At 48.6% G+C, this 57,671-nt stretch carries 53 protein-coding genes and 1 tRNA gene (2 of these 54 cut by a window edge); 28 read left to right on the plus strand and 26 right to left on the minus strand.

Annotated elements, in window-relative coordinates:
• The 4 genes from CFT61_RS08475 to CFT61_RS08490 form a co-directional block, all read left to right on the plus strand.
• Positions 1–1,508: the 3' portion of a BT_3928 family protein gene (locus CFT61_RS08475; RefSeq protein ID WP_089544009.1), read on the plus strand. Its footprint begins 577 nt before the window's first position; the window shows 1,508 of its 2,085 coding nt (coding positions 578–2,085); its start codon lies off the left edge, out of view; it ends in the stop codon at positions 1,506–1,508.
• Between the two features lie 145 nt (positions 1,509–1,653).
• Positions 1,654–2,367: an SPOR domain-containing protein gene (locus tag CFT61_RS08480; protein ID WP_089544010.1), complete on the plus strand. Its 714-nt coding sequence runs from the start codon at positions 1,654–1,656 to the stop codon at positions 2,365–2,367.
• Between the two features lie 65 nt (positions 2,368–2,432).
• The gene (gene folE, locus CFT61_RS08485) at positions 2,433–3,026 is read left to right on the plus strand and encodes a GTP cyclohydrolase I FolE (protein ID WP_089544011.1); all 594 of its coding nucleotides are present in this window, start codon (positions 2,433–2,435) and stop codon (positions 3,024–3,026) included.
• A gap of 16 nt (positions 3,027–3,042) precedes the next feature.
• A complete protein-coding gene (locus CFT61_RS08490; RefSeq protein WP_089544012.1) occupies positions 3,043–3,795 on the plus strand; it encodes an exodeoxyribonuclease III in 753 nt (250 codons plus the stop codon).
• A gap of 208 nt (positions 3,796–4,003) precedes the next feature.
• Here the strand turns inward: CFT61_RS08490 and CFT61_RS08495 are convergent, their stop codons facing one another.
• Complete coding sequence (locus tag CFT61_RS08495) at positions 4,004–4,510, minus strand: hypothetical protein (RefSeq protein ID WP_089544013.1); 507 nt, start codon at positions 4,508–4,510, stop codon at positions 4,004–4,006.
• A 387-nt stretch (positions 4,511–4,897) separates the two neighbouring features.
• On the opposite strand from CFT61_RS08495, the gene CFT61_RS08500 reads away from it, so the two are divergent.
• The 4 genes from CFT61_RS08500 to CFT61_RS08515 are packed head-to-tail and all read left to right on the plus strand — an operon-like array spanning position 4,898 to position 10,477.
• Positions 4,898–6,160 carry a 3-phosphoshikimate 1-carboxyvinyltransferase gene (locus tag CFT61_RS08500; protein WP_089544061.1) on the plus strand — a complete coding sequence of 421 codons (1,263 nt, stop codon included), beginning with the start codon at positions 4,898–4,900 and terminating at the stop codon, positions 6,158–6,160.
• Complete coding sequence (locus CFT61_RS08505) at positions 6,161–6,544, plus strand: hypothetical protein (RefSeq protein ID WP_089544014.1); 384 nt, start codon at positions 6,161–6,163, stop codon at positions 6,542–6,544.
• 31 nt (positions 6,545–6,575) lie between these two features.
• Positions 6,576–7,394, plus strand: a complete 819-nt coding sequence (locus tag CFT61_RS08510; RefSeq protein WP_089544015.1) for a metal ABC transporter permease — start codon at positions 6,576–6,578, stop codon at positions 7,392–7,394.
• Positions 7,395–7,399: 5 nt separating this feature from the next.
• Positions 7,400–10,477, plus strand: a complete 3,078-nt coding sequence (locus CFT61_RS08515; protein ID WP_089544016.1) for a tetratricopeptide repeat protein — start codon at positions 7,400–7,402, stop codon at positions 10,475–10,477.
• Positions 10,478–10,510: 33 nt separating this feature from the next.
• Here CFT61_RS08515 and CFT61_RS08520 read toward each other — a convergent pair whose 3' ends face one another.
• The 11 genes from CFT61_RS08520 to CFT61_RS08565 all read right to left on the minus strand — a co-directional run bounded on the left by CFT61_RS08520 (position 10,511) and on the right by CFT61_RS08565 (position 21,077).
• On the minus strand, positions 10,511–11,113 hold the full coding sequence (locus tag CFT61_RS08520; RefSeq protein ID WP_089544017.1) for a lysine exporter LysO family protein: 603 nt from the start codon (positions 11,111–11,113) through the stop codon (positions 10,511–10,513).
• Positions 11,103–11,384 carry a LysO family transporter gene (locus CFT61_RS08525; RefSeq protein ID WP_089544018.1) on the minus strand — a complete coding sequence of 94 codons (282 nt, stop codon included), beginning with the start codon at positions 11,382–11,384 and terminating at the stop codon, positions 11,103–11,105. Before CFT61_RS08525 ends, CFT61_RS08520 begins: the two co-directional genes overlap by 11 nt.
• 167 nt (positions 11,385–11,551) lie before the next feature.
• A complete protein-coding gene (locus tag CFT61_RS08530; protein ID WP_089544019.1) occupies positions 11,552–12,115 on the minus strand; it encodes a DUF5675 family protein in 564 nt (187 codons plus the stop codon).
• A 149-nt stretch (positions 12,116–12,264) separates the two neighbouring features.
• On the minus strand, positions 12,265–14,955 hold the full coding sequence (locus tag CFT61_RS08535; protein ID WP_089544020.1) for a hypothetical protein: 2,691 nt from the start codon (positions 14,953–14,955) through the stop codon (positions 12,265–12,267).
• A 17-nt stretch (positions 14,956–14,972) separates the two neighbouring features.
• Positions 14,973–16,082 carry a phage antirepressor gene (locus CFT61_RS08540; protein WP_254918914.1) on the minus strand — a complete coding sequence of 370 codons (1,110 nt, stop codon included), beginning with the start codon at positions 16,080–16,082 and terminating at the stop codon, positions 14,973–14,975.
• Between the two features lie 361 nt (positions 16,083–16,443).
• Positions 16,444–16,890, minus strand: a complete 447-nt coding sequence (locus CFT61_RS08545; RefSeq protein ID WP_142990598.1) for a hypothetical protein — start codon at positions 16,888–16,890, stop codon at positions 16,444–16,446.
• Positions 16,891–16,933: 43 nt separating this feature from the next.
• Positions 16,934–17,095 carry a hypothetical protein gene (locus tag CFT61_RS16950; protein WP_176425551.1) on the minus strand — a complete coding sequence of 54 codons (162 nt, stop codon included), beginning with the start codon at positions 17,093–17,095 and terminating at the stop codon, positions 16,934–16,936.
• Between the two features lie 212 nt (positions 17,096–17,307).
• Complete coding sequence (locus CFT61_RS08550) at positions 17,308–18,027, minus strand: hypothetical protein (protein WP_089544022.1); 720 nt, start codon at positions 18,025–18,027, stop codon at positions 17,308–17,310.
• A gap of 311 nt (positions 18,028–18,338) precedes the next feature.
• On the minus strand, positions 18,339–18,704 hold the full coding sequence (locus CFT61_RS08555; RefSeq protein WP_089544023.1) for a transposase: 366 nt from the start codon (positions 18,702–18,704) through the stop codon (positions 18,339–18,341).
• A 213-nt stretch (positions 18,705–18,917) separates the two neighbouring features.
• Positions 18,918–19,166: a DUF2442 domain-containing protein gene (locus CFT61_RS08560; protein ID WP_089544024.1), complete on the minus strand. Its 249-nt coding sequence runs from the start codon at positions 19,164–19,166 to the stop codon at positions 18,918–18,920.
• 336 nt (positions 19,167–19,502) lie between these two features.
• Entirely contained in the window at positions 19,503–21,077 is a 1,575-nt protein-coding gene (locus tag CFT61_RS08565) for an ATP-binding protein (RefSeq protein WP_089544025.1), read from the minus strand.
• A gap of 562 nt (positions 21,078–21,639) precedes the next feature.
• Between CFT61_RS08565 and CFT61_RS08570 the strand changes: the two genes are divergently transcribed.
• From CFT61_RS08570 to tsaE, 4 genes are all read left to right on the plus strand, one after another.
• The gene (locus CFT61_RS08570) at positions 21,640–22,236 is read left to right on the plus strand and encodes a DNA-binding protein (RefSeq protein ID WP_089544026.1); all 597 of its coding nucleotides are present in this window, start codon (positions 21,640–21,642) and stop codon (positions 22,234–22,236) included.
• Positions 22,237–22,463: 227 nt separating this feature from the next.
• The gene (locus CFT61_RS16955; RefSeq protein ID WP_153090088.1) at positions 22,464–22,559 is read left to right on the plus strand and encodes a smalltalk protein; all 96 of its coding nucleotides are present in this window, start codon (positions 22,464–22,466) and stop codon (positions 22,557–22,559) included.
• Between the two features lie 185 nt (positions 22,560–22,744).
• The gene (locus CFT61_RS08575; RefSeq protein WP_089544027.1) at positions 22,745–24,358 is read left to right on the plus strand and encodes a bifunctional response regulator/alkaline phosphatase family protein; all 1,614 of its coding nucleotides are present in this window, start codon (positions 22,745–22,747) and stop codon (positions 24,356–24,358) included.
• A 17-nt stretch (positions 24,359–24,375) separates the two neighbouring features.
• A complete protein-coding gene (gene tsaE / locus CFT61_RS08580; protein WP_089544028.1) occupies positions 24,376–24,786 on the plus strand; it encodes a tRNA (adenosine(37)-N6)-threonylcarbamoyltransferase complex ATPase subunit type 1 TsaE in 411 nt (136 codons plus the stop codon).
• A gap of 100 nt (positions 24,787–24,886) precedes the next feature.
• Here the strand turns inward: tsaE and trxA are convergent, their stop codons facing one another.
• Together trxA and dnaE are read right to left on the minus strand one after the other, a co-directional pair.
• Positions 24,887–25,201 carry a thioredoxin gene (gene trxA, locus CFT61_RS08585; protein ID WP_089544029.1) on the minus strand — a complete coding sequence of 105 codons (315 nt, stop codon included), beginning with the start codon at positions 25,199–25,201 and terminating at the stop codon, positions 24,887–24,889.
• 47 nt (positions 25,202–25,248) lie between these two features.
• On the minus strand, positions 25,249–28,959 hold the full coding sequence (gene dnaE / locus CFT61_RS08590) for a DNA polymerase III subunit alpha (protein ID WP_089544030.1): 3,711 nt from the start codon (positions 28,957–28,959) through the stop codon (positions 25,249–25,251).
• Between the two features lie 138 nt (positions 28,960–29,097).
• Between dnaE and CFT61_RS08595 the strand changes: the two genes are divergently transcribed.
• On the plus strand, positions 29,098–29,790 hold the full coding sequence (locus CFT61_RS08595) for a phosphatidylserine decarboxylase family protein (RefSeq protein ID WP_089544031.1): 693 nt from the start codon (positions 29,098–29,100) through the stop codon (positions 29,788–29,790).
• Positions 29,791–29,796: 6 nt separating this feature from the next.
• The gene (gene pssA, locus CFT61_RS08600) at positions 29,797–30,525 is read left to right on the plus strand and encodes a CDP-diacylglycerol--serine O-phosphatidyltransferase (protein ID WP_089544032.1); all 729 of its coding nucleotides are present in this window, start codon (positions 29,797–29,799) and stop codon (positions 30,523–30,525) included.
• A gap of 153 nt (positions 30,526–30,678) precedes the next feature.
• Here the strand turns inward: pssA and pyrH are convergent, their stop codons facing one another.
• Genes pyrH through CFT61_RS08615 form a run of 3 tightly spaced genes read right to left on the minus strand, consistent with a single transcriptional unit; the run spans position 30,679 to position 32,571 of the window.
• On the minus strand, positions 30,679–31,389 hold the full coding sequence (gene pyrH / locus CFT61_RS08605; RefSeq protein ID WP_089544033.1) for a UMP kinase: 711 nt from the start codon (positions 31,387–31,389) through the stop codon (positions 30,679–30,681).
• Positions 31,390–31,407: 18 nt separating this feature from the next.
• Positions 31,408–32,160 carry a biotin--[acetyl-CoA-carboxylase] ligase gene (locus CFT61_RS08610; protein WP_089544034.1) on the minus strand — a complete coding sequence of 251 codons (753 nt, stop codon included), beginning with the start codon at positions 32,158–32,160 and terminating at the stop codon, positions 31,408–31,410.
• A gap of 33 nt (positions 32,161–32,193) precedes the next feature.
• On the minus strand, positions 32,194–32,571 hold the full coding sequence (locus CFT61_RS08615) for a YraN family protein (protein ID WP_089544035.1): 378 nt from the start codon (positions 32,569–32,571) through the stop codon (positions 32,194–32,196).
• Positions 32,572–32,723: 152 nt separating this feature from the next.
• On the opposite strand from CFT61_RS08615, the gene CFT61_RS08620 reads away from it, so the two are divergent.
• A complete protein-coding gene (locus CFT61_RS08620; RefSeq protein ID WP_089544036.1) occupies positions 32,724–33,170 on the plus strand; it encodes a nucleoside deaminase in 447 nt (148 codons plus the stop codon).
• Positions 33,171–33,173: 3 nt separating this feature from the next.
• On the opposite strand, the gene CFT61_RS08625 is transcribed toward CFT61_RS08620, so the two are convergent.
• The gene (locus CFT61_RS08625; RefSeq protein WP_089544037.1) at positions 33,174–34,022 is read right to left on the minus strand and encodes a hypothetical protein; all 849 of its coding nucleotides are present in this window, start codon (positions 34,020–34,022) and stop codon (positions 33,174–33,176) included.
• A 41-nt stretch (positions 34,023–34,063) separates the two neighbouring features.
• Positions 34,064–34,795 (minus strand): 16S rRNA (cytidine(1402)-2'-O)-methyltransferase, encoded by a 732-nt coding sequence (rsmI, locus tag CFT61_RS08630; RefSeq protein ID WP_089544038.1) that lies wholly within the window; start codon positions 34,793–34,795, stop codon positions 34,064–34,066.
• 95 nt (positions 34,796–34,890) lie between these two features.
• Here rsmI and CFT61_RS08635 point away from each other — a divergent pair, with 95 nt between their 5' ends.
• The 4 genes from CFT61_RS08635 (at position 34,891) to CFT61_RS08655 (ending at position 37,959) form a co-directional block, all read left to right on the plus strand.
• A complete protein-coding gene (locus CFT61_RS08635) occupies positions 34,891–35,472 on the plus strand; it encodes a thymidine kinase (RefSeq protein ID WP_089544039.1) in 582 nt (193 codons plus the stop codon).
• 32 nt (positions 35,473–35,504) lie between these two features.
• Positions 35,505–36,644, plus strand: a complete 1,140-nt coding sequence (locus tag CFT61_RS08640; RefSeq protein WP_089544040.1) for an AI-2E family transporter — start codon at positions 35,505–35,507, stop codon at positions 36,642–36,644.
• 77 nt (positions 36,645–36,721) lie between these two features.
• A tRNA-Lys gene (locus CFT61_RS08645) sits at positions 36,722–36,794 on the plus strand.
• A gap of 508 nt (positions 36,795–37,302) precedes the next feature.
• Positions 37,303–37,959, plus strand: coding sequence for a DUF4840 domain-containing protein (locus CFT61_RS08655; protein WP_089544042.1), 657 nt, complete (start codon positions 37,303–37,305; stop codon positions 37,957–37,959).
• A gap of 171 nt (positions 37,960–38,130) precedes the next feature.
• Here CFT61_RS08655 and xylE read toward each other — a convergent pair whose 3' ends face one another.
• Positions 38,131–39,591: a D-xylose transporter XylE gene (gene xylE, locus CFT61_RS08660; protein ID WP_089544043.1), complete on the minus strand. Its 1,461-nt coding sequence runs from the start codon at positions 39,589–39,591 to the stop codon at positions 38,131–38,133.
• 140 nt (positions 39,592–39,731) lie between these two features.
• Between xylE and CFT61_RS08665 the strand changes: the two genes are divergently transcribed.
• The 4 genes from CFT61_RS08665 (at position 39,732) to CFT61_RS08680 (ending at position 43,717) form a co-directional block, all read left to right on the plus strand.
• Complete coding sequence (locus tag CFT61_RS08665) at positions 39,732–40,688, plus strand: methylenetetrahydrofolate reductase (RefSeq protein ID WP_089544044.1); 957 nt, start codon at positions 39,732–39,734, stop codon at positions 40,686–40,688.
• Positions 40,689–40,701: 13 nt separating this feature from the next.
• The gene (locus tag CFT61_RS08670; protein WP_089544045.1) at positions 40,702–41,814 is read left to right on the plus strand and encodes an ATP-binding protein; all 1,113 of its coding nucleotides are present in this window, start codon (positions 40,702–40,704) and stop codon (positions 41,812–41,814) included.
• Between the two features lie 62 nt (positions 41,815–41,876).
• Positions 41,877–43,232, plus strand: coding sequence for a regulatory iron-sulfur-containing complex subunit RicT (gene ricT, locus CFT61_RS08675; protein ID WP_089544046.1), 1,356 nt, complete (start codon positions 41,877–41,879; stop codon positions 43,230–43,232).
• 2 nt (positions 43,233–43,234) lie between these two features.
• On the plus strand, positions 43,235–43,717 hold the full coding sequence (locus CFT61_RS08680; protein WP_089544047.1) for a gliding motility lipoprotein GldH: 483 nt from the start codon (positions 43,235–43,237) through the stop codon (positions 43,715–43,717).
• 37 nt (positions 43,718–43,754) lie between these two features.
• Here the strand turns inward: CFT61_RS08680 and rodA are convergent, their stop codons facing one another.
• The 6 genes from rodA to CFT61_RS08710 all read right to left on the minus strand — a co-directional run bounded on the left by rodA (position 43,755) and on the right by CFT61_RS08710 (position 50,441).
• A complete protein-coding gene (gene rodA, locus CFT61_RS08685; protein WP_089544048.1) occupies positions 43,755–45,227 on the minus strand; it encodes a rod shape-determining protein RodA in 1,473 nt (490 codons plus the stop codon).
• 75 nt (positions 45,228–45,302) lie between these two features.
• The gene (gene mrdA, locus CFT61_RS08690; RefSeq protein WP_089544049.1) at positions 45,303–47,153 is read right to left on the minus strand and encodes a penicillin-binding protein 2; all 1,851 of its coding nucleotides are present in this window, start codon (positions 47,151–47,153) and stop codon (positions 45,303–45,305) included.
• A gap of 63 nt (positions 47,154–47,216) precedes the next feature.
• Positions 47,217–47,717 carry a rod shape-determining protein MreD gene (mreD, locus tag CFT61_RS08695; protein WP_089544050.1) on the minus strand — a complete coding sequence of 167 codons (501 nt, stop codon included), beginning with the start codon at positions 47,715–47,717 and terminating at the stop codon, positions 47,217–47,219.
• A 33-nt stretch (positions 47,718–47,750) separates the two neighbouring features.
• On the minus strand, positions 47,751–48,629 hold the full coding sequence (gene mreC, locus CFT61_RS08700; protein ID WP_089544051.1) for a rod shape-determining protein MreC: 879 nt from the start codon (positions 48,627–48,629) through the stop codon (positions 47,751–47,753).
• Between the two features lie 83 nt (positions 48,630–48,712).
• Positions 48,713–49,735, minus strand: a complete 1,023-nt coding sequence (locus tag CFT61_RS08705) for a rod shape-determining protein (RefSeq protein ID WP_006847875.1) — start codon at positions 49,733–49,735, stop codon at positions 48,713–48,715.
• Positions 49,736–49,847: 112 nt separating this feature from the next.
• A complete protein-coding gene (locus CFT61_RS08710) occupies positions 49,848–50,441 on the minus strand; it encodes an IMP cyclohydrolase (RefSeq protein ID WP_089544052.1) in 594 nt (197 codons plus the stop codon).
• Positions 50,442–50,592: 151 nt separating this feature from the next.
• Here CFT61_RS08710 and CFT61_RS08715 point away from each other — a divergent pair, with 151 nt between their 5' ends.
• From CFT61_RS08715 to CFT61_RS08735, 5 genes are all read left to right on the plus strand, one after another.
• Positions 50,593–50,781, plus strand: a complete 189-nt coding sequence (locus tag CFT61_RS08715) for a hypothetical protein (RefSeq protein ID WP_089544053.1) — start codon at positions 50,593–50,595, stop codon at positions 50,779–50,781.
• 31 nt (positions 50,782–50,812) lie between these two features.
• A complete protein-coding gene (gene clpB / locus CFT61_RS08720; RefSeq protein WP_089544054.1) occupies positions 50,813–53,329 on the plus strand; it encodes an ATP-dependent chaperone ClpB in 2,517 nt (838 codons plus the stop codon).
• A gap of 300 nt (positions 53,330–53,629) precedes the next feature.
• Positions 53,630–53,956, plus strand: a complete 327-nt coding sequence (locus tag CFT61_RS08725) for a hypothetical protein (RefSeq protein WP_089544055.1) — start codon at positions 53,630–53,632, stop codon at positions 53,954–53,956.
• A 386-nt stretch (positions 53,957–54,342) separates the two neighbouring features.
• A complete protein-coding gene (locus CFT61_RS08730) occupies positions 54,343–57,060 on the plus strand; it encodes a type I restriction endonuclease subunit R (protein ID WP_089544056.1) in 2,718 nt (905 codons plus the stop codon).
• Positions 57,061–57,069: 9 nt separating this feature from the next.
• Positions 57,070–57,671, plus strand: partial view of a type I restriction-modification system subunit M gene (locus CFT61_RS08735; RefSeq protein WP_089544057.1) — the 5' portion only. The gene runs 832 nt beyond the window's last position; only the first 602 of its 1,434 coding nucleotides appear in the window; its start codon is at positions 57,070–57,072; its stop codon lies beyond the right edge, outside the window.

The raw sequence follows: 57,671 nt of genomic DNA on the forward strand, positions 1-57,671 counted from the left end.
TAGCCAAGGGTATGGAGATTCCGAAGGGAGCCAAGCAGCCGAAGTTTGACACCACCTTCATCCTGGAGAAGAACGGCGAACGGAAGGAGTTTACGATAGACAACTATCCCGACTCTACCTGGACCTTCATCGACAGCAAGACGGTGCAGACCGAAGAAGGCTACGTGCCTCCTATCCACGACTTCAGCATAGAAGATATGAAGACGGGCGAAGACATCACCCAGGAAGTGATTCACCGCAAGGGCTACACCTTCCTGCTCATCTCGCCACATCTCGACTTTGCCGATGACAGCAACTTCGGAAGCATCGACGAGATATACGAATATGCCACCGACCATGGATATCCATTCCTCTGCCTCACGGCAAGTACGGAGAAAGCCATCAGGCACTGGCAAGACATCACGGGAGCGGAATACCCGTTCTACATCACAGACGAGACGACGCTGAAGACCGTGATACGCAGCAACCCGGGACTGCTGCTGCTGAAAGACGGAACCATCATCCGGAAATGGAGCCACAACGACCTGCCTAAGATGGCAGACCTGGCAGGCAAGCCGCTGGAGAAGACCGAAATCGGCAAGATGCCGGAAGTAAGTGCCGCCAAGAAGATAGCCGGCATCATCTCCTGGTTTGTCATCCCGCTGGTACTCCTTACCATCGCCGACCGGCTTTGGGCATGGGGCGCCTGGATCAGAAAGAAAGAGAATTCAAACAGAATATTATCAACTTTTAAAAAGAAAAGAAAAATGAGAAAGAAAATTGTAGCAGGTAACTGGAAAATGAACATGAACCTGCAGGACGGTGTTGCTCTCGCTAAGGAGATCAACGAGGCATTGGTAGCTGACAAGCCAAACTGTGACGTAGTAATCTGTACTCCATTCATCCACTTGGCTTCTGTAGCTCAGGTTTTGGATTCAGAGATTGTAGGTCTCGGTGCTGAGAACTGCGCTGACAAGGCTAAGGGTGCTTTCACAGGTGAGGTTTCAGCTGAGATGGTAAAGAGCACAGGTGCTCAGTACGTTATTCTCGGTCACTCAGAGCGTCGTCAGTACTATGGCGAGACTGCAGAGATCCTGAAGGAGAAGGTAGAGTTGGCTTTGGCTAACGGTTTGAAGGTTATCTTCTGCTGCGGTGAGACTCTCGAGGAGCGTGAGGCTGAGAAGCAGAACGAGGTTGTTAAGGCTGAGTTGGAGGGTTCAGTATTCCACTTGAGCGCTGACGCTTGGAAGAACATCATCCTCGCTTACGAGCCAATCTGGGCTATCGGTACAGGTAAGACTGCTACTTCTGACCAGGCTGAGGAGATGTTGGCATACATCCGCTCAATCGTAGCAGAGAAGTATGGCAACGAGGCTGCTGAGGAGACATCTATCCTCTACGGTGGTAGCTGCAAGGCTAGCAACGCTCCTGAGCTCTTCGCTAAGCCAAACATCGACGGTGGTTTGATCGGTGGTGCTTCTTTGAAGGCTGCTGATTTCAAGGGTATCATCGACGCTTGGAAGAAGTAATCTCACAAGGATATTTACCAAAGGGGATGCCTTCTTTCCTGGGGGCATCCCTTTCCCTATCTTTATAGGATGACAGAAGCAGATTGCTGACACATTATATATTAATAAAAGGTATATATATATATATATTAAATAAGGTATAGTCATGAAACAATTCGTCACATTATTGATTTTCATCCTCTGCTCATCTATCCAGATGAATGCGCAGACTTACTTGGATCATCTCAAGCAGAAGAATCCAGGACAGGGTGTCGTGACCGTACACCAAAGCAAGGCTATCGACGAATTGGTGAACGGAAAACAGGTTCCAACCCATACGAATCAGGTGAATCCACAGGACGATAAGACTAAGACTACCCCACAACCACAGAAGAAACCAACAGATACTCAGCATAAAGAAGTAACTCCAGCTGCCCAGCACAAGCAGACTCCGGACTCTCACAAGCAGACTCCAGACTCGCTCAAGAAGGCCGAGCCACAGCACGAAACTGCCAAGGAGAAACAGCATGGAAACAATGCACAGAAGGCTGAGACACATCAGGAAGAAACCGAGATGCCTGTAGTGGACATGCGCAAGAAGATAATGCGCAGAAGCTATAAGGTTACAGGATATAGAGTACAGATCTTTGCCGGAGGAAACTCACGCAACGACCGACTGAAGGCTGAACAGACGGGCAACAACATCAAGATGAAGTTCCCAGACCAGCCTGTATATGTACACTTCTACTCGCCAAGATGGATTTGCCGCATGGGCAACTTCCGCGAACTGGGCGAGGCTAAGAAGGTGCTTGCCAAGGTGAGAGCCCTGGGATACAGACAGGCATGCCTGGTAAAGGGACAGATTACAGTACAGTATTAAAGTGAAGAGTGAAGAATTCAACAGCCTTACTATTCATAAAGTTCAAAATTCAAAGTAAATAAGATATGAATCCAGAAACAGAATTTCGCGAGGGATTGGATGAACTCGCAGGACACTATAAGGAAGTATTGAAGCTCCTGGGTGAAGACACAGAGCGCGAAGGACTTGTCAAGACTCCTATGCGCGTAGCCAAGGCGATGCAGGTATTGACCCGCGGCTACTATCAGGATGCCCACAAGGTGTTGACCGATGCCCTCTTTGAGGAGAAATACGACCAGATGGTCATTGTGAAGGACATTGATTTCTTCTCTCTCTGCGAGCATCACATGCTGCCTTTCTATGGCAAGGTACACGTGGCTTACATCCCTAACGGCAAGATTACCGGACTGAGCAAGATTGCCCGTGTGGTAGATATCTTCAGCCACCGTCTTCAGGTGCAGGAGCGCCTTACCCAGCAGATCAAGGACTGCATCCAGGAGACCTTGAATCCTCAGGGAGTGATGGTGGTGATAGAAGCTAAGCACATGTGCATGCAGATGCGTGGCGTGGAGAAGCAGAACTCCATCACTACTACCAGCGATTACAGCGGCGTATTCAATTCGCTGAACACCCGTCAGGAGTTCATGAGCCTGCTCAGAGGTGAGAGCAAGAGAATCTAAATTAGTTCAAAGTAATATGAAGTTTATATCCTGGAACGTGAATGGCCTGCGTGCTTGCGTGGGCAAGGACTTCGAGAGCCAGTTCAAGGCGCTCGATGCCGACTTCTTCTGCCTGCAGGAGACCAAGATGCAGGAAGGTCAGCTCGACCTGAAATTCGAGGGCTACGAAAGCTACTGGAACTATGCCGAGAAGAAGGGATATTCGGGCACAGCCATCTATACCCGCCACCAGCCACTGAGCGTGAGCTACGGTATGGGCGTGGAGGAGCACGACCACGAAGGAAGAGTCATCACCTTGGAGTATGACAACTTCTATCTCGTAACCTGCTATACCCCGAACTCCCAGACCGAGTTGAAGCGACTGGATTACCGCATGACCTGGGAAGATGATTTCCGCAAGTTCCTGAAGGCTCTGGATGCCAAGAAGGCTGTGGTGGTCTGCGGCGATCTGAACGTGGCACATCAGGAGATAGATATCAAGAATCCGAAGACCAACCGTCGCAATGCCGGTTTTACCGACGAGGAGCGCGAGAAGATGACCGAGCTTCTGAACGATGGTTTTACGGATACCTTCCGCTATCTGCATCCCGAAGAGGTTACCTATTCGTGGTGGTCATACCGGTTCAAGGCACGCGAGAAGAATGCCGGCTGGCGCATCGACTACTTCCTGGTATCCGACCGCTTGAGAGAACAGATTACAGAAGCCAAGATTCATACCGACATCATGGGCAGCGACCACTGCCCGGTAGAGGTTGACCTGGCACTCTAAATATTGTAAAAAGGTCTGGCGAAATTCATCGCCAGACCTTTTTTCAGTTATGCATATATCAGAGAAAAATAAAGGGGATGTACCTTCCTCCCGGAAGCCATCCCCATATTGGTCATATCAACATAAAATTTTAATTTATATAAGAGAGATTTTTCTATTAATTTAAGAGAGATTTTCTATTCTAGTGATCTTCTATTCTAGAGATCTTCTACATCAAAGACTGAATCTCAGAGAGATTTCTCTTCTCAGTGGTACCATCCTTGTATGTTATCATGAAGTAATTGTGGATAGACTTGCCATTCTTGAACTGAACAACAGCCACGCCACCTTCACGGAGCTGGAGAGTGAAGTATCCCTCACGCTTGCCGTTAACATACTTTCCGTGCCACTTCTCCTTACCATTCTTGTAGTAAGTGGTAACCTCACCATTGAAGATCGTATTGCGGTCGTTACCGAGATCGATGAAGCTGTATCCACCCTCGGCACGAAGATTACCATTCATATAGAAGTCCTGGAACACATCCTTCTTATTGATGCCAGCGCCGGTAGTCATCAGCAATCTGTAATAACTAGCCTGATCTGCACTAGCCACATTACTCATATTTTCTGCATAGAAAATAGTGTCTGCTACTACTGTTGCATTCTCTACGCGCTTGCGACCGAAAGTAGCTACGGTCATGAGAGCCATCAATGAGAATAATATAATTCGTTTCATATTCTTTATTTTTAGATTGTTACTTATTGCTTGTTGTTTCTTTTTTCTGATGCAAAGATACTACAAATTCCGGTAAGTTGTATCATTCCTTAACGCTATTTTATCTTATTTTTGGGGTCGGTTTTACTTTTTGAAAGAAAACGCACACAAAATTACAATTTGACATTTTAGGGGGTCGTTTTTTACACTTTGAAATAGGTATATCTCAATATACCCCCATAATACCCCTATCTCGTTTACATATTGATAGCAAGAGACAGAAACAGAGCACGGTTGCCCAAGCTTTTTTTTGAGATATTTCGAAAAGTTTTCGCCAGAAAACTAGCGTATATACTTTTTATTTTGTACTTTTGCACTAAAATATATATAATATAAGGTACGCGTATGATAAAATATACCATCAAGGCACCAAGCCAACTGAACGCAAGTATCAACTTGCCAGCATCCAAGAGTATCAGCAACCGAGCTCTCGTAATCAGTGCGATGGCTGGAAGCCATATCCAACCCGACAACTTGAGCGACTGCGATGACACGGAAGTAATCGTTGCAGCCCTTCAGAATATGCCAGAGGTCATCAACATCAAGGCAGCCGGCACAGCCATGCGTTTCATGACCGCCTATCTCTCTGCCACCCCTGGCGAACATACCATCACGGGCACCGAGCGCATGCAGAACCGTCCTATCGGCATCCTCGTAGATGCCCTGCGCTATCTGGGCGCCGACATCACCTACGAGAAGAAGGAAGGTTATCCCCCACTCCACATCCGAGGCAAGGCGCTGGAAGGCGGCCACCTGGAGGTAGTGGGCAATATCAGTTCGCAATACATCTCGGCGCTTCTGATGATCGGTCCGATTCTGAAGAACGGACTGGAACTGAAGTTGACAGGAGAGATTGCATCCCGCCCTTACATCGACCTTACGCTCTGGACGATGAAGGAATATGGTGCCGATGCCGACTGGACGGATATGGACACCATCACCGTGAAGCCACAGCCTTACAAGGAGACATCTTATATGATAGAGAACGACTGGAGTGCTTCTTCCTACTGGTATGAGATGATGGCACTGAATGGCAACATCGACTCCAGAATCCAGCTCGAAGGCTTGATGGACTGCTCGAAGCAGGGAGATTCCGTGGTGAAATACATCTTCAGTCTGCTGGGAGTGAAAAGTGAATTCGAGAACCATGATCATCTTACGGATGTTATGCTGAAGGCGAACCGCTGTCTTCTGCCGAAATTCGAATACGATTTCTCCGGTTCTCCTGATTTGGCTCAGACCATCGTGGTAGCCTGCTGTGCCTTGGGTGTAAAGTTCAGGTTCACGGGTCTTGCCAGCTTGAAGATCAAGGAGACCGACCGCATCGAGGCACTGAAGACAGAGTTGAAGAAGGTGGGCTATGTCATCCACGATGAAAACGACAACACTCTGTATTGGGATGGTGAAACCTGCGAGCCTTCATTTGCTCCAATCGATACCTACGAGGATCATCGTATGGCGATGGCATTCGCCCCTCTCGCCTTCAAGTTCCCTCAGATCGAGATCAACAATCCTGAGGTAGTGAGCAAATCCTATCCTCATTATTGGGAAGACCTGAAGAAAGTAGGGTTTGAGATAAGTGAAGAGTTCAAAATTCAAAGTTCGAAGTAAATGCTATACTTGATTTTAGCCCTGGTGGCATTAGGCCTGATAAGCGCCATATTCGGAATCGTATCTCACCGCAGGGGGGAAGACGAGGAACCTTTGCAGGAAGGCGTATCGTGCAACACCTGCAACGGTGAGAACTCGAAATGCGAGCAGGAGTGCATGATGGAAGCCGCCACCAAAGAAATAGAATATTACGATGATGAGGATCTCGACCGCTTTGCCGGTCGGGATGCCGATGCCTATACCGATGAGGAGGTTGAGGAATTCTCGGAAGTGCTCTATACCATGCAGCCGGAAGAAGTGGCTGGATGGAACAGAAGCCTGATACTGAGAGGCATCAACCTGCCCAACCAACTGAAGGATGAAGTCATCGGCTTTTTAAGCTAGAAATTTGCAGTTCAAAGCTCAAAGTAAACACATGGATATACTACAATATACATTTTTCCAAAACGCACTGATAGGCGCCTTTCTGGCAAGCATCCTGTGCGGCTTTATCGGAACCTACATCGTTACCCGCCGATTGGTATTCATCAGCGGCGGCATCACCCATGCCTCTTTCGGAGGCATCGGCATCGGCGTGTTTACAGGAATCAATCCGATACTCTCCGCCATGGTTTTCGCCATACTCAGCGCCTTCGGAGTGCAATGGATATCACGCAAGAAAGATGTGCGAAAGGATTCCGCCATCGCCATGTTCTGGACCCTGGGAATGAGCGTGGGCATCATCTGCTGTTTCCTGACTCCAGGATTCATGCCCGACCTGCCCTCCTTCCTCTTCGGAAGCATCCTTGCCATCGACAGCGCAGACCTGTGGCTGCTGGGCGGACTCGCCCTCATCGTAGCCCTCCTCTTCACCTTTCTCCTGCGCCCTATCCAGAACATCGCATTCGACAGTACCTTCGCTCGTTCGCAGCATCTGCCGGTTACAGCCATCGAATACCTGATGATGACGCTCATCGCCATGACCATCGTGGCTACACTGAAAATGGTGGGCATCGTGCTCGCTATCAGTCTGCTCACCATTCCGCAGATGACCGCCAACCTCTTCACCTATAATTACAGGCAGATGATATGGGCAAGCATCATCCTGGGATGGATAGACTGCATCGCCGGTCTCTACATCAGTTATCTGCTCAACGTGCCATCGGGTGCCACCATCATCTTCATCAGCATCGTGGTATTCGCACTCGCCAAAATCGTCCTGGGCATCAGGAGAAAGATGCCAGATAAACAATAGAAAACATGAAAGGCAAAAGCCCCATCCAGCTCTTTTTTCTGATAGGACTCGCTGTGATTGCAGCGATCCTTACGGGATGCTCTACGCAGAAGAATACGGCGCAGAGCAGGTGGTGGCATGCCTTTAATGCCCGATACAATACCTATTATAATGGTACCGTGGCTTATATCGACGGGGCGCTGGAGAAGGAAGAAGGCAACCGGGACAACTTTACGGAGCAGATTCCGCTCTATACCGTAGGCAACAGGAACAGCCGCGATCTGGGCAAAGCCAACTTCGACCGTGCCATCGAGAAATGCGAGAAAGCCATCCACCAGCACAGCATCAAGCGCCGCCCTGTATGGGAACCCGGGAAGAGAAAGACGGCGAAAGATATCGAATGGCTCAGTCGCAGGGAATACAATCCGTTTTTATGGAAAGCGTGGATGCTGATGGGCCGTTCGCAATTCCAGAAAGGGGATTTCGAGGGGGCTGCTGCCACCTTCGCCTATATGAGCCGCCTTTACTCCACCCAGCCTGCCATCTACGGCAAGGCGCGCGCCTGGCTTGCCAAATGCTATATCGAGCTGGGATGGACCTACGATGCAGAAGATGTGATCCGAAACATCCAGCGCGATTCCATCCACTGGCGTGCCCAGAAGGAATGGGATTATGCCTTCGCCGATTACTATATCCACACGGGGGATGCCCGGAAGGCGATTCCTTATCTCAGGAAGGTGATAAGCCATGAGATGCGACACAAGCAGAAAGCCCGCCAGTGGTATCTGATGGGACAGTTGCAGGCTTCCATCGGCAACCGGCAGGAGGCTTATCAGGCTTTCCGCCACGTCATCCGGCTCAATCCGCCCTACGAACTGGAGTTTAATGCCCGCATCGCCATCACCGAGGTCTTGGCTTCGGGCAACAGCAGGAAGATGATCAGCCGACTCAAGCGCATGGCGGCATCGGATAAGAACAAGGAATATCAGGACCAGGTATATTATGCCATCGGCAACATCCACCTGGCCCAGAAAGATACCCTGCGTGCCATCTATGCCTACGAAAAAGGCAACCGGAAGGCTACCCGAAACGGTATAGAGAAGGGTGTACTCCTGCTGCGTCTGGGCAATCTGTATTGGGAAACCGGGCGATATGCTGATGCCAAGCGCTGCTATGGCGAAGCAATCGGCTTGCTCGACCAGGACAGAAAAGATTATCCGCAACTGGCTCATCGCTCCAAGGTGCTGGACGAGCTGGTGCCTTATACCGATGCCATCGCCCTCCAGGATTCCCTGCAGTCTCTTGCCAAAATGGACGAGAGAGACAGAAATGCAGCCATCGACCGTGTGATAGCTGCCCTGAAAAGAAAGGAGAAAGAGGAAGAAAGAAGGAGATGGGAAGACGGTGCAGAGAAGAATTCGGAATATGAAGGAGGAGTTGATGGGAATGGTTCCGGGAATGATTCCGGAAATGATTCCGGAAACGGATTCGGGAACACCAATACCTGGTATTTCTATTCCCCTGTAGCCGTAAGCCAGGGTAAGGCACTCTTCGAGAAACTCTGGGGCAAGCGAAAGAACCTCGACAACTGGCAGCGAATCAACAAAACTGTTGTGGCTTCTGCACAGGATACCGATATCGCTCAGAGAACTGATTCCGAGCAAGGAACAGATTCCGAGCAAGGAACGAATTCTGATCAAGATTCCAAGCTTCATCCTGATGCATCACGAGATGCTCTATCCCATTCTTTATCCCAGAAAGAATCCGGCAAACCATCTGCCGATAGCGCCAGCCTCGACCCTCATCAGCGGGCTTATTATCTGGCTCAGATTCCGTTCACCCCAGAGCAGATGACAGCGAGTAACCAGCTCCTGGCGAATGGCTTATACCATGCCGGAATCATCTTCAAGGACCGGCTCGACAACCTGACGCAGAGCGAGAAGATGCTGCTCCGACTGGCGGACAACTACCCGGATTTCAAGCATCTCGACGAAGCCTATTACCATCTGTATCTGCTTTATTCCCGAAAGAAGCAAACTCAGATGGCGAACAGCTATGTCGAAAAATTGAAGAAGGATTATCCCGAAAGCCAGTTCACAGCCCTCCTCTCCGACCCTTACTATCTGGAGAATGCGAGGATGGGTGTACACATCGAAGATTCCATCTACACCCTCACCTACCAGGCATTCAAAGAGGGCAAGTACGAGGTGGTGATGCACAACTCGGAAATATCAGACAAGCGGTTCCCTACTGGTGCCAACCGCGACAAGTTCCTCTTCATCAGCGGTATGACCCAGCTCAACGAGGGCAAGGTTTCCGAATGCCTGGAAAAGATGAACCAGGTGATAGCGCAATATCCCAACAGTCGGTTGAGCGAGATGGCGGGAATGATCGTAAACGGCGTGAATGCCGGAAGACGACTCTACGGCGGAAAGTTCGACCTGAGCAATGTCTGGGCGAAGCGCAGCGATGTGCTCAGCTCCCAGGACTCCACCCGGCAGAAAGGATTCTCAGCCGACCGCAACGACCGGTTTGTCTTCCTGCTCGCCTACAGTCCTGATTCCGTCAACGAAAACCAGCTGCTCTTCGAGGTAGCCAAGTATAACTTCACCACCTATATGGCGCGCAATTTCGACATCAGCATCGAAGACCTCCAGGGGTTGCATCGCCTGCAGGTAAGCGGTTTCCAGAACTACGACGAGGCGCGCCAGTATGCCAACGAGCTGCATCAGCAAGCCGGCATCCTCCGTCTGATTTCCAAGGTGAGAAGCTACGTGATCAGCGAGCCGAACCTCGAGCTTTTGGGCAGAAATCTCTCGTATGATGATTACGACAAGTTCTATACCCGCCACTTTGCACCGCTGAAGATCAGCAAGATGCGCCTGCTGATGGAGCCAACGGAAATCGTAGTGGATAAGGATTCCCAGAAGGAGGAAGATGCTCTGAAGGAAGAAAATGATTCTCAGAAGAAGAATCCTGAAGACAATGGAATCGATATCGAGAGCCAGCCAGCAGAAGATACCGATACCGGCATTTACTTCGATGACTCGAATACACCAGAATCTGAAGCCGATGATGAATACATCGAGCTGGATGGATTCTGATCACGCAAGAAAGCTCTAGCGGCAAGGAAGCCGTTAGAGCGAACAGAAGAAGGTAACCAGGAATGGTACGGAGAAATCTACACAGAAGCCGTGGAAGATGGAAACGATGATGAAACTCTCGCCCGAATAGCGGGTGATGATAGGCAACGTGGTATCCATCGTGGTGGCTCCACCCACGCTGATAGGCGCCAGCTTGCCGAAATACTTCGCCAGCAGAGGCGCACCAAGAAGGGTGAGAATCTCACGGAAGATGTTGGCAAGCAGGGCGATGGTTCCCAGCTCGGCACCCCGATACTGCGTGATGAAGATGCTCGACAATGAGTAGTATCCGAAGCCCGAACCGATGGCGAGACAGTCGGAGAGCTGACGGTGTCCCAGTATCAGGGAGGCAGCCGCGCATCCGGCAAGGGTTCCCAGGATGGTCATCACCGGCAGCATCATCAGCCGGGGATTCACCTTTCTGAAACTCTTCAGGATAGAGGTATCGCAACCGATGCTGATACCCACGCAGAACATCAGGCAGCAGAGGGCATAATAGCTCACGTCGCTCGCCAGGAAACTGGCAGGAATCACATCCCACACTCCCACGATGATGCCCAGCACGAAGAAGCCTACGATAATCAGACTACCTTTCATTTCCAGCCTCCTTTCTGCAGACATATCTCCACAATGCCCACGCAAAGATTGCACTACCCAGACTTCCGGCTATCGTAAGCACGATGGCTTCGAGTCCCAGGGTCTGAAGACCATTGATAATACGAGGGTTCGCTCCCACCTCGATGCCGAGCAGGAAGAGGAGTACCCAGATAAGCGCTGTGATGACACGGCCGATAAAACTCATTTTCTTGTTGCGGAGCAGGTACCCCGTACCTATTCCGCATAGCATGATCATTACAATCTTGAGCATTGTTTCTTCTTTTCTTTCTTTTTTTTATTATTATTGATTGATTACTTTTATCTTCGATAATAATAACGGATTCCCGGTCTTAATATTATAAAAAAGACCGAGAATCCTGAAGATATCTGTAAGTAATCTATAGCAGTTGCCCCCAATCGGAAGAGCCATCAGCCCCATCAGATGATGGTAATCCAGACGGATTCATCCTTTTCTCTCGCTTCGCTGATGCATTTCATCAGGCGATGCAGCCAGATACGGGAATTCACCACCATACCCTTCACCTTGTTCTCGCCCACCAGGATGCAGCCCTGGGTATCATCAGGGTAGTTGCCGGCATGGATGCGGATGCCCTCGAAATCAGGAACACCCTGCAGATACGGCAGCCACTCCTTGAAGCGGGGCGACTTGGTGACTAACAACGGATAGGTACCCTCGGGAATCGCCGTAGTGCCCTTCATCTTCTGCGCCTTCTTGCCCGAAACCCTGCCTAGGCGCACGTTCACTTCCTCGGGCTGGAGTTCCACGCCCTTCAGGTTGCGCCACGTAGGCTCCAGGGTATCGCAGAAATAACACTCCTGCGTCAGTTTGCCGGCATCTATCTTATGCTCGAACCAACGCTTCAACTGTGGGTTCATCCATGAAGAGTGAACCACACTCTCTACCTCCTCATCCTTCAGGATATAGAGGCGACCAATGGTATAGCTGTTCTTCTTGGCTATACGCTTCAATACTATTTCCATAAGCATTTTTTTTATAAGTAAAAGAATTAATAAGTAACTGAACTTTCGCATGTGGTTTAAGTACGGGCTGAAGGCCCAAAAGCTCCTAGCCCAGGGCATCGCCCTGGGTATAGAAGCAGTCAGCAAGGCGCCCTGAAAGGGCAAAAGCTTTAAAGCACCAGCCCGTCGTGGCGGTACTTCAGCTTCTTAAAACTGTAACTACTGTAACCGTAACCGCTTTTCCCGTCCTCGCCGGGCGGAGAGATTCGCTCGATATACCCACGGTAAATCCACTGCTTGATCACATTCCGGGTACCCTTCGCATTCAATCCATGCTCCATACGGATGGCATCCAACTGCGGCATGGTGAAGATATCGGGCAACAGCTGCAGCAGATTCTCCGGTCCACGCTTCGAACTCTTCTCGCCGGCACTGTTCTCCCGGGCTATCATATCGCCGAAGAAACGCATCTTGCAGTAGAGGTCATAACGCTCGCTCCAACGGATGAAATCATCCATCTCCGGCTCCCATCTGTAGCCGTTGGCAACATAGAGCACGCATGCCTTGAGGTAGGCAATGACGTTGGCACGGAACGAGAAATTCTCGAAGATGCGGTTCTGCGAAGTACGTGCAAACTCGGCATTCTCATTCTTCAATACCACGGCTAGATCATACGCCTCCTGGCATTCCACCAATCCCGACGCCATGCAGAGATTTTCGATGTAGGGTTTCAGAGATTTTCTGAATTCATCATCGTATGTGCCATAGATGGGAATATCCTCGCCTATCTCCCGTTCCGGGATGGTACAGAAGTTGATACGGCTCAGCGGACCATCGGTCAATACCTTCGCGAAATACCGCTGTCCCTTGTCGATGGTGGTGGATGCATTCCAGTTGAAGCGGACGCAGACACGTTCGGTAACGCTCTGGATTCCTACGCGAGACTGTCCGAATTTATTACTATGGTCAAAAGCGAGGCACATGATGCGGAACTGCTGATTGCCGATACCTCTCAGTGCATCAAACTGGTCGATTTCGTTCAGCGAAGTATAAAGGAAATGTTCCTTGGCTTCAGCGGTACGCATCACGAAGGCAGGGTTGGTCATATCAGCATCAATCTCCTGGATAATCAGATTCTCAGGGCGTTTGCGCTTATCCTTGTTGGCACCCTTTCGCATCATTTCCTCTTTCCATTCCTTCTCACGCTTCAGGTTTTCGGCATCTCTTTTACGGATGTCCTCCATGATGAAATCGATAGGTTTATGTACACAACTTTTACCTGCACCGGTACCTGCAAGCAGACAGGCCATCAGGGTAGCTTCGTGCTCCACGTTGTCGATATATCTGAATTTCGTTCTCCAGAGATGGGTAGCCAGCGGAGGGAAAATGGCGCAAGCCACGGCCGGCTGATAGATTTCCGGAGTCTTGGATATCAGCAGCTCCACCAGCTTCGGCAGCTTCTTCGGCATCGGAGGCGGAGCAGGATAATCCTCGTCTTCGGAACTTTGAACACAGGCGTTACTTTGAACATTGAGATTTGCCCCCGCCAGGCGTTCCGGGGATTTGCAATCCGTTAGGCGTTCCGGGGATTTGCAATCCCCGGCAAGCAAGCTCTTAGCAGCCTGTTCCGCCAAAGCATTCACGCGAATCACATCCCTAGAAAACGGCTTGGAGCTATCCCCATATTTCGAATAGAAGTCATGGATTAATTGATGACAGTCATTCTCCTGATAATAGCTCGGCATTCTCATCGCCACCACCTTCATCAGCTCCTCCTCACTTATCACACGAGAAGCGCCAGCACTCATAATAGCGAGCAGAGAGGAGTGTCTTGACCCGACGGTATCAATATTCATCCCCTTCAGTCCTGCGGAATCCTGGAAAAGGTCGAAGGCTATCAGATTCTTGGCATCAGCATTCTGAGAACCTCCAGTATGGCTGATATCAGCATCATCAGCACGATGGCTATTACCAGGTTGGGCAGGCTGAATAGCAGCGCCAGAAGAAACAGCAGAATGGCTGTCAATGCCCTGAAATCGATTGTCTTGAACATCGTCATTACTTTGAACTTTGAGATTTGAACTTTGAACTTTATGATTACTATCATTAGGTACTTGCCCCTGGAAGTCTCCCGCCAGGCGTTCCGGGGATTTGCAATCCCCGGCAAGCAAGCTGTAGCGAGCCGTCCCCTTTCCGTCAATCGTAAGCCCACGCTTGAGAAAAGCCTCTCTGCGGGCTTGAATCTCCTCATCCGGCAGCACCCCATACCACTCCTTGGAGCGGTAAATCTCCGAGTCCTTATCCGTGATAAAGATGATTCTCTCCGGCGTGATGCAGCTCTTGTCGTAGGGAATCCCAGCCGCCTCGCAATACGCCTTCTGCGTCTCCTCGATGGTCATACCCATCGGCATTCTGATATCAATATGCAGCTTCTTTCTAGCCGAATACTCTAGATGCAGCAGTTTCCCCTTCCAGATGGTGTTGCTGCAGTTCAGCTCACGAGCCTTCTCCAGGGCTGCATCCACATACTCTACATCATCCACATCAATAGTCGTCTGAAAGAGGAAACTTTCAGGCACCGCATCCTCGGCAGAGCGGTGATTATTCCTAAATTTAGAATAATGAATGGCACGGATAGGCAGCTGTCTTTTCAGCCCCTCGCGTGCCTTCTTCACCGCCTTTTCATCACCAGCATCTACGCCGGGAATTGCCTTCTCCCCACGTATCTGCGCAATCACACCCTTCAGCCACGGCTGAACAATCAGGGTGTCATAGACATACAGGGGCTGGGAAGAGTTCAATCTTCCCATATTGCCCTTGCGTGCCGGATTTAAAGCCATTACCTGTTGCTTTATCGCCATATTTCCATTTTTAATGATTATCCCAAATTCTTCACCTCATACAGTTCGGCAAGCTCCCAGAATCTGTGGGCCAGATCATGGATAAACTTCCTGCCCTTCTCGGTCCATACCAGATAGGTATGCGTAACCGCCTTGCCCATTTTCTCCTTTCTGCCATCGCATTTCGAATCCAGGAAGGCATTGTATCGGGTGCGGCTCTTCGCCAGTCCCATGTGCGCATACTCCGCATAGAGCATGTACTGCCCGCTCTGGTAGTACTGGATATGCAGGGCGCACAATGAGCGGTTCAGCTCCTGCGCCGTTACCCCCAGCTCCTTCGCCACCTGAGTCGTAGTGAAGCAGGAAACGGAATCCAAGACATTATCCGAGTAGATTGCCTTCGGCATCAACCCATCCACCTGCTTCTCCAGGTTGATGACGTTCTCGCCCTGGATAGAAGCCCATCTCGTCTGCTCATCCAGCACGCCGTTGAGACGTCTGATTTCCACATCCTGCTCGCCGATGAGTTTCTTGTCAAGCCCCAACTGCACCTCCTGCTGCTGGAGCAGCTTCTTCTGCTGCTCCAGCAGTTCCTCCTTCTTCTTCAGGGTAGCCTGGAGAATCTCTTCGGCATTGCGAATCGTCTCCTCCTCGCTCTCCCCCTCCTTCACTGGGATATAACCGCCCGTCTTGCGAATCTGCGGCAGCACCACCGAGGTAACCCAATCCTTGAACTTCACCGCCGAAGCCAACTTGGAACCGAGCACCAGGGCATAGAATCCGCTCTCGTTAACGAAGTTCATCTGAATCAATCTCTCACGAATGGTTCCGTCACGCTTTATGTGATCCTCAACCTTGATGCACTGTTTCAGTGCATCAAGCGGGTTAACATGTTGTCTTACAGCATTATCCGCTCTCTTATACCCGAGCACATCACACAAATCCTTTGCACAGAACCAAGGATCGCCCTTCTCATCTATAGTAGTGCGAACCGTTCCGAACTCCGGATTCTCAAAAACAGCAACCTGTGCAGCCTGTTTCTTGCTAGCTTCCTTCTTGTCGGCCACCTTCTTACCAGTCTGCACACTCTTCTTGGCAGAGCCGGCATTCTTGCCATCCTCCGCCTTCTGAATCTTTGAATTCATCATAAGCAAAAAAAAAAAAAAATTAAGTAAATATATAAAAGATACCCGACGGATACCTCCGTAAAAAAAATACACGCTAAAAGTTTCCGCAAATATTTTAAGTTGAGAAGTTAACTCCTTTAACTTCCCCACAAAAAGTTTTGCAATAAAAAGATGTATCAACCTTGTCAAAGACCGATGGGCTGATACGCTGCGCCACTTACAACATGGCAGGAAACCTATGCCAGCAACCTGGCGATAGAAAACGCAAAAGCCCCAGACCTCAGAACCGGTATCGTTCTGAAATCTGGGGCAAAAGTACGGCGATATTTTAAGATTAAACGGGTACTACCAGGGGCGGTCGTCCCCGGTAGTACCCGTTTTTTTAACGTTTGTTTATATAATTGTGGATCAATTTCTCAAAAGATAAGGTCTTTTTTTGGTTCAAGGCATCATTATACTTGTTTCTCAGCAATTTGGGCTTTACATTCCAGAATCTGCCAAAAAGTACCCACATATTAGTAATTCTCAGTTCTTCGGCTATACGATGTGCCAAATATCCCTTCTGGTACCCCGTAAGATTATTGGGCTGATAATTCTTATCCAACACCTTTATGCTTACCAGTCCATCAAGAATAGCCTTAGCCTTTTTGCTTTTCAGCTCTTCTGGCAGCTCTGTAGCATGAGAAGCTCCAACATATCCTACCACGGGAGGAGCTTCATCCGCTTCATCAACCTCCTCCTGTTCAAAATCTGCCTCATTTACAGAATCCGAAACAGAAGAATGGCGTTGATAGGAGTTCATATACTCGGAGAAATTCTCTACGTCCATATTCTCAATTTTCACGAATCTGGACTGATCATAGAAATTAAAGTTATTGGTGATTTCCATGCTCTTCTCCTTTCTTGAATTTATCTGATTTGCCACCTGGAAGCTGCACGAACAAGCTCTTGTCGTACAAGTTCACGTTAACTACTACGACGATTAATCTCAGCTGGGCGAGCTTAATCAGCGACTTATAAAATAATTTAGCCATAATAATCCCTTTCTTAATCTTTAATTTTTGAAGGATTGACTAAAAACTACCATTTACTAGTTAGAGAGGGCAGCCCCCATGATTTTCATGAGGTGAGGCAGCTATCAAGGTGTTGTTGACTTATGACCAGCAAAACCCTAGTGGTTCATGTAATTTCTTTCATTTCTTTTTTGGTTTTTAATTGTTTGATTGATTATTATTGTTTAGTATTATTATTCCGCCTTGTTCACAAACTGGCGGAGATCTACTTTCTTTTTTATCAAATCTTCCACCGCTTCAGCTCCTGCGCCATAGATTTCTTTATATTCTCTTTGCAGTTGATTGATGCGGCCAAGTCTTTTGGTTCTATCTTTAATATGCTTTTTAGATTTGTAGTTCTCTACGGCCTCATATTCTTCATGCAGATAGTGACCTATTATATAGCAGAATTTTAGAATGGTTTCAATCTTTATTTTAGAATCGAAATTCAGGAAATTCCGAATCGTATCATAAGAGACATGGAATTCATTCACGATTGATTTCCGAGGAGAAATATCCTCACCAATCATGATACCGAGAAGAGTTCCAATCCTCTCGATATATGATAATCTCATCAACCTTACAGCCGGAGATTCTGATTTTTCTATTTCTTTTGCCTCTTCAACCATTGCTATTTTTATTTTCTGTGTAAAATTAGCAATAATCGGTGGTATTTCCAAGCCTTTTACGTCTCTAAGGGGACGTAAAAAGAGTGCGTATTTTTTCCTGATTGTCAAATATATGTACGAAAAAGAGAGAAAGTGCGCATTTTTAGTGCTACACTTTCTCTCCTCGACTTTTATGGATGGGTAGGTAATTCTATTACCATTTCCACAGCTCTCGTGAACGACATGAGAGGAGGAATTTTCACTCCAGCGCTTCACTCTGAAGCTCGCAAAGCTGGTCTTTTTCATCTTATATACATATATAATAAGGTAAAGAATCCATTTAAAAAAGTCAACTTTACAAACCTTTCATTGATTGCGAATAAGTTACAAAGACAAAAAAAATGATGGGGACTTTTCGAAGTGAGCTCAGTACTGAACTTTCGCAAGTAAGCCCCACACACGCCCTAAGTATAATTGCAGTCAGCAAGGCGCCCTGAAAGGGCAGAAGCTCCTAGCCCAGGGCATCGCCCTGGGTATGATGTGTGCAAGCCTGTCGCCCTGAAAGGGCAAAAGCTTTCAATTACTAGGCAAAAGCTTTATAATATCAACCAGCCCGCCTAATCCCGGAATACGAAATTCTCATCATATTCCACATTATATAATTTCAAGAACGCTCTATATTCTTCTGTAAACGAAAGCTTTGTGTGATGCTCTTTCTGATTGGCAATATATTGTAATGTTTTATCCACAACTGATTGACTGATGGAATAGGCAGCATAACCACCCTGCCATGCGAAAAAATGATAATACACAGGGTCGAGATTCTTGATCCATCTGCTACTGTTCCGCTTAATTTCCTCCACTATCTGGGAAATCGTGACGTCTTTGGATAGTCGCTCCAAATCATTTTCACGTATTTTGGGGCTCGTGGTTTTGATGTGGAAAATCAAATGGATATAAATTTTTGATAATGATTGTGCCATAATTGCAAAGCTTTTGCCCTTACAGGGCGTTGGTTTATATTCCGTTAATACCCAGGGCGTTGCCCTGGGCTAGGAGCTTCCGCCCTTTCAGGGCGTGTGGGGCACGGTGAATGGAATTCAAGGCATATCGGCATGGTGAATGGAATTCAAGGCGTGTGGGACACGAAGAACGAAATTCAGGGCGTGTGGAGCACAGTGAATGGAACTTCAGAATTAGCAGCAAACACCAGCATATAGCTTATCGATTGGAAAAATCAAATCCCAATTCTTCCCCCAGACGATATTGCCGAACTCTATCTTGAACTTCTTGAATTTACTCTCATTCAAGTAAGAGTTATACTGCGGATGTGGATGGTTTCTGATAAAAGTACCAACATCTATCGTCTTCACAGTGTCATCATTAAAGTGTAATTCAACTTTTAATGGCGCCACATATTTTGCAGAAACAATACTTAAGTTCATATTTTCTTTGTTATTTTAGTTGAACGTATTCTTTTTTTACAAATAAAGAAGTTGACCCATTTATCAACTATATTCTTATAATACTTCTTTACAAAGGCCTCTGCGGTAGAAGTATCCTTTTCACTCAATCGCAAGGGTGTATTCCGTTAATACCCAGGGTGTTGCCCTGGGCTAGGAGCTTCTGCCCTTTCAGGGCGTGTGGGACCTACTTGATAACTTCTGTCCTTTACTTTACCTTCGACCGGTGACCGTTGGTTCTGGGCGTGTGGGGCACAGTGAAGGAGCTTCAGGGCGTGTGGGGCACGATGATATGTGGCGTATAGCCCCTTTTGGATATTATACTTCCTTCCAATCAACCAATCCCTTTCCCATATCATCCAGTTCTATGGCAAGGGCGATTACTTTTCTCTTATCCGCCTTGAATGGCTCGGCATACTGCTTGGCTTTCATCTGTTCTTCGGCAGCATCCACGCCACCGTTGTTGCTCAGCTTCAGCTCCAATACATAGATGAAGTTGGTTACTTCTACCACCATATCAATCCTGCCCGTAGCTATCATCTTTTCTACTTCCACACGGCAACCGATGGCATTGAAGATGGTGCTCAGAATCAGGCGGTAGCGCTCCTCCATATCCATACTGGCAAGCTTCTTGTTGCTGTAGGGCACATCCGCAATGAGCGCCTTCAGGCATTTCATGGCTTCGGGAAGGTTGCCAAGCTTCAAGGAGTAAAGCAACATATTCTGGGTAGTTATTACTTGGGCATTCGTTTTCAATGTCAAGGCTGGCAAAACAATCCTGTATAGAGCCTTTCGAACTTCATAGTTTGGAATGCCTAGCAAATAAATCTCATCCATATATCCCTTTATGGTAAGATAACCTGACTGATAGAGGAACAGCTCCGCTCCGCCACCTGTTACGTCAGAAGTCTCTAGGGTATCACAGTCTATCGGACAATTCTCAAAATCCTTCAGTCTCATTTCCATATTGTCCACAAACTTAGGCAACAGAGAAGTTGCACCCGATGAAGCCCAGTAGTTCTTCAGATCAGAATCTGCCAAGGCATTGATGAGACTGAACGGATTGAATACATCCACCATATTGCGGCGGCTGAAATGATAGCCGTCGTAATATGCAGTCAGCTGTGCTACTGCTTCATCGAAAGTCCAGTCTTCGTATTCTGCCAATTTGTTGATTTCTGGCTTGAAATCACGTACCACCTCTTCCTTCGTAATACCGCAGAGTGCAGCATATTCCGGCTCAAAGCTGATGTTGCTCAGATTATTGAGCACAGAGAAAAGCGAGATTTGCGTGAACTTGGTGATGCCGGTGATGAAGACAAACTTCTCGTATTTGTCATCTGCCTTGAGAATGGCAAAAACCTCTCGATAGATAGCGGTACATGCTTCGTGCTGAGGAGTCTTCCGGGAATGCTGCAATGGAGAGTCGTATTCGTCGATGAGGATGGCTACCTGCTGACCGGTTTGATCATACGCCCCCACGATTATTGCATTGAAGCGGTCGGCAAGACTATCTGTAGGATCAGGAGCCAATGAATATTCTTCTTCGTATTGTTCGAAAATATTATCGAGATAAGAGCGCAGTGTTTCCGGCTCTGCGCCGGCACAGCTCATATCCAGTCTGATGACAGGGCGCTTCACCCATTCCGTCTCCATCTGCATGATCTTCAAGCCCTCGAAGAGTTCCTTCTTCCCCATGAAGTAAGCTTCGAGCGTATCGACAAGGACGGATTTACCGAAGCGGCGTGGGCGGCTCAGGTAATTATACGTTTTCCCCTTGTTGGCAAGTTGCCAGATAATATCTGTCTTGTCAACATAAAGGTATCCATCCTTTCTGATTATCTCAAAAGACTGGATGCCTACTGGTAATCGTCTATCGTTTGTCTCTACCATGATTCCTAATCTGTCTTTATATGAACTTTTCCGCAAAGTTACGACTTTATTTTCATACCTGCAAGAGTTTTCTGATAAAAGTTGAGAAAATGTGATGATTCCCTGCTCTTCTCAGGAAAGTATCAGGAGGATTACAGAGGTGGTTACAGTGGTTACGGTTACAGAAGTTACAGTTTTCATGGAGGGGGTAAAGTGCTTTCGGGGACTTACGGATTGTAAGTAGTATATATATAGATTATAAATATATAATTAATATATATTTATAATCTCTTTCTAAAGACGGGAGAAGGTAAAGGGGATTCGGAAAACTGTAACTTCTGTAACCGTAACCGCTTCTACCGAAAAACATAGGGAAACTCTCGGCTACTCATAGTTTTCTCATAGCTAACTGATAGACTTGTTTTTATTAACGGAAAACGGCGCAAATGTTAACGGCGTTTAACAGAACTCTGCGGGGTGATTTTTGGCGGTATCGGATATTTGCAGTACCTTTGCACTGTCGTTAGAAGAAAGGCTGCACTTTCTAAAAATAATTATTAACCCTTTAAAAAACTGATTGACTATGGGACAAGGAACTAGTAAGTATCGTAAGATTATGCGTACCCCTCAGACGGGTGAGAACGCTGGTAAGAAGCTCTGGTATGCTACTGCCGTGAGCGACCGTGAGATGAATTTCGAGGACTTCGTGACTCATATCTCTGAGCACAACTCTCCATACAGCCGAGGCACCATCCACGGTGTGCTGATGGATACCCTCGACTGCCTGAAGCATCTGATTCTGGACGGCAAGAGCGTGCGTTTCTCCGACCTCGGATTGTTCTCCATCGGTATGACTTCGCGTGGCGAGGTGAGCAAGGAGAAGGTGACAGCGGCAAGCGTGCTGGGCGTGCACCTGATTGTGAGAAATACAAAATCGTGGAGCAATGCCGAGCTGAAGAAGCTCACCAAGATCGTGGCTTACGATGATTATACTTCGGGAGCCGATGACGGCGGTGGAACTGAGAATACTCCGGGCGGAGGTGATACTAGCCAGGGCGCTGGCGGCGAGACCAATAAGGATAACGGCGGAACCAGCCAGGGCGGCGGTGGTACCAGCCAGGGGACTGGCGGCGGAACTGACAGCGGAACTGACGGCGGCGGCGACAACGTAAGTTTGTAAATCTTGCTTGATGCGGATTGCAAATCCGCAAAGCCCAAATAGGTTAGGTCGTTTTTTAACGGCGGATTGCAAATCCGCCGAAACGCCTAACGGATTACAAATCGCCGAAACGCCTAACGGATTGCAAATCCGCCGGAACGCCTAACGGATTACAAATCGCCGAAACGCCTAACGGATTGCAAATCCGCCGGAACGCCTAACGGAATTAATCACTAAAAAAACTGCTTATGAAGAAAGAAACTTGGAAAACCGTATTTCAGATAGTACTATCTATCTTGACCGCCATCGCCGCATCTCTGGGCGTGACGAGCTGCATGTCGTAGAACATTACAAACACTAACAAGAAGTGCCGGTAAGTAAAGCTTATCGGCACTTTTTTTTTCAATTAAGTTTCTTTAACCACAACTCTCTTCCGTCATTCAATTATTCTTTGTACTTTAGCACCTCGAAAATAAAAACATATCCTAAAAGGATACAGCAAAAAGATACTCTAAAAGGATAATGCAATATGAGCAACGGATTATTACTATGGATTGATGATGAGATTGAGCTCCTCAAGGCGCATATCATCTTCCTGGAGAAAAAAGGTTACGAGGTTGCCACGGTGAGCAATGGATCGGATGCCATCGAGCTATGCCGACAGCAATCCTTCGACCTCATCCTCCTCGATGAAATGATGCCTGGACTGAGCGGTCTGGAGACCCTGCAGCAAATCAAGGAAATCCAGCCCGCTACTCCCGTTGTGATGTGTACCAAGAGCGAAGAGGAAAACATCATGGACCAGGCTATCGGGTCGAAAATCGCCGACTATCTCATCAAGCCCGTCAACCCGAGCCAGATCCTGCTCTCGCTGAAAAAGAACATCCACCAAAAGGATATCGTGACTGAGATGACACAGAGCGGATACCAGCAGGACTACCAGCAGATTGCACTGAAGATGATGGACTGCCGTACCTGCAGCGACTGGATGGAGATTTACAGAAGACTCGTGAAATGGGAACTGGAACTGAGCGATACCGACAGCCAGATGACCGAGATGCTCGCCATGCAGAAGGAGGAGGCTAACATCGGATTCGCCAAATTCATCGCCAGGAACTATCTGGAATGGATAGACCTGATGAAGAATGGGAATGCCGGAAAGAATGGGAATGCCGAGAAGAATGGGAATGCATCTTCTTCCGACGACCGCCCGATGATGAGCCCGGATGTCTTCAGAAACAGAATCTTCCCGATTCTGGACAAGGGGGAGAAGGTATTCCTCATCGTGATAGACAACTTCAGATACGACCAGTGGAAGATGCTGGCGGCTGACATCGGCGAGCTGTTCGACATTGACGAGGATATGTATATGAGCATCCTGCCTACCGCCACGCAATACGCCCGGAACGCCATCTTCAGCGGTCTGATGCCCAACAGGATTGCCGAGATGTTCCCGGAGCTCTGGGTGGATGAAGACGAGGAGGAGGGCAAGAACCTGAACGAGGAGCCGCTGATACAGACAATGCTCGACAGATACCGCAAGCGATACAGCTTCAGCTATCACAAGGTGAACGATTCGCAGGGCGCCGACCGGTTTATGGAGCACTACAACGAATGCAGGGAGAAGGACCTGAACGTGCTGGTAATCAACTTCATCGATATGCTCTCGCATGCCCGGACGGAATCGAAGATGGTACGCGAGCTCGCCAATACGGAGAGTGCCTACCGCAGCATCACGCAGAGCTGGCTGCGCCACTCGGTGCTCTCGGAACTGTTCAGAAGACTGTCGCAGGATGACTGCAAGGTGGTGATTACCACCGACCACGGAAGCATCCGCGCCTCGAAGCCCATCAAGATCATCGGCGACCGCAACACGAATACCAACCTGCGCTACAAGCTGGGCAAGAACCTGGCCTGCAATGCCAAGGAGGTTTTCACCATCAGGGACCCGAAAAGGGCACAGTTGCCTGCTCCCAACCTGAGTACATCGTATGTCTTTGCCTACGGAGACGCCTTCTTCGCCTATCCGAACAACTACAATTACTACGTTTCGTACTACAAGGATACCTTCCAGCACGGTGGCATCTCGATGGAGGAAATGCTCATTCCGATCATCACCCTGACACCGAGAAAGAGAAATTAAAATTAAAAATTAAATATATGAAGATTAAGATTGATTCATTAGACAACATCCATGCTGCAGCCAAGGAATTCCTGCAGAACATGGGCGACGGCAAGGTCTTTGCCTTCTATGGCAAGATGGGTGCCGGAAAGACAACTTTCGTTAAAGCTATCTGCGAGGAACTGGGCGTGGAGGATGTAATCACCTCGCCTACCTTCGCTCTCGTCAACGAATACACTGCCGGAAACGGCGATCCTATCTACCATTTCGATTTCTACCGCATCAAGAAGATTGATGAGGTGTATGATATGGGATACGAGGATTACTTCTACAGCGGAAACCTCTGCTTCCTGGAGTGGCCGGAACTCATCGAGGACCTGCTGCCGGAGGATTGTACCAAGGTTACCATCACCGTGGAGGAAGATGGTAGCAGAAGCGTAGAATTCTAGAGGCTATTTCGCAAATTCGGATTCTAACAAAAAAGCATACGTCCCGATGCAGCTGATGCCGCACCGGGACGTATTATTTTTTTTAGTCTTCTGCCCTCTCTTACAGCAGAGCCTCAAACTTCTCCTTGAGGGTTGACTTGTTGGCTGCACCAACAAACTTGTCAACGAGCTGGCCACCCTTGAAGAAAAGGATAGTAGGGATATTGCGAACGCCAAACTCCATTGCGATGTCGTCGTTCTCCTCTACATCACACTTACCAACTACCAACTTACCGTCAAACTCCTCTGCCAATTCTGACACGATAGGAGCAATCTGGCGGCAAGGACCACACCATGTAGCCCACAAATCTACTACCAATGGCAACTCGCCATTCTTGTAACTCTCGAAATTCTCGGTTGTAATTGTTACTTCCATTTTTTTCTACCTTTTTATATAGTTAATAATATTCTCATGAATCATTTTTAATTGATCTGATACGACATCTTCGGATGGTCGTTGACAAACTGTATCAGATCTCTGCTCACTCCCACCGTGCGGTCCTGCGCACGCAGCAGCACATTGGTCTTGGTCTCGGCATCGTGAATCTGAAGGAAGAGCTGAGCCTTGCCCTCATCATTCTCCACCAGCGTCTTGATATCATTCACCAGCGTTTCGTCTATCACCGTACTGTCCACGATGATGGTAAACTTCTCCAGGCGGTTCTCCTTCACGGTCTGGAGATACTCCACGGTGCTGATCTTGAAGTCGAGATAGTTGCTGTTGCCGTAACGGGATACACACTTCGCCGTAACGAAGATGGTGCTGCCCTCTACCATGATGCCGCGCCAGTTGCCCCAGTCCTCACCGAAGAGCGCCAGCTCGCCCGATCCTTCGAAATCCTCGATGGTGACGAAGCCGCACGGCTTTCCGGTCTTGGTGAACTTGGATTTCACCCCGGTGATGATGCCGCCGAACACCACATCCTCCTTCTTGGCAAGCTCCACCTTGTCGCCCAGTTCTGAGCAGTGGGTATTGCAGAGGTTGCGGAGGATGATTTCGTAATCGTCGAGCGGATGAGCCGAGAGATAGATGCCCACGAGCTCACGCTCCCTGTTGAGCCTCTCGATGGTGCTCCAGGATTCAGCTTCCGGAACAGGAGGGGTGGCTATCTCCACCGCCTCTACGCCTCCGAAGAGCGAGGTGGCAGCCTCGCGCTGCTCCTGCTGGTAGAGCTGACCGTATCTTACGAGCGTATCCAGGAAGGTATCGCCCTTGCTGTTCTTGCCGAAATACTGCTCGCGGCGGATGCCGAAGCTGTCGAAACCGCCACTCAGAGCCAGACTTTCGAATGCCTTGCGGTTGACATTGGAGAAATCCACGCGCTCGGCAAAATCGAAGATGTTCTTATAAGGGCCGTTCTTCAGGCGCTCTGCCACGATGGCATCGGCGGCAGGAGTTCCCATTCCCTTGATGGCGGAGAGTCCGAAGCGTATCTCGCCATGCTCGTTCACACCGAAAGCACGGTAACTCTCGTTTACATCCGGTCCCAGGGTCTTGATGTCCATCGACTGGCACTCCTCCATCAGCTTGGTAATCTCGGTGATCTGCGCAAAGCGACGGGTCATCAGCGCTGCCATGTATTCGGCTGGATAGTGTGCCTTGAGATAGGCTGTCTGATAGGCTACCCAGGAATAGCAGGTGGCGTGCGACTTGTTGAAGGCGTAGGATGCAAACTTCTCCCAGTCGCCCCAGATCTTCTCGAGCACAGCCGGATCATGGCCGTTCTCCTGTCCCTGCTTGATAAACTTCGGCTTCATCGCATCTACGATAGCCTTCTTCTTCTTACCCATCGCCTTACGGAGGGCATCCGACTCGCCTCGGGTGAAGCTTGCCAGCTGGCGGGAAAGGAGCATCACCTGCTCCTGATACACCGTGATGCCGTAGGTATCCTTGAGGTATTTCTCCATGCAGGGGATATCGTAGGTGATGGCCTGCTGGCCGTTCTTGCGGGCGATGAAGTCGGGGATGTAATCCATAGGTCCCGGACGGTAGAGGGCGTTCATGGCGATGAGGTCCTCGAAAACCGTAGGCTTCAGCTCGCGGAGATACTTCTGCATACCCGGCGACTCGAACTGGAAGGTTCCGATGGTCTGGCCGCGCTGGTAGAGCTGATAGGTAAGCTCATCATCGATAGGGATGGTATCGAGATCTACGACATCGCCCGTGGTCTGCTTGATTACCTTGCACGCCTCCTTCATCTCGGAGAGGGTCTTCAGACCCAGGAAGTCCATCTTGATGAGTCCGGTGGTCTCGATCACGTGACCGTCGTACTGGGTTACTGCCGTCTTCAGTCCCGGGAAATCAGGGTCATCGGCGGTAGATACAGGCACCCAGTTGCTGATAGGGTCGCGGCAGATGATGAATCCGCAGGCATGGATACCCGTGCCGCGGATGGTACCCTCGAGCATGCGGGCATACTTGATGGTATTGCTCTCGCGGGGGTCGCTGGAGTATTCTGCCTCCTTCAGCTCCGGGGTATATTTGATGGCATTGGCAAGGTTCATCTTCGCTCCGTCGGGCAGACGGTCGGGAATCGCCTTGCAGAGTGCATTCGCCTTGTCCAAAGGCAGCTTCTCTACGCGCGCCACATCCTTGATGGAGTTCTTGGTGGCCATCGAACCGTATGTAATAATGTGGGCACAGTTCTCGTGACCGTACTTATCCATTACCCAGCGCAACACCTTGCCTCGGCCGTCGTCATCGAAGTCGGTATCGATATCAGGCAGGTTCACACGGTCCGGGTTCAGGAAACGCTCAAACAGCAGGTCGTACTTCAGAGGGTCGATCTTGGTGATTCCCAGGCAATATGCCACTACGGAACCTGCCGCTGATCCACGCCCCGGGCCCACCATTACGCCCAGCTCTTCGCGTGCCGCCCTGATGAAGTCGGACACGATGAGGAAGTAGCCCGGGAAACCCATGGTCTTCATCACGTGGAGCTCGAAGTTCACGTGCTCATCCACATTCTCGGGCAGCGGATCGCCATAAAGCTTCCTGGCTCCCTCGTAGGCGAGGTGGCGCAGGTATTCTGCCTCAAACTTGATGCGGTATATCTTGTCGTAGCCGCCCAGACGGTCGATTACCTTCTGACCTTCCTCGGGCGACAGCTGGTTCTCTCCATTCTCATCAGTGGTAAACTCCCTGTAGAGGTCTTCTTCCGACACCTTCTGGCGCAGCTGCTCCTCGGTACCGAAACTCTCCGGAATGGGGAAGAACGGCATGATAGGACCATGGTCGATGCTGTAGATTTCCACCTTATCCAATACTTCGAGGGTATTCGAGAGCGCCTCGGGCACATCAGCGAACACTTCGTTCATTTCCTCGCGGGTCTTGAACCACTCCTGCTTGGAGTAGCGCATGCGGTTAGGATCGTCCAGGTCCTTGCCGGTGGCGATGCAGAGCAGATGGTCGTGCGCCTCGGCAGTCTCCTTGTCCTCGAAGTGGCAGTCGTTGGTGCATACGAGCTTGATGCCGTATTCCCTGGCAAACTCGATGAGCACCTTGTTCGCCTTCTGCTGCAGTTCGTAAGCCTCGCGGTTGGCGAGCAGGCTCGGATCATCGGGCACCTTGTGGCGCTGCAGCTCCAGGTAATAGTCATCGCCGAAGAGATTGTGATACCACTCGCAGGCCTCACGGGCTCCGGCGATATCGCCCTTCAGGATCTTGGCTGGCACCTCGCCGGCGATACATGCCGAGCAGACGATAAGGTCTTCGTGATACTTCTCCAGGTCGGCACGGTCAGTTCGAGGGCGCATGTAGTATCCATCCACCCACGAATTGCTCACCAGCTTGATGAGGTTCTTGTATCCGTTATAGTTCTTGGCGAGCACGATGAGGTGATAACCACTCATATCGCCCTTGTCCTTCTCGCGGTCGCCCTTGGTGCGTCGTGCCACATACATCTCGCAACCGATGATGGGCTTGAAGGGTTCGAGCCCCTCCTTCTTGCGGTCTTTGTTGACCTTTCCGCAATAGTCAACCAGCTCCTTGATGCCGAACATCACACCATGATCGGTTACTGCCATACCCTTCATACCATCCTTGATGGCCTTGTCCACCAGACGTGGAATCTTGGACTGGCCGTCGAGGATGGAATACTGTGTATGGACGTGTAAATGAACAAAATCTTCCATTTTTTGCGTTAAAATTCGTAATTTGAGAACAAAGTTACTGCTAAAAGTTGATATTGCCAAAAGAAATGGGAGAAAAATTTGCAAAAACGATAAAAATGACGTACCTTTGCACCGAAAATAAAAACGTAAACCTTTCTCATGGGACAAAAAATCAAGAAACTAAAAAAGATAAGAATTCACCGCGAAGGCACCGACCAGCTGGTGTTCGGCGGTATAGCACTGGTGGCTGTCGCAGCAGTACTGTGGATGGCCTTTGACAACAAGATACCTTTCTGGGCATTCCTTGTGGTCTTCGGTGTAGTATATGGTATCGTGCTCAACTTCTACCGATGCCCGATCAGATTCCTGAACGTGGAAGATACCGAGAAACTCGTGGTAGCTCCTGCCGACGGCAAGATCGTGGTGATAGAGGAAGTGGAGAATGCACCTTACTTTAACGATAAGCGACTGATGATTTCCATCTTCATGAGCCTTTGGAACGTACATGCCAACTGGTTTCCGGTGGATGGCAAGGTGAAGTTCGTGAAGCACGAGGACGGAAAGTTCCTGAAGGCATGGCTGCCTAAGGCGAGCGAGGAGAACGAGCACGCCGACACGATGATCACCACCCCTGAGGGTGTGGATGTATTGTGCCGACAGATTGCCGGTGCCGTAGCCCGCCGCATCGTAACCTATGCCAAGGAGGGAGAAGAGTGCTACATCGATGAGCATCTCGGATTCATCAAACTGGGTTCACGAGTGGATGTGTATCTGCCTCTCGGCACGGAAGTATGCGTGAAGATGGGACAGTCAACCACAGGTGATCAGACAATCATAGCAAAACTGAAATAAGAAAAAATGAGTATTAAGAAGCATATTCCAAACACGATTACCTGCTGCAACCTCATCTCAGGCTGCATCGCTACATCGTTTGCCTTCGGGGGAAATCCCGAAATGGCACTGTTGTGGATTATCATTGGAGCTGTTTTTGACTTTTTCGATGGTATGAGCGCCCGCTTGCTGCACGTTTCATCGCCTATCGGCAAGGAGCTGGACTCGCTTGCCGACGATGTGACCTTTGGCGTAGCACCCGCCACCATCGTATTCTCACAACTCTTTGTAATGGAGTATCCGGAGTTTCTGGAGCCTTTGCGCCCTTGGTTGCCATACGTAGCCTTCATCATCGCAGCTTTCTCTGCCCTGAGACTGGCGAAGTTCAACCTGGATGAGCGCCAGACAACCTCTTTCATCGGCGTACCTACGCCAGCCAATGCGCTGTTCTGGGGTTCGCTGGTAGTAAGCAGCCCCAGCTGGATTACCAACCAGAGCTGGTCGATATATCTCGTGCTGGCGCTGATTTTCATCACCAGCTTCCTGCTGGTATGCGAGTTGCCGCTGTTCGCCCTGAAGTTCAAGCAGTGGTCGTTCAAGGGCAACGAGGTGAAGTATTGCTTTGTCGGTTTCGCCATCGCCGTTCTTGCGGTATCTGTGGCTGCCGAAGGAGCAAGAGGATTCCTGGAGGGATGGTGGCCTATCATCCTGATGTACGTACTTCTCTCCTGGATGATGTTTTTGAAAAAGAAATAAGAACATAGGTTTTGTCATGTTTTTTCTTCGGAAGGACATGGAAATTTTGAAGAAGGGTATCAGCTTTCTTCAAATGATAAAAAGATTGGGGAATAACAAAGGCTTACTTCCGGCGGGAAGTAAGCCTTATCTTTTTTATATGATCTCTGATGATTAGTTGTGTACGAGCGTACCAATCTCCTCACCTTCCATCACCTTCTTCAGGTTGCCTACTACATCCATATTGAATACGTAGATAGGAAGGTCGTTCTCCTTGCACATGGTAGTAGCCGTGAGGTCCATCACCTTCAAGCCCTTGGTGTAGATTTCATCATAGGTGATGTCCTTGAACTTGGTAGCGGTAGGATCCTTCTCAGGGTCGGCGGTATAGATGCCGTCCACACGGGTACCCTTGAGCATCACGTCTGCCTCAATCTCGATACCACGGAGAGAAGAACCGGTATCGGTAGTGAAATATGGGCTTCCTGTACCTGCAGAGAAGATGCAGATGTAGCCGTCTTCCATTGCCTCGATTGCCTTCCACTTGGTGTAGAACTCACCGATAGGCTCCATGCGGATAGCTGTAAGCACCTTGTTCTTCACGCCCAGCGCACCGAGGGCACTGCTCAGGGCGAGAGAGTTGATGACGGTGGCACACATACCCATCTGGTCGCCCTTCACACGGTCGAATCCCTTCTGGCTTCCGCTCAATCCACGGAAAATGTTACCACCACCGATCACGATACCGATCTGCACGCCCATCTCGTGAACTTCCTTAATCTGCTTAGCATAATCACTCAAGCGCTCAGGGTCGATGCCGAAGCTCTGCTTGCCCATCAGGCTCTCACCGCTCAACTTCAAAAGAATTCTTTTAAACTTTGCCATAAATATCTTGTTTAATGTTTATTGTTTCATATTTGCTGAAGGAATCAGGAACCTGATTTCGCCGAAGGCATACGACCGGATCATTCCCTTCCTGTCGTGAAGGATGAGATGGCCGTCATCTTCCACCTCTACGAAGGCACCCTCGAACTTTCCGTCGGCATCCTCGTACCAGTGGAATCCCTTGCGGCGGTAGAGCGAGAGATGATAGATGCCCGAAACATCCATATAGTCGGCACGGCGGAGCAGCTCATAATACTTCTTGAATGCCTCGATGATCTTCTGCAGCACCTCTTCCCTATCCACCTCGTGACCCAGAATCTGAGCCAGGGATACCGGATTGGGCGCATCGCTGTGGAACTCGGTCTGATTGATGTTCACCCCGGTACCGAAGATGCATCGCTTGATGCCCTTGGAATCGATAGAGGTCTCTATCAGCGTGCCGCTGATCTTCCTGTCGTTCCAATATACATCGTTCGGCCATTTCAGCGTAATGCCGTCGGTATAGGTATCCAGGGCATCCTTGACGGCTAGGGCTCCTGCCTCTGAGAGCAGGAACTGCTGGCGTACGGGCACCCAGGTAGGAGTCATCAGCAAACTGAACAGGAGGTTCTTGCCCGGTTCGCTCTCCCAGGTATGCGTGCCCTGTCCCCTGCCTGCCGTCTGATAATCGGCTACAGCCACGATGAGCGTATCATCCTCGCAGGCTTTCATTCCCTTCAGGAAGGTATTCGTAGAATCCACTTCCTGCATTCTTATGATCTTTGTTTCCATTTTCACCTTATTATATATATGTAAGCATCTGCCTCAAAGGATGAGCATCGGATTGAAGGCATCCTTGAGATGCTGCAGACTCTTCACCTGATGTTCGCTTCCCACGATGGAGATGACATCGAAGCGCAACTCTTTGTCCACCTGGCATTCCTTGACATAGGCATTGGCAGCTATGGCAAGATTCCTCATCTTGCCGGGGGTGACAGCCTCTTCGGGCTGCTGGTATTCCTCGCCGGTGCGGGTCTTCACCTCTACCACCACCAGGGTGTTGCCATCGGGAGTATAGGCAAGGATATCCAGGTCGCGGCGGCCTAGCCTCCAGTCACGATCTATGATGGTATAGCCCTCATCTTCCAGATAGAGCGCAGCCTCATCTTCTCCCCATTTGCCCAAATCATTATGTTCAGCCATAGATTATTCTCTTTAGTTTACCTCTGGCGGCATCATTTTCCGCCCAAAAGGCACTATTACTATGCAAAAATAATACTTTTCTTTCATCCATCAAAGTTTTTTATGTATTTTTGCACAAAAATAGAAAAAGAGAAATCATAAAGAATAGAAATATGGAAGACAATCTGAAAAAAGACGAAGAATATATGCGCCGTGCGCTGATGGAGGCACAGGCGGCATTCGACGAAGACGAGATTCCGGTAGGTGCCGTCATCGTTTGCAGGGACCGCATCATCTCGAGAGCCCACAATCTTACGGAGATGCTTACCGATGTTACCGCCCATGCCGAGATGCAGGCGATTACATCCGGAGCGAACATGCTGGGCGGAAAATACCTGAAAGACTGTACCCTCTATGTCACCGTAGAGCCGTGCGTGATGTGCGCCGGAGCCTTGGGATGGTCGCAAATCAGCCGTGTGGTGTATGGTGCCGGAGATGAAAAAAGGGGCTATACAAAATATGCGCCCGATGCACTGCATCCTAAGACAACAGTTACATCGGGCGTATTGGAAGATGAGTGCCGCGCACTCATGCAGGATTTCTTTCAGAGAAAGAGATAATCATTACTTCACGAGAACAACCAGGTACTTGCTGGTGCTCCAGAAAATCTGAGAGTTGGTGATGCGGAGAGTATATTGCTTGTTGGCATCACGAACCAGAGTATAAGAGCTTGAAGGATGAGTAGTGAGCAACTTGGCTGACTTAGAATAGAGCTTGATCTCAGAAACCTCACGGATATCTACCTTTGTAAAGTAGCTCTTGTTGAAGTTACCGGTCATAACCTTGCCATTCTCCATGATGTGCTGGTTCTTCAGCTCCTTCTTGGTACCGAATACATACCATGCAGTGTTGAGCTGCTTATCCTGAGCATTGATCACCTCAGTCTTCTTACTGCTTTCCTTGGTAAGGTTGCTGGTCTTGGTGTTCAAGTTGTTGATAGTCTCATCAAGAGCTGCAATGTGGATATCCTTGCTATCCAACTCCTCACGGAGTGCCTGGAGCTGCTTCTCCTTCTCAACCAGCTGCTTCTGCAGGTTCTCGATGGTCTTCTTGAGCTGGTCGCCCTGGATAGAGCTGTTAGCCAACTGCTTCTGCAACTTGGCGAGGAGCTCCTTGTTCTGCTTCATGCGAGTAGCGATGAACTGCACATCCTCCTTGAGTTTCTGTCTCTTGGTGGCACCCTCGCCATTCTTCAAGAGCACCACGCGGTTCTCAGCCTCATTGATCTGGTTGAGACCATCCTCAATCTCATTCAGAGTACCCAGCATATCATTCAGTTCGCTATCCTTCTGCGCAATGATGCTGTTGAGCGAATCTGATTGAGCCGCATTGTTAGCGGCATTGTTCTTGCCGTCGTTACATCCTGTTAAAACAAAGGCTGCGAGGCACGCCATCATTAATAGCTTTTTCATAATCCTTCTCCTTTTTGTTAATTTTATGATTAATACTTTATTTATTTATTATTCTTACGCTCTTCGCGTCGCTTTTCCTTCAATTCCTCCTTCAGCTGCTTGGGATCCTTACCCGCCAGCACGATGACGAACTCGCCGCGCGGTTCCGTCTCCAGGAAGTGGGCGATTACCTCGGCAAGGCTTCCACGCACACTTTCCTCGTGCAGCTTCGAGATTTCACGGCAGCAGCTCACCTGTCTGTCTTCTCCAAAAACCTCGGCAAACTGCTGCAAGGTCTTCACCACTCTATAGGGTGACTCGTAGAAGATCATGGTGCGCACCTCATCCTTGAGTGATTCCAGATAGGTTTGTCTGCCCTTCTTCTGCGGGATGAATCCCTCGAAGCAGAATCTGTCGCAAGGTAATCCGGACGACACGATGGCTGGGATACAAGCCGTAGGTCCCGGAAGGGTCTGCACGGTGATGCCTGCTTTCGCAGCCTCACGAGCCAGATAGAAACCAGGGTCGCTGATGCCTGGGGTTCCTGCATCACTGATCAAGGCGATGGTCTCACCAGCCTTCAATCGCTCTACGATGCCAGCCGATGTGCCATGCTCATTAAACTTATGATGCGCCACTAATCGATTTTTAATATCGAAATGCTTAAGCAGGACGCTCGATGTTCGAGTGTCCTCAGCGAGCACCATATCTGCCTCTTTCAAGACCCGGATGGCTCGCATTGTCATGTCCTCCATATTGCCTACTGGAGTCGGTACGATATATAATATGCCCATAAGTGGGTACAAATGTAGTTAATTAATCTTTCATAGCAAAAAAAACTGCGTATCTTTGCATTTTTTAAAACCTTATTAGTAATTTTGTCCCCGAAATGACTGAAATACTGAATGGGGAGGCACACCGTCCCGGAAGAATTGAAGTGGTGTGCGGATCGATGTTCTCCGGAAAAACCGAGGAACTGATCCGAAGAATGAAGCGTGCCAGCTTCGCCAGACAGAAGGTGGAAATCTTCAAGCCGGCGATAGATACGCGCTACTCCGAAGACAATGTAGTGAGCCATGACCAGAATTCTATCCGATCTACTCCTATTGAATCTTCCGGATCGATATTGCTATTGGCTTCGGATATCGACGTGGTCGGTATCGACGAGGCTCAGTTTCTGGACAATGGATTGGTGGAGGTCTGCAACGAACTCGCCAACCGCGGCGTACGCGTCATCGTGGCGGGGCTGGATATGGATTTCAAGGGTGTTCCCTTCGGTCCGATTCCTGCACTCTGTGCCATCGCCGACGAGGTGACCAAGGTGCACGCCATCTGCGTGAAGTGCGGTGCACTGGCATACGTCAGCCATCGACTGGTGGCTAACGACAAGCGCGTGCTCCTGGGTGAGCAGGATGAATACGAGCCGCTCTGCAGAGACTGCTACCAGAAAGCCATCAGCCAGGAGAAATAGATGAAAGTATCAAAATTCAAAGTTCAAGGTAAATGAGTAAGGAGATTACATTCGACAAGTTCATCAGATGGGCTGGTATCGTTACCCTCGTCATTGCAGTACTCTACATCACCAACTATCTGAGTGAGGTACTGCTTCCTTTCTTTATAGCATGGTTTTTCGCATACCTGCTCTATCCCGTCGTGAAGTTCATCGAGAATAAACTCCATGTCAAGGTTCGTGCCATCTCCATTCTTCTGGCAATGGGAGCTGCGATTGCCATCGTGGGGGGTGTCATCTGGCTCATCATCCCACCGATGATCGACCAGTTTGACAAACTGGGAGAAGTGTTGACCCGATGGGTTCATCAAACCACCCATACCAACAATCTCACGATGCTGATCAAGGAGTGGCTGCAGGACAACCAGACCACCATAGAACGATTCTTGAAGAGCAAGGACTTCAGCGATGCCCTGAAGACTACGATGCCGAAGGTTTTCTCGGTAGTGAGCCAGACGGCAACCGTGCTGATGAGTATCGTGGCATCCATGATTACCTTATTATATATGTTCTTCATCCTGCTCGATTACGAAACCCTGACAGCCAACTGGGTGCGCATCTTCCCGAAGAAGAACCGTCCGTTCTGGTCGGCACTGATGAAGGATGTAGAGCGCGAGCTCAACAACTATATCCGAGGCCAGGGAATGGTGGCGCTCTGCATGGGCATCATGTTCTGCATCGGCTTCACCATCATCGGCTTTCCGATGGCGATAGGTCTGGGCATTCTGATCGGCATCATGGACCTGGTGCCGTATCTTCATACCTTTGCCCTCATTCCTACGGCATTCCTGGCAATGCTCAAGGCGGCAGATACGGGACAGAACTTCTGGGTAGTCTTCGGACTGGCGGTATTGGTATTCTGCGTGGTGCAGGTGATTACGGATATGGTGGTTACGCCGAAGATTATGGGCAAGGCGATGGGCCTGAACCCAGCCATCCTGCTCCTGAGTCTTTCGATATGGGGTGCTCTGCTGGGCTTCCTGGGGCTGATTGTTGCCCTTCCGCTCACCACCCTTCTCATAGCTTATTGGCAGCGGTATGTAACGAGAGAAAAGCCGCAATATGAAGAGAAATTAGGGCAGGAACCACCGGAAACTGCCACTGAAACGGGTAAAATAGAAGAAAAACAATAAAAAAACGACTAAATATTTGGTGATTTCAAAAAATAGTCGTACCTTTGCACTCGCTTTTGAACATAAAGTTAGAGATTGACTCGCTAGCTCAGCTGGTAGAGCACAACACTTTTAATGTTGGGGTCATGGGTTCGAGCCCCATGCGAGTCACAGTCTCAGAAAAGGACTTTCCACTAAGGGAAGTCCTTTTTTCGTATATGGTTCGGAAATTGAAAGCTTTTGCCCTTTCAGGGCGACAGTCCTACATACGAAACTACCCAGGGCGATGCCCTGGGCTGTGAGCTTCTGCCCTTTCAGGGCGTGTGGAGCAAACTTGCTAACTCCAGCAGACCAAGTGGAGCAAACTTGCGCCCTGAAGGGGCAAAAGCTCCTAGCCCAGGGCAACACCCTGGGATAAACAGTAAGCAAGCCTGCGCCCTGAAAGGGCAAAAGCTTTAGAAACTGCAGGAGAAGAAATCTTTTAACTCTCATTAACTAAAAACAGATGCAAGATTCTTGCTTTTCTGCGTTTTACATAATGGAATGTAGGGCAAAAATGCCCTCGGATACCAAAAGGTGCCGGAAAGATTCCCACATAGAAACAAAAAATTAGAATAAAATAAAATTTCATAAGACAAAAATAACAATAACAAAAGACAAAATAAAATTTCATAAGACAATGAAGAAAATTACATTATTCTCAATCCTGGCTGTACTCTTTGCAGCTATGTCATTCACCTCTTGTAATACTGACGGTGACAGCGGTATGAACATCCTGACTCTTGAGCAGCAGAAGAGCTTCCAGTATGCTATGGCAGCAGGTTCATACAACAACATGACCATCCTCTACGAAAAAAAGAATGATGCCAACGTAAAAAATCAGGTTGACTCTGTTCCATCAGCATGCAGCATCAGCATGTACGGCGACAGCACCATAACCATATATAGCTTCCCAGTAGCTGCACTCGCTGAGCACATCTCCAACAAGGATTTGGCTGCTGCCATCGCCAAGGAGGTTCCAAGAACCATCAAGTGCAAGTATAATGTAATGCCAAACAGTACTTCTGAAGTAGCTTACTTCATTGCTTGTCCTGAAGCAATCAATCTGAATCTGACTTATGGCACAGACAACAAGAGCCACAAGGTAGTGCTCTATTTCATCCCTAGCCAGATGTATTACGGCTACTGCTCACTCAAGGAGCCAAGACAGCTGGGCTTCCAGTTCGCGCTCTATCAGATCTGGGTGGATGGCTACCAGACCAACTTCATCCAGAACTCAACCAACTCTGCTAACACCACAGTAGGTTTCCTCTTCCGCAACGCATGGAAGAAGTAAAAAGAGAGGGCTAGAGAATTCAAATTCAAGAAATAAAGTTAATACTCTTTTAAATACAAACAACTTACAAATATATGGTCTGAATTTATCACTCAGCGTGAAAACTACATAAAAAGGCGCGATAGCTATCCTGCTATCGCGCCTTACTTTTTTATTCTATATTTCAGTATCCTAATCTTTCTTCCAGAGCTTGCTCATATCCTCCAAGCTCTTGCCCTTGGTTTCAGGTACCAGCTTCCATACGAAGATGGCTGCAACGATACAGATGGCACCATACAGACCATAGGTAAACCAATGACCGAAATCATCGCCCGGAGTCAGGTGCATATTGAACATCGGTACAAAGGTAGAGCTGACGATGAAGTTGAATATCCACTGGAAAGCTACGGCAATCGCCACAGCCGCACCACGGATGGTATTCGGGAAAAGCTCGGCAATAAGCACCCAGGCAATAGGTCCCCAGGAGAACATAAAGCTGGCACTATATACCATGATACTCAGCATGGTAACCGTACTCAAGGCTTCATTTCCAAAGGTCAAGGCTACGCCCAAGGCTCCTGCTGCCATGCCGATGGAACCAAAGATAAGCAATGGCTTGCGACCCAGCTTCTCTACCGTAAAGACGGCTACCAGCGTAAACGAGATATTCACAATACCCATGATGACGGTCTGAACCATCGGATTACCCATTCCCATATCCTGGAAGATACGAGGCGCATAATAGAGCACCGCATTGATACCCACTGCCTGCTGGAATACAGAAAGCATCACGCCCACAAAGATACACATAAAGCCATAGGAGAAGAGCTTCTCGGTCTTCACGGTCACCGTATTCTTGATATCGTGGATAATCTCACGTGCCTTCTCAGAACCATTGATCTTGGCAAGCACGCCGTATGCCTTCTCATCCTGTCCGATCATCACGAGATAACGAGGAGTCTCTGGTACGAAGCAGATCAGGAAGGTGAACAGTCCTGCCGGAACCATCTCGCTACCAAACATATATCTCCAACCCGTCTCGATGGTCCACTGCGCATCCACCATATTGGCGATAGCACCCGCAGCATCATAGATAGGATTGGCATGGGAACCCATAATGATGAAATTGACGAAGTAAACCACCAGCTGACCGAAGATGATGGCAAACTGATTGCAGCTCACCAGCATACCGCGCATATTGCTCGGAGCGATTTCGCCGATATACATCGGACAGATGGCAGAAGCCATACCTACACCGATACCACCCAGCACACGATAGAAGTTGAATACCACCAGCAACGTCCAGTCGGCATGTCCCTGAGGCAGGAGATAAGATTCCGGTTCCATGGATCCCCAGGCTGAGAGGAAGAAGCAGACACCCGCAAAGATGAGCGAGCGCTTGCGACCCAGTCTGCTGGCGAAAAGACCGGAAAGCGAACTACCGATGATACAGCCGATCAGCGCACTGGAAGAAGTGAATCCGTGCATCACATCGGTGTATTCGAAATCACCGGCACCCTTGAAGAATGCCTGCAAACCCTTCTCGGCACCTGATATCACTGCGGTATCGTAACCGAAAAGCAAGCCACCCAATACGGCGACCATCACAATCGAGAAAAGATAGGCCTTAGAGCCCGTTTGTTGTTGTTCCATTTTACTATAGGTTATTTTTTTATTTGTTTATTTTTATATTTTTATCTGTTTATTTTAAAATAATACGCATAATCTGCACATTTCCCCTATTTTTTTTGTAAATTTGCAACCAAAATAAGAGCACATAGATATTACGTAATATGAACATCGCAGAATTCTTACATCAGAAGGGCGACAAAAGAGGCTTCTCTTTCGAGGTTTTGCCACCTCTCAAGGGTAATGGCACTGCGGCTCTCTTCCGCACCATCGACAGCCTCAAAGACTTCGACCCACGGTTTATCAACATTACCACACACCACAGCGAGTATGTTTACAAGGAACTGGAAAACGGTCTCCTCACTCGTCAGCGTGTGCGTCGCCGCCCTGGCACCGTTGCCATCGCAGGCGCAATCCAGAACAAGTACGACATCCCTGTCATCCCTCACGTCATCTGTAGCGGTGCCACGAAGGAAGACATCGAATACGAATTGCTCGATCTCCAGTTTCTGGGCATCAGCAATATCCTTGTGCTGAGAGGCGACAAGGCGAAGGAAGACCGACAGTTTACTCCAACAGAAAACGGTCATTCCAATGCCACCGACCTGCTGAAACAAGTAAACCAGTTTAACGACGGTTTCTTCTTCGACGGCACCCCGATCAAGCATCCGGGTGATAAATTCTGCTGTGGCGTAGCCTGCTATCCGGAGAAGCACGAAGAGGCTCCCAATCTGGAGATGGATATGCAGCATCTCCTGGAGAAGCAGCAGTTGGGCGCTGACTATGCCATCACCCAGCTCTTCTACGACAACGAGAAATTCTATGCTTTCGTTGAGAAGGCTCGCCAGATGGGCATCACCATCCCTATCGTTCCGGCGCTGAAGCCATTCGCCAAGCTGAGTCAGCTCACCATGGTACCAAAGACCTTCCATTGCGACATCCCGGAAGCTCTGGCGCAGGAGGTTTTGAAGTGCAAGAGCGATGAAGATGCCAAGGCACTCGGTATCGAGTGGACGACTGCCCAGGTGAAAGATCTCTTCGATCACGGATACAATCATATCCATTTCTTCACCGTTTCGGCGGTAGATAGCGTGAAACAGATAGCTAAAATTTTATTTTAAAGTTCAAAGTTCAATGTTAAATAGTGAAGTGATAGGTCAGCAAGATATATGGAACCGTCTGATGGAGATGGTTCAGGAGAATCGTGTGCCTCATGCACTGATGTTCTGCGGTCCACAAGGTTGTGGAAAACTGGCAGTGGCGCTGGCTTTTGCCAGCTATCTGCTGGGCGATTCCCCGATGCTGAGAAAATGGGAGCATCCCGACCTGCACTTCACCTTCCCTACCATCAAGACATCCGAGATGAGCGGCGACCATACGCCCGTAAGTCTCGACTTTATGAAAGAATGGCGTGAGATGCTCCTCCAGGAAGGTCCGTATGTGCTGATCAGCGACTGGATGCAGCGCATGGGAAAGACTGATGCCGACTTCAACAAGCAGGCAATCATCACCGCCGATGAGACCGACAATCTTTCGAGAGAACTGAGTATGATGTCGAGTCAGGGCGGATACAAGATCAGTCTGATATGGTTGCCGGAGCGTATGAACCTCACGAGTGCCAACAAGATATTGAAACTGCTGGAAGAGCCGCCTCATCAGACACTCTTCCTCCTGGTAAGCGAACAACCGGAACTCCTGCTCGAAACCATCAGAAGCCGCGCACAGCGTATCGACATGAAGAAGATTGAAACTTCCGAGGTGGAGAAAGCGCTCATAGAACGAAGAGCGCTGGATGCAGAATCAGCCCACCGCATTGCCCGAATCGCCAACGGCAACTGGAACCATGCGCTGGAGGAGCTGGACTCTGGCAATGAAAACCGCCAGCATCTGGATATGTTCATCATGCTGATGCGCCTCTCCTATATGCGCAACATCCACGATTTGAAGAAGTGGAGCGAGGTGGTTGCCACCTTCGGCAGAGAGAAGCAGAAGCGAATGCTCGATTACTTCATGCACATGCTGCGCGAGAGTTTCATGTATAATTTCCGCCAGCCGGAACTCAGTTACATGACACAGGAGGAGGAGAATTTCGCCAGGAACTTCGCCCGATTCATCAACGAGGCGAATATCATCGACATCTCCAATCTCTTCGAGGAAAGCAAGCGATTCATCGCCCAGAATGCCAACCCGAAAATCGTGTTCTTCGACCTGGCGCTGAAGAATATCGTTCTGCTCATCAGAAAATAAAGGAAATACATCCCCCGAAAGGGCAATATATATTAATCAATAAATAATAAATAGAATACATCGTGGATTATAAAAATATGAAATTCAAAATGTGGAATGGCTGTGATAGAGGTCTATGCTGCAAGGCTGTGGGTCGTCAGGACCGACAGCTCAACACATACGACTGGCTAGCCGACGTGCCAGGAAACGCTGAGAGCACCGACCTGGTGGAAGTGCAATTTAAAAATACCCGAAAGGGATATTATCACAATGTTAACAACCTCGACCTCAAGAAGGGCGACATCGTGGCTGTAGAGGCTAACCCGGGTCACGACGTGGGTGTAGTAACATTAACCGGCCGACTGGTAAAACTGCAGATCAAGAAGGCAAACCTCAAGTCGCAGGATGACATCAAGCGCATCTACCGACTTGCCAAGCAGGTGGACCTCGACAAGGCAAAGGAAGCCAAGAGCCGCGAACACGACACCATGATCCAGAGCCGTCAGATAGCCAAGGACCTGGGCCTGAAGATGAAAATCGGCGACGTGGAGTATCAGGGCGATGGCAACAAGGCCATCTTCTACTATATCGCTGATGAGCGTGTAGATTTCCGCCAGCTCATCAAGGTACTTGCCGATACCTTCCATGTCCGTATCGAGATGAAGCAGATTGGTGCACGTCAGGAGGCTGGCCGTATCGGCGGTACCGGTCCTTGCGGCAGAGAGCTCTGCTGCGCTACCTGGATGAAGAACTTCGTAAGTGTGAGCACCAATGCTGCACGCTACCAGGACATCTCGCTCAACCCTCAGAAGTTGGCTGGCATGTGCGCCAAACTGAAGTGCTGCCTCAACTACGAGGTAGATAACTATGTAGAGGCAAGCCGAAAGATGCCACCTAAGGATGCCGTGCTTCAGACTGCCGACGGCGAGTTCCATCAGTTCAAGGTAGATATCCTTGCCGGACTCATCACCTACTCTTCTGACAAGAACATGGCTTCCAACCTGGAGACCATCACAGCAGAACGTGTCAAGGAAATCATCGAGATGAATAAACAGGGCGAGAAACCGCTCAGCCTGATGGAGAATGGCAAGATGAAGGAAACTTCCAAGAGCATAGACCTGCTCAATGAGTCTGATCTCAGCCGATTCGACAAGGCGAAGAAAAAGAAGAAGAACAAGAACCGCAATGCGAACCGCCCGGAAAGAAACGAGAACCGCCAGCCAAACGGCAACCGTTCAGAGAAGGGAGATAACCGTCAGCCAAACGGCAATAACCGCAATAGGGATAATAGAAACAAGGGACCTCGCCAGCAGGGAAACAGACCTCAACAGGGCAATAACAATAAGCCTCAGCAAGGCAATAATAACAAGCCTCAGCAGGCAAACAACAACAAGCCGCAGCAGGGCGAGAATAACAAGCCACAGGAGGACAAGAAGTAAAAATGAAAAGACTGATTCATTTCGTTTTCATACTGGTGGCAACCATAGCCTTCAGCGCTTGCAATCATGCCAAGGTATATGATGAATATGCCCACACGCCGATTGCAGGATGGGAGAAGAACGATACCCTATCGTTCGAAATCCCTCCGATGGCTGCCACCGGCTATTACCGGCAGAGCCTGGGTCTGAGAACCACGGGTGCCTATCCGTTTACGGCATTGACACTCATCGTGAACCAGACCATCTACCCTGCCAACAAGGGCAAGCGTATCGAGAAGACTGATACCCTACTCTGCCAGCTCATCAACCAGCATGGCGAGAACAAGGGACAGGGCATCAGCTACTATCAGTACAACTTCCCTATCAATATCTATAAGATAAACAGAGGCGATTCCATCCATATCGCCATCCGCCATGATATGAAGCGAGAAATTCTTCCGGGTGTAAGCGACATCGGAGTGAAAATAACGAAAAATGACCAATGAGACGTATCTCACTGGTCATTTTTTTATGCTGTAAAATCTAGCTTCTTACCAGGTTTCTTCCGGCATCAATACGCAGGAAGATGAAAAGCAGGATGGTAAAGCCCCAGAGCGAACTACCTCCATAACTGAAGAATGGAAGCGGAATACCGATTACCGGCGTCAGTCCCAGCACCATTCCCACATTAATAAATAGGTGAAACAGGAATACCGAAAGCACACAATAGCCGTATATTCGTCCGAACTTGAAAGGTTGTCGCTCCGCCAAATGTATCAATCTCAATATCAACATCAGGAAGAGCAGCAGCACGCCTGCCGAACCCAGGAATCCTTCCTCCTCTCCTACCGTACAGAAGATGAAGTCGGTATCCTGCTCAGGCACGAACTTCAGCTTGGTCTGGGTTCCGTTCAGGAATCCCTTTCCCTGCAAGCCACCCGAACCGATGGCTATCTCACTCTGATGCACATTATATCCGGCACCCGCCAGGTCTTCGTCCAATCCCAGCAGCACATTAATACGCACTCGCTGGTGAGGTTCCATCACGTTGTTCAGCACGTAATCGGCACTGTAGAAGAAGGCAATACTTCCCATTGCGAATATCGAAATCAGGAAATAGTTGCGGAAGCGGGTCCTCAGACCGTGATACACCAGGAATCCGATCATCACCGCACAGAGCAGCAGCTGCACCCATACGATGTCAAACGGAATGATGTAGGTGGAGAAGAGTGCAAAGATGAGCGTGATGCCCACCGAGTAGCACAGGATGATGAGAGCATGCTTCCTGTTGCCCGTATAGCTGTTCACCAGTCCTGCCGTGAAGATCTGCACCAGCAGCAGCACCGTGAACTTTCCCACCGAGGTGTAGGTATCCCACATCGTCACGTTCTCGTACTTGATACCCACCACAAAGTAAACCACCATCGAGACTCCGGTAAAGAGGATGGCACCCGGCATTCCCTCGCGGTAAAGCATCAGGAAGAAGGCGGAATATACCAATGCCGAACCCGTCTCGCGCTGTCCCACGATACATATCATAGGCAAAATGATGATGCCCATAGCCGCCATGAAATGCTTCATTTTGTGGATATTGAATCCATAGCTGCACATAAACTTCGCCACAGCCAGCGCCGTAGCAAACTTACCGAACTCGGCAGGCTGCAGTCGCAGCGGTCCCAGCACCAGCCAGGAGTGCGAACCCTTGATGCTATGCGGATTGAATATCGTGGCAAAAAGCAGCAATATCAGCACGGCATAGATCACGTAGGCGAAGGTATCGAAAAAACGGTCGTCCATCATCAGGATGACGAAGCCCAGCGCAATGGAGGTACCTATCCATATAATCTGCATACCCGAACGGGCACCCAGACTGAAGATATCGTTGTCGCCATAGGTATAGCTGGCACCGCAGACACTGATCCAGCCGAAGCAGAGCAATGCCAGATAGATGCCGATGGTCCACCAGTCGAGCGAACGGAGAATACCAGCTGGTTGTTTATTATCTGATTGAGCCATTGTCTTTATTATTCAATGAATTGGAACTGCAGTCTCAGGATAGAAACTGCAGTTTTGATTTGAAACTTCAGTATATTATCTGCTACTAGAGCCGTAGGCAATTCTTCGTGCCTGCATCTGTGCCGCCTGACTTTCAGAAGCAGGAGAAAGCTTGCCTTTCAGATACTGCTCCATCATCAAACCTCCGATAGGCACACCGTAGTCGGCACCCCATCCACCATTCTCCACATACACGGCGATGGCGATTCTCGGATTGTTCATCGGAGCAAAGCCCATGAAAACAGAGTGGTCGTGACCACGGTTCTGAGCCGTACCGGTCTTGCCGCAAGCCTCGAAGTCGTAACGGGAGAGCATCTTACAGGTACCCTTCAGTGCCGAACTTCTCATACCAGCCACCACATAGTCATAGGCTCGCTTCGAAGCCTTGGTGTAATGACGGCGGGTATAAAGCGTATCGAGCGGTTCGCCCTGCACCTTACGCACTACGTGAGGCACATAGTAATAGCCTCGGTTGGCGATGGTGGCACCCAGATTGGCAATCTGCAGAGGAGTGAGATTCACCTCACCCTGTCCGATAGAGATACTGATGACGGTCAATCCGTTCCAGGAGCCCTTGTAGGCCTTGTCATAGAACTGTGCATTAGGAATCAGACCTCTCTTCTCGCCCGGCAAATCGATACCCAGCTTATAGCCGAATCCCATACTCACCATATAGTCTTTCCATACAGTCATCGCCTCCTGCACCGAACCATACTTCTTCTTGTTGCCTATCATATAATAAAGTCCCCAGCAGAAGTAACCGTTGCAGGAAGTACTGATGGCATCTACCAGCGCAATAGGCGACGGGTGGCCATGACATCCCACATGCAGACCTTTGTAAGAGAAACCATGATTACATGGGAAGGCTGTGCCCGGAGTGATGATTCCCTCGGTAAGATAAGTCAGCGCCTGGGAGGTCTTGAAGGTAGAACCCGGAGGATACTGTCCCATGATACTACGGTTCAAGAGCGGTTTCCAAGGGTTCTGCGAGAGCCACTTGTGCATCTTTCCCCTATTCTTGCCCACCAGTCGGCGCGGATCATAGGAAGGAGATGAAACCATCGCCAGCACCGATCCGTCTCTTGGGTCAATGGCAACGATACTTCCAATCTTGCCCTGCAGCAGTCTTTCGCCCAGAGCCTGAAGGTTGACATCGATACCCAGCGTCAGGTCCTTACCGGCAACAGGCCGCTGGTCGAGTTTTCCGTTCTGATAGCTTCCCTGTATTCTTCCGCGGGCATCGCGAAGCATAATCTTCACGCCCTTGGTACCTCGGAGCTCCTTCTCGTAATGCTTCTCCAGTCCCAGCTTACCGATATAGTCACCCGGCTGATAGTAGTCATCCTCCTCTATATCGCTTGGCGAAACCTCACCCACATCTCCCAGTACATGGGCAGCGTATGGATAGACATATTCTCTCACGCTTCGCTTCTGCACATAGAAACCGGGGAACCGGAACATCTTCTCCTGGAAGACGCTGAAGTCCTTGTCAGAAAGCTGACTCATGAAGAGCTGCTGGGTATATCGCGAGTATCCGGGATTCTTGTTTCTGTCCTTGATGGTCTCCATTCGCTTCTCGAAAGCCTCCTTGGTAATGCCCAGGGAGTTGCAGAAGTCCATCGTATCCAGACGTCCCTCCTGCTCCTTCATCACCACCATGATATCATAGGAAGGCGAATTATACACCATCAGCTTGCCGTTTCTGTCGTAGATAGCGCCACGCGAAGGGAACTCAATCTGCTTCAGGAAGGCATTGGAATCGGCATTCTTCTTATAATCCTCACTCATAATCTGAAGCGTAAAGAGACGAATGGCGTATATGACTACAATTGCTATAGCCACACCACCAATCACATACTTACGCTTATCAAGATTGTAATCCACCATATTATATATATAGCTGAAATTTTTTGTTTGATCTTTTACTGTTCTCTGTCTTGCAGCAAGGTTCTATCCCTTGCGGAAGCTCTCCAATGCCATGATGAGCAGCATCGTGATGACTGTACCGCCACCGATGCGGAGGAGCCACTCCATCCAATTGAAGAAATTGAAGGTCTCCAGAGTAAAGAATACCAGATTATAAACGAGTACGATAACCAACGTGTAGAGAACATACGAACCGACACCGATGGTGCGCATGGACGGCTCCAGGTCGTCGGCACTGTCTCTTGGCACGAAGAGTTCGAAAAGATAAGGCTGAAGCAGTCCGATGAAGGTCATCGAAGCTGCAGCTACTCCCGGCGTATTGGCAAACACGTCGATACAAAGTCCCATCATGAAGCTCCACAGCATCACCGACCAGCGTGGGTGGTTTCTGCGGAAATGGAGCACCATGAGAATATACAGCAAGGGGGTGGCGCAGTTGAACAAGTGGATATGGTTGAACACCAATCCCTGCACCAGCACGAGCACCACGAAGATGCCGAGTCGTTTTATCAAATCTATACTCATTGCTACTTATATATCTCCTCTTACTATGATCTTTTAATTTTTACCTTTGGCATTGCCGTCGGGCATGATACTATCCTGTGCAGCACGCATAATCTGAAGGCGTTCCTTCATTACGGCATCATCGATGACGCAGACATCACGCAGACGGGCAAAGTCGGTAGAAAGTCTCAACTGTACTCTATACGACAATCCATCAGCAGAATTAAACACGTGCAGAATCTTGCCCACTCTTACTCCCGGAGGGAACACAGCCGAATAGCCACTCGTTACTACGTAGTCGCCCAGCTTGAAGTGGGCATGGCGTGGCACCTCTTCCAGATATGCCAGTTCCGAAACGCCCCCCTTCCATCGCAGATAGCCGAAATAGCCTCTGCCCTGGATGGTACAACTGATATTCGACTTCACATTGAGCACTGGTATCACGATGCTGTAATGCTGAGCCACGAGATACACGATGCCCACCACTCCGGTACCGCTTATCACACCCATATCCTTATGGATGCCGTCAGCGCTACCCTTGTCGATGGTAATCAGGTTGTCTGGCTTGTCCAGGCTGTTGGCCACCACCTTGGCAGGGATGAGTCGGTAATTCTGAAGCAGCGCAAACTGGTCGCGGTGATAGATGGCACTATCCTTGGTTACTCCATAGAGGCTGTCGCTCAGCTGCTGCACCTGCTGCTCCAGATAGGCATTCCGCTGGGTAAGTTCCTGGTTCACCTTGGTCAGGGAGAAGAAAGTCTCCACGTTGGCATCCCATTCATAAATCTTGCCCGTCACGGCATTGGCTGTAGAAAACCACGCACTGCCCTGGTAGCTGTTATACTGGAACAGAAGCACCATGCTCACCACCTCCAGAATCACGAAGACAAACCAATGGTTGTATTTCTGCAAAAACTCTAAAAGGTTGTGCATACTTTAAAAAATGAATCTGTATATGATTAAAATTCCGCAAATGGGCACAAGTGGTCCAGATGCGGAATTTAAATATCTTGAAATTATCTCATCAGGAATGAGAAACGATCCACATTCTTCAATGCGATACCGGCACCCTTAGCCACACTGTGCAATGGATCCTCGGCGATATGGAATGGGATGTTGATCTTGTCCTGAAGTCGCTTGTCGAGACCGCGGAGCAGAGCACCACCACCTGAAAGCCAGATACCGTTCTTCACGATGTCGGCATAAAGCTCTGGTGGAGTATTCTCGAGAGCAGAGAGTACTGCATTCTCTATCTTGGCTACAGTCTTGTCCAGACAGTGAGCAATCTCCTGATAGCATACAGGCACCTCCATTGGGAGCGCTGTGATACGGTTAGGACCGTGAACGATGAAGTCTTCAGGAGCCTCATCACCCAAATCTGTCAGGGCAGAACCCACATGAATCTTGATACGCTCAGCCATACGCTCAGAAACCTTCACGTTGTGCTGGCGGCTCATATACTCCTGGATGTCGGCTGTCAGGTCGTCACCGGCAGTACGGATAGAGTTGTTGGATACGATACCACCCAGAGAGATGACTGCAATCTCGGTGCTACCACCACCTATATCAACTATCATGTTACCTTCTGGTGCCTCTACGTCGATACCGATACCGATAGCAGCAGCCATAGGTTCAAAAATCAAATATACGTCGCGACCGTCGGCATGCTCGGCAGAGTCGCGTACGGCACGGAGCTCTACCTCGGTAGAACCGGAAGGCACACCAATCACCATACGGAGTGAAGGTGAGAACAGTCGGCTTCCTGTATGAACCATCTTGATAAGTCCACGCATCATCTGCTCGCAGGCAGTAAAGTCGGCGATAACGCCATCACGCAAAGGACGGATTGTACGGATGTTGTCATGAGTCTTCTCGTACATCATCTTTGCCTTCTCGCCTACAGCAATCATTTTGTCGGTACGGCGGTCGAGGGCAACAACAGAAGGTTCGTCCACTACAATCTTATCATCACTGATAATGATGGTATTGGCGGTACCCAAGTCCATTGCGATTTCCTGAATAAATGAAAAAAATCCCATTTGCTAATGTAAATCTAATATTTTAAGCTTAAAATCTTTCCTTTGTAGTCATCTTCCCGCCCTCGCTTTCAAGAGCGGGAAGAGTTGCGAGATGAATAGGTTTACCTCTTTATTACTTGGCAAACCAAGCGTGGATAGCAGTATCATAGTGAGAACTTACGCCGAATGCACGCTCTGCGAACATCTTGCGGTCCTCAATGTCGGTTTCAGCACCCTTCTTCTTCAGGATGTCGAGAAGCACACTGTACTCAGCCTTGCTAGGAACGATAACCACGTCCTTGAAGTTCTTGGCACCGGCACGGATCAGGGAGATACCGCCGATATCAATCTTCTCGATGATGTCGGCATCGCTGGCGCCGCTGGCTACAGTCTGCTCAAATGGATAGAGATCCACGATAACGAGGTCGATAGAAGGAATCTCATACTCCTTCATCTGCTCCTGGTCGCCCTCATTGTCGCGACGGGCCAAGATACCTCCAAATATTTTTGGATGAAGAGTCTTCACACGACCACCGAGGATTGATGGATATGTGGTGACATCCTCAACTTTTTCACATTCATAACCCAAAGATTCGATAAACTTCTGAGTACCACCTGTGCTCAGGAACTTAACACCCTCTTCATTCAACTTGGCGAGCAACTCGTCCAAGCCATCCTTGTGAAAGACAGACACCAAAGCTGTCTTGATCTTCTTTGTTTCAGCCATTGACTTTATATATTACGAATTTTTATATTCAATATGGTTTCTAAAAACGCTGCAAAGATACAAAGAATATTTGAAATACACAAATATTTAATACCTATTATCACATTATTTAAAGGATATTTGCGATAAATCAAGTAATGGTTCAGCCATTTTGACAGAAGTTTTTCTGCGAATAGGGAAAAAGGAAGGAAAAAACAGACAAAATGTCAGAAAAACGCCCAAAAACGCGCAATGGGCACGCTATTCGCATCCACGGATTGCGATGCTGGAAGCCAGCAAGGCTGAAGCATCATCCAAGGCTGAAAGTCCGGAAGAACTGAAGCCAGACAACAAGAAGTAGAACAAATAACATTTAGAAAGGAGATCAAGATATGACATTCGACAAATTTACAATCAAGGCGCAGGAAGCGGTGCAGGCCGCTGTGAACATAGCGCAGAGAAATGGTCAGCAGACCATCGAACCGGTGCATCTTCTCAGTGGTATCATCGAGAAAGCACCTGATGTAACCAACTACATCTTCCAGAAGCTAGGCATGAACGGCAATCAGATTGCCATGCTCCTGCAGCAGGAGATGCAGCACCTGCCTCGTGTGCAGGGTGCCGGTCAGCCATACCTCTCGGGCGATACCAACCAGATATTGATCAACGCCGAGGACATCGCCAAGAAGATGGGAGATGAATTCGTAAGCGTGGAGCCTATCCTCCTCGCTATCCTCAAAGGCAACTCTACCGCTGCCCGAATCCTCAAGGATGCGGGTGCCAACGAGAAGGACCTCACCGCAGCCATCCAGGCTTTGCGACAGGGTCAGAACGTGAAGAGCCAGAGTGCCGACGAGAACTATCAGAGTCTTGAAAAATATGCCAAGAATCTGGTAGAACAGGCTCGCAGCGGCAAGCTCGACCCAGTGATTGGCCGTGATGAAGAGATTCGAAGAGTTCTTCAGATTCTCTCTCGCCGCACCAAGAACAATCCTATCCTTATCGGTGAGCCTGGTACAGGTAAAACCGCTATCGTTGAGGGACTTGCAGAGCGTATCGTCCGTGGCGATGTGCCTGAGAATCTGAAGAACAAGCAGCTCTATTCGCTCGATATGGGTGCACTGGTTGCCGGTGCCAAATACAAGGGTGAGTTTGAGGAGCGCCTGAAGAGCGTCATCAAGGAGGTAACCAATGCCAACGGTCAGATTATCCTCTTCATCGATGAGATTCATACCCTGGTAGGTGCTGGCGGTGGCGAAGGTGCCATGGATGCAGCCAACATCCTGAAGCCAGCCTTGGCTCGTGGTGAACTGAGAGCCATCGGTGCCACTACCCTCAACGAGTATCAGAAGTACTTCGAGAAGGATAAGGCGCTGGAACGTCGATTCCAGACTGTGATGGTGAATGAGCCAGACGAGGTAGATGCCATCAGCATTCTTCGTGGTATCAAGGAGCGTTACGAGAACCACCACAAGGTTCGTATTCAGGATGATGCCTGCATAGCAGCTGTCAAGTTATCTGAGAGATATATTTCTGATAGATTTCTTCCTGATAAGGCCATCGACCTGATGGATGAAGCCGCAGCCAAGCTTCGTATGGAGCGTGACTCCGTGCCAGAGGAACTGGATGAAATCACCCGTCACTTGAAGCAGTTGGAAATTGAACGTGAGGCCATTAAGCGTGAGAACGACCAGCCTAAGATTCAGCAGCTCGACAAGGAGATTGCTGAGTTGAAGGATAAGGAGCATGACTTCCGTGCAAAGTGGGAAGGCGAAAAGGCTCTTGTCAATAAAATTCAGCAAGACAAGCAGGAGATGGAGAATCTCAAGTTCGAAGCTGAGCGCATGGAGCGTGAAGGCAATTACGAACGTGTAGCCGAGATTCGCTACTCTAAGCTGGTAGCCCTTGAAGAGGACATCAAGAAGATTCAGGAGCAGCTGAAGAGCACCCAGGGCGGTGAGGCAATGATCCGTGAAGAGGTGACTGCCGATGATATTGCAGAGGTAGTAAGCCGCTGGACCGGAATACCAGTAAGCCGAATGATGCAGAGCGAACGTGAGAAACTGCTCCATCTGGAGGAGGAACTCCACAAGAGAGTCATCGGTCAGGACGAGGCAATCACTGCCGTAAGTGATGCCGTTCGCCGCAGCCGTGCCGGTTTGCAGGATCCAAAGCGTCCTATCGCCAGCTTCATCTTCCTCGGTACCACCGGTGTAGGTAAGACCGAGCTTGCCAAGGCACTTGCCGAGTATCTCTTCAACGACGAGTCGATGATGACCCGAATAGATATGAGTGAGTATCAGGAAAAGTTCAGTGTCACCCGTTTGATTGGAGCGCCTCCGGGGTATGTAGGATACGATGAGGGTGGCCAGTTGACCGAGGCTGTTCGCCGCAAGCCATACAGTGTGGTTCTCTTCGATGAGATTGAGAAGGCTCATCCAGATGTCTTCAACACCCTGCTTCAGGTATTGGACGATGGCCGATTGACCGACAACAAGGGTCGTGTAGTCAACTTCAAGAACACCATCATCATCATGACTTCCAATGCGAGCCGTGAGATGTTGAAGAAGACCTTCCGTCCTGAGTTCCTGAACCGTATCGACGACATCATCACCTTCCAGCCATTGACCAAGGATCAGATTGCCAAGGTTGTTGAGTTGCAGATGAACAGAGCCAAGAAGATGTTGGAGCCTCAGGGCTTCGATCTCCGCTGGACTCCAGCCGCCATCGGTTATCTTGCCGAGGTAGGTTACGACCCAGAGTTTGGTGCCCGCCCAGTAAAGCGTGCCATCCAGGATTACGTTCTGAACGATTTGAGCAAGAAGATTCTTGCCGAGGAAGTAAGTCGCGAGAAGCCAATTACCATTGACTACTCAGAGGCAAACGGCATCGAGTTTAAGAATCTCTAAAAGATAGGTTTTTATCATTTCCTATTATATGAGAAAGGTTCCTTCGGGGAGTAACATCCCCGTCGGGACCTTTTTTTATGCATGCATTCCCCAACTTTTTGGGGAATATTTCCACAGAGTTTCCTCACATTCCACACCATTCATTTTTGGCATAAAACACATAAATACCTGATTATCAACACAAAGCCATTTTTCTCATCTTTTTGGCACGCAGATTGTGACTATGATGAGCGGGTTCGATAATGAATCCACAAACAAATAAGTAACATCAATTAGTAACAATTTTAAAAAGATAAGATTATGAAGAAGTTTATGTTTGCAGCTATCGCAGCTTTGGTTATGGTTTCAGTAAGCAACGTTTTTGCATCAAGCAAAATGGTTAGTAACGCTCAGGTTGCTCCTGTTGATACAGTAGCTCCAGATGCACCTTCAGATTCATTGGCAGTAGATGCTCCAGTTCAGCCACAGGCTGCAGCAGAGGATTCTACCCAGCAGGAGAATACAACAGAGGAGACTCCAGCAACAACAGAAGATTCTACCCAGCAGGAAACTACTGAGCAGAAGGAGACTACAGAACAGCAGACAGTAGATCAGACAGCTACAGAGCAGCAGACTATTGCTGAATAATAAAATAGGAAAAGACAATTCATTTTGCAGGCGTTATACAAGAAAGAATAGATTAGGTTAGTTTTTTTAAAAGGTAATAAGACTTATTCAGGTTTCCATAGAATTTACATGATTTTCAAATATAAGATAGAATTTTAGGTTCGGTTTAGTGAAAAGTGAAGTCTGTTGGCAGTGATGCCAGCAGACTTCTTGCGTTTCACGACAGTTTTATTTCATGAGATTTTATATTGGTAAGGAAAGGTTGTCTATCGAAACCAACAAGAGTTTTCTTTAAAAAGTTGAGAAACTATCCATAAAAGACAAAAAAGCATAAATAGTGAATCATATAAATGGTCAAGTGAAATATTATCATTATCTTTGTAACTAAAATAATAGGTAACAAAACTATGACGCCAGAAGAAAAAGCAAGAGTCAAAATAGACCAATGGTTTGCTGATGCAGGATGGAAGGTTGTCAATCGGGATGAATACGAGCCTACCATCTCAGCCGTAGCTATTCGTGAGGGATTGCTCAAAGGCAATCTTGAAGCAGATTATTTCCTGTTTATCAATGGGAAAGCTGTCGGTGTGCTCGAAGCTAAACGAGAAGAAATTAATATTTCTTCCAATATTGTGAGTGAACAGGCTATCACATATGCAAAGAGTGTACCTGACTGTTATCAAGCCTGGCAAAAACCTTTGCCTTTCCTTTTTAAATCAAATGGCAAGGAAATAGAGTTTTTTGATTATAGACATCGTGAAACTTCAGAATGGGAAACTATCAGCCGCATTCTTACTCCTAAGGAAATAGTAAAGATGTTAGGTATAGACGACCCTTTTGCCGGACTTCCTACATTGAATAAGAAAGGTCTGCGAGAATGCCAATATGAGGCAGTCACGGAATTGGAGAAGAGCTTCCGTATAGGGCAAAATCGTGCATTGATGGTTCTAGCTACTGGTGCCGGCAAAACATATACGGCATGTCTCACGGCCTATCGCATGCTTAGCTATACTCCTATGCGTCGTGTTCTGTTTCTTGTTGACCGCAATAACCTCGGAAAACAGGCAGAAACAGAGTTTGGCACATTCCGCCTTACGGAAACTGGTGATGCCTTCAATACTATCTATGCAGTCAACAGGTTGAAGTCGGCTGAAGTACCAACAGACAGCAATGTGGTTATCTGTACCATACAAAGATTATTCTCACTCTTAAAAGGAGAAGAGATTACGGATACAGATGATGACGATGAAGATACAGCTGATGGTGAAGTAACATTACCAGACAACCCAAACTTACCACACGATTTCTTCGACCTTATCATTATAGATGAGTGTCACCGTTCTATTTATGGCAACTGGCGCAAGGTGCTAGAATACTTTGATACAGCTCGCCTTATTGGTCTTACAGCGACACCAATTTCAGAAACGATGGCATTCTTCAACAACAACCGTGTTGTAAACTATACGCTTGAGCAGTCAGTCATAGATGGTGTCAACGTCGATAGCCGCATCTATCGAATCAGAACAAAGGTAACAGAAGAAGGTGGAGCTATTATGCAAGGTCAGAAAACCAAAGTTGAGACTCGATACACTGGTGAAGTTAAAACCGTAAGCACAAAAGAAACGAAGACTTATACGAAAGAAGAGTTAAATCGAAGCATCATCAACCCTGCCCAGATAAAACTTATTCTTTCCACTTATCGTGATGCTGTCTATACAGAAATGTTCAATGACCCTCAAAGAGAGCCTAACATGGACTATCTGCCAAAGACCCTCATCTTTGCGCTCAACGAGAACCATGCAACAAATATCGTTCAAATTGCTAAAGAAGTTTTTGGACGCACGGATGACCGCTTTGTTCAGAAGATAACCTATTCAGCAGGAGATAGCAATGAACTGATACGCCAGTTTCGTAACGACAAGGACTTTCGCATTGCCGTAACCTGTACTCTTGTGGCAACAGGAACAGATGTAAAGCCTCTGGAAGTCGTGATGTTTATGCGTGATGTGGCTTCAGCTCCCCTCTATACACAGATGAAAGGTCGTGGAGTCCGGACAATAGGTGATGAACAGCTGCGCAACGTGACACCTAATGCAATAAGCAAAGACTGTTTCTTCCTTGTTGATGCAGTAGGAGTAACCGAACATGAGCATATCATACCAGGTCAGTATGAAGGTCCAGAGACAGAGACCATCACATTAAAAGAACTATTGGAACGTATCGCTCATGGAAATCTGCCAGACAATTACCTCAAGCGACTTGCTGCCACATTATCCAGACTTTACAATAAGGCAGATAATGCACAGCGACAGGAATTTGTCCGCATCGCTCATGATGACATGCTGGAAATTGCTCAACGCATCTATAATGCTCTCGATTCTGAGCACCAGCCACAATTGCCACCATACGTAGATATCAATGAACCTAACAATGAACGTAAGGGTTTGGTATCTCCGATAGCTAATCATGCCAATGTCTGTAAGTACATACTGATTCTTGCAGCTGGTTTTGTCAACACGCTGATGCCAGGAGAAGATACGCTCATATCCAAAGGTTTCTCTATAGAAGAGGCTCAAAGTACCACAGATGCATTTGAGCAATATTGCTGCGACCACAGTGATGACATAGAAGCTTTACGCATTCTATATAATAACGAGGGCGAACCTATCACCTATTCCATGCTGAAAGACTTGGAAAACAAGTTGAAGATGGAGAACAACCGCTTTGCCCAAAAGCTCTTATGGAATTCATACGCCATCGTATATGGTGATAAAGTACGCCGCACGACCAGGAAGGAAGAATCGGAGGCTCTTACCAACATCATCCAACTGGTACGCTTCGCTTACCATCAGACAGCAAAACTGGAAAGTGCCTATCCTACGGCTCGAAGTATGTTTAATCTTTGGTATGGTCGAAAACAGATGGATATAACAGCGAAGCAGAAAGATTTGATAGGCAAGATAGTGGAATACATCGCAGCCAATGGAGCCTGCAACGTGCGAGAGATAAGGAAGAACGATGTCACCCATGCAGCCCAATTGATTGCAGCTTTCGGAAACATGAAGAAAGCTGACGAGGCTTTGGATTCCGTATATAAATTTATAGTATTAAGAACAACTGCATAGTATATAGATATGGCTAAAAATATAACAACTGAGCAAACGCTCACAAAAAAGGTATGGAATCTTGCTACGACATTAGCAGGAGTCGGAGTAGGATTTACAGATTACATCACACAACTCACCTATCTTCTTTTCTTAAAGATGGATGACGAGAATATGGAACTCTTTGGAGAGGATTCATCCATACCTGTTGGGTATAGATGGAAAGACTTGACAGGCTTGGATGGCTATGATCTCGTAAAGCAATATGAGAGTACACTCAAACTATTAAGTCAACAAGATGACCTCATCGGCACCATCTATACCAAAGCACAAAACAAGATTGACAAACCTGTCTATCTTAAGAAGGTAATCACTATGATAGATGAAGAGCAATGGCTCATCATGGATGGTGATGTAAAAGGTGCTATATATGAAAGCATCTTGGAGAAAAATGGTCAAGATAAAAAAAGTGGTGCTGGTCAGTACTTTACCCCACGTCCACTGATTAAAGCTATGGTTGACTGCTTGCAACCCCAAATTGGTGAGACTGTATGCGACCCCGCCTGTGGTACTGGTGGCTTCTTGCTTGCTGCCTACGATTACATGAAGGAACAAAGCCAGAATCGTGATAA

Origin of the sequence: Segatella copri (genome assembly GCF_002224675.1) — a bacterium.
GTDB classification, from domain to species: domain Bacteria; phylum Bacteroidota; class Bacteroidia; order Bacteroidales; family Bacteroidaceae; genus Prevotella; species Prevotella copri_U.

What these genes read in the sequence shown, in the direction of transcription:
- CFT61_RS08515 (WP_089544016.1), top strand. Translation starts at nt 7,400, where the DNA reads ATGAAAGGCAAAAGCCCCATCCAGCTCTTTTTTCTGATAGGACTCGCT.
- folE (WP_089544011.1), top strand. Translation starts at nt 2,433, where the DNA reads ATGAATCCAGAAACAGAATTTCGCGAGGGATTGGATGAACTCGCAGGA.
- CFT61_RS16955 (WP_153090088.1), top strand. Translation starts at nt 22,464, where the DNA reads ATGAAGAAAGAAACTTGGAAAACCGTATTTCAGATAGTACTATCTATC.
- CFT61_RS08550 (WP_089544022.1), bottom strand. Translation starts at nt 18,027, where the DNA reads ATGAAAAAGACCAGCTTTGCGAGCTTCAGAGTGAAGCGCTGGAGTGAA.
- mreD (WP_089544050.1), bottom strand. Translation starts at nt 47,717, where the DNA reads ATGAGTATAGATTTGATAAAACGACTCGGCATCTTCGTGGTGCTCGTG.
- CFT61_RS08670 (WP_089544045.1), top strand. Translation starts at nt 40,702, where the DNA reads ATGTTAAATAGTGAAGTGATAGGTCAGCAAGATATATGGAACCGTCTG.
- CFT61_RS08640 (WP_089544040.1), top strand. Translation starts at nt 35,505, where the DNA reads ATGAGTAAGGAGATTACATTCGACAAGTTCATCAGATGGGCTGGTATC.
- CFT61_RS08535 (WP_089544020.1), bottom strand. Translation starts at nt 14,955, where the DNA reads ATGGCGATAAAGCAACAGGTAATGGCTTTAAATCCGGCACGCAAGGGC.
- pssA (WP_089544032.1), top strand. Translation starts at nt 29,797, where the DNA reads ATGAGTATTAAGAAGCATATTCCAAACACGATTACCTGCTGCAACCTC.
- CFT61_RS08495 (WP_089544013.1), bottom strand. Translation starts at nt 4,510, where the DNA reads ATGAAACGAATTATATTATTCTCATTGATGGCTCTCATGACCGTAGCT.
- CFT61_RS08595 (WP_089544031.1), top strand. Translation starts at nt 29,098, where the DNA reads ATGGGACAAAAAATCAAGAAACTAAAAAAGATAAGAATTCACCGCGAA.
- CFT61_RS08565 (WP_089544025.1), bottom strand. Translation starts at nt 21,077, where the DNA reads ATGGTAGAGACAAACGATAGACGATTACCAGTAGGCATCCAGTCTTTT.
- CFT61_RS08525 (WP_089544018.1), bottom strand. Translation starts at nt 11,384, where the DNA reads ATGCTCAAGATTGTAATGATCATGCTATGCGGAATAGGTACGGGGTAC.
- CFT61_RS08480 (WP_089544010.1), top strand. Translation starts at nt 1,654, where the DNA reads ATGAAACAATTCGTCACATTATTGATTTTCATCCTCTGCTCATCTATC.
- CFT61_RS08705 (WP_006847875.1), bottom strand. Translation starts at nt 49,735, where the DNA reads ATGGGATTTTTTTCATTTATTCAGGAAATCGCAATGGACTTGGGTACC.
- CFT61_RS08615 (WP_089544035.1), bottom strand. Translation starts at nt 32,571, where the DNA reads ATGGCTGAACATAATGATTTGGGCAAATGGGGAGAAGATGAGGCTGCG.
- CFT61_RS08730 (WP_089544056.1), top strand. Translation starts at nt 54,343, where the DNA reads ATGACGCCAGAAGAAAAAGCAAGAGTCAAAATAGACCAATGGTTTGCT.
- CFT61_RS16950 (WP_176425551.1), bottom strand. Translation starts at nt 17,095, where the DNA reads ATGGCTAAATTATTTTATAAGTCGCTGATTAAGCTCGCCCAGCTGAGA.
- rsmI (WP_089544038.1), bottom strand. Translation starts at nt 34,795, where the DNA reads ATGGGCATATTATATATCGTACCGACTCCAGTAGGCAATATGGAGGAC.
- CFT61_RS08665 (WP_089544044.1), top strand. Translation starts at nt 39,732, where the DNA reads ATGAACATCGCAGAATTCTTACATCAGAAGGGCGACAAAAGAGGCTTC.
- CFT61_RS08655 (WP_089544042.1), top strand. Translation starts at nt 37,303, where the DNA reads ATGAAGAAAATTACATTATTCTCAATCCTGGCTGTACTCTTTGCAGCT.
- rodA (WP_089544048.1), bottom strand. Translation starts at nt 45,227, where the DNA reads ATGGCTCAATCAGATAATAAACAACCAGCTGGTATTCTCCGTTCGCTC.
- mrdA (WP_089544049.1), bottom strand. Translation starts at nt 47,153, where the DNA reads ATGGTGGATTACAATCTTGATAAGCGTAAGTATGTGATTGGTGGTGTG.
- CFT61_RS08505 (WP_089544014.1), top strand. Translation starts at nt 6,161, where the DNA reads ATGCTATACTTGATTTTAGCCCTGGTGGCATTAGGCCTGATAAGCGCC.
- CFT61_RS08520 (WP_089544017.1), bottom strand. Translation starts at nt 11,113, where the DNA reads ATGAAAGGTAGTCTGATTATCGTAGGCTTCTTCGTGCTGGGCATCATC.
- xylE (WP_089544043.1), bottom strand. Translation starts at nt 39,591, where the DNA reads ATGGAACAACAACAAACGGGCTCTAAGGCCTATCTTTTCTCGATTGTG.
- CFT61_RS08560 (WP_089544024.1), bottom strand. Translation starts at nt 19,166, where the DNA reads ATGAACTTAAGTATTGTTTCTGCAAAATATGTGGCGCCATTAAAAGTT.
- CFT61_RS08570 (WP_089544026.1), top strand. Translation starts at nt 21,640, where the DNA reads ATGGGACAAGGAACTAGTAAGTATCGTAAGATTATGCGTACCCCTCAG.
- dnaE (WP_089544030.1), bottom strand. Translation starts at nt 28,959, where the DNA reads ATGGAAGATTTTGTTCATTTACACGTCCATACACAGTATTCCATCCTC.
- CFT61_RS08635 (WP_089544039.1), top strand. Translation starts at nt 34,891, where the DNA reads ATGACTGAAATACTGAATGGGGAGGCACACCGTCCCGGAAGAATTGAA.
- CFT61_RS08610 (WP_089544034.1), bottom strand. Translation starts at nt 32,160, where the DNA reads ATGGAAACAAAGATCATAAGAATGCAGGAAGTGGATTCTACGAATACC.
- CFT61_RS08530 (WP_089544019.1), bottom strand. Translation starts at nt 12,115, where the DNA reads ATGGAAATAGTATTGAAGCGTATAGCCAAGAAGAACAGCTATACCATT.
- CFT61_RS08540 (WP_254918914.1), bottom strand. Translation starts at nt 16,082, where the DNA reads ATGATGAATTCAAAGATTCAGAAGGCGGAGGATGGCAAGAATGCCGGC.
- CFT61_RS08555 (WP_089544023.1), bottom strand. Translation starts at nt 18,704, where the DNA reads ATGGCACAATCATTATCAAAAATTTATATCCATTTGATTTTCCACATC.
- pyrH (WP_089544033.1), bottom strand. Translation starts at nt 31,389, where the DNA reads ATGGCAAAGTTTAAAAGAATTCTTTTGAAGTTGAGCGGTGAGAGCCTG.
- CFT61_RS08620 (WP_089544036.1), top strand. Translation starts at nt 32,724, where the DNA reads ATGGAAGACAATCTGAAAAAAGACGAAGAATATATGCGCCGTGCGCTG.
- CFT61_RS08575 (WP_089544027.1), top strand. Translation starts at nt 22,745, where the DNA reads ATGAGCAACGGATTATTACTATGGATTGATGATGAGATTGAGCTCCTC.
- trxA (WP_089544029.1), bottom strand. Translation starts at nt 25,201, where the DNA reads ATGGAAGTAACAATTACAACCGAGAATTTCGAGAGTTACAAGAATGGC.
- tsaE (WP_089544028.1), top strand. Translation starts at nt 24,376, where the DNA reads ATGAAGATTAAGATTGATTCATTAGACAACATCCATGCTGCAGCCAAG.
- CFT61_RS08490 (WP_089544012.1), top strand. Translation starts at nt 3,043, where the DNA reads ATGAAGTTTATATCCTGGAACGTGAATGGCCTGCGTGCTTGCGTGGGC.
- CFT61_RS08625 (WP_089544037.1), bottom strand. Translation starts at nt 34,022, where the DNA reads ATGAAAAAGCTATTAATGATGGCGTGCCTCGCAGCCTTTGTTTTAACA.
- CFT61_RS08725 (WP_089544055.1), top strand. Translation starts at nt 53,630, where the DNA reads ATGAAGAAGTTTATGTTTGCAGCTATCGCAGCTTTGGTTATGGTTTCA.
- clpB (WP_089544054.1), top strand. Translation starts at nt 50,813, where the DNA reads ATGACATTCGACAAATTTACAATCAAGGCGCAGGAAGCGGTGCAGGCC.
- CFT61_RS08710 (WP_089544052.1), bottom strand. Translation starts at nt 50,441, where the DNA reads ATGGCTGAAACAAAGAAGATCAAGACAGCTTTGGTGTCTGTCTTTCAC.
- CFT61_RS08510 (WP_089544015.1), top strand. Translation starts at nt 6,576, where the DNA reads ATGGATATACTACAATATACATTTTTCCAAAACGCACTGATAGGCGCC.
- CFT61_RS08680 (WP_089544047.1), top strand. Translation starts at nt 43,235, where the DNA reads ATGAAAAGACTGATTCATTTCGTTTTCATACTGGTGGCAACCATAGCC.
- mreC (WP_089544051.1), bottom strand. Translation starts at nt 48,629, where the DNA reads ATGCACAACCTTTTAGAGTTTTTGCAGAAATACAACCATTGGTTTGTC.
- CFT61_RS08545 (WP_142990598.1), bottom strand. Translation starts at nt 16,890, where the DNA reads ATGGACGTAGAGAATTTCTCCGAGTATATGAACTCCTATCAACGCCAT.